The organism is Pseudomonas graminis (assembly GCF_001705435.1).
GTDB classification, from domain to species: domain Bacteria; phylum Pseudomonadota; class Gammaproteobacteria; order Pseudomonadales; family Pseudomonadaceae; genus Aquipseudomonas; species Aquipseudomonas graminis_B.
Window position 1 is genome coordinate 282,252 of the sequence record NZ_MDEN01000063.1, and the last position, 57,671, is coordinate 339,922.

Consider the following 57,671-nt stretch of genomic DNA (forward strand, 5'->3'; position numbering starts at 1 on the left):
GATCTCAAGGCGCTGAACAAATTACTGCTGGTGGACATGAAGACTGCCGTCGACAACTCCGGCGCGCAATTGGGCGATCTGGGTGATTTCTACTCCCATCAGGTTGAGCTCGAAGGTGCGGCCGCCGAAGCGCAATACGGCAAGTCTCGCAACGTGGTGCTGGTGTTCGTGCTGATCGCGGCGCTGGCCACCGTGGTGCTCGCGGTGTGGCTGACCCGCAGCATCGTGCGGCCGTTGCAGCAAGCGGTTGATGCCGCCGAATACGTGGCGAAGGGCGATCTGACCCACGACATTCGCGTCGAAGGCAATGACGAAGTCACCCGATTGCAGAGCGCGTTGCAGCAGATGCAGACCAACCTGCGCTCGACCCTGAGCCTGATCGGCAACTCGGCGAGCCAGTTGGCGTCGGCCGCCACGGAGCTGAATTCGGTGACCGAAGACAGCCATCGCGGCCTGCACCAGCAGAACGCCGAAATCGAACAGGCCGCCACGGCGGTGAACGAGATGACCTCGGCGGTCGAGGAAGTCGCGCGCAACGCGGTGTCGACGTCCCAGGCCTCGAGCGAATCGAACACCGCGGCCCGCGACGGCCAGAGCCGGGTCATTGACACGGTCAATTCGATCCAGACCCTGTCCGGCAACGTCCAGCACACCTCGGACCTGGTGCAGACCCTGGCCGAGCAGTCCAAGGACATCGGCAAGGTGCTGGACGTGATCCGTTCCATCGCCGAGCAGACCAACCTGCTGGCGCTGAACGCCGCCATCGAAGCCGCACGGGCGGGCGAGTCCGGACGCGGGTTTGCCGTGGTCGCCGATGAGGTGCGCGCACTGGCCCACCGCACTCAGCAGTCGACCCTGGAAATCGACAAGATGGTCACCACCATGCGCAGCGGTTCCACCGAAGCGCTGGAATCGATGTCGGTGAGCCGCACCCGCGCCACAGAAACACTGGGGCTGGCCCAGGGTGCGGGCGAGTCGCTGAACCGGATCACCACCTCGATCAACGAAATTTCCGAGCGCAACCTGGTCATCGCCAGCGCTGCCGAAGAGCAGGCCCAGGTCGCCCGGGAAGTGGACCGCAATATCGTCAACATCCGCGACCTGTCCATGCAATCGTCGTCCGGTGCCAACCAGATCAGCGCGTCGAGCAATGAACTGTCCCGGCTGGCGGCGGAGTTGAATCAGGTGGTGACGCGCTTTCGGGTTTGATTGCGGAGTTCAAAGCCCTCAAAGGCTTCCCGCCTAAAGCCGGTCCTACAGGCTGCACACGCAAGTAGGACCGGCTTCAGCCGGGAAGGGGCCGGTTTGAGCACTCTCAGTTTTTCGGTGTAGCGAATGACGCCTTCCTGGTAGGACCGGCTTTAGCCGGGAACAGGCCAAGAACGGCCCCTTTCACCTCATTCACTTGCCTGTCGCTGCCCTCGGCTTGCATGATTCGCCCCGACTAATAATTCCTGGCGGGCCGAACCTGCCGACAAGATAGGTGAAGGGCAATGGATGACGTGAATCGCGATTTCAGCAGTTGGCTGCGCTCCCCGGGTCACACGGCCTGGCTGATGCAGGAGGGCAATCGGCTGCTGGCGTTTGCCAAGGCCTCGAAGCTGCCCCAAGGCTTCGGCAATCTGGACGATTTCGGCCGGCTCCCCGCCGATGCCGTGGCCGAAACCATGAACACCGCCCGCATGACCCACAGTTTCGCCATGGCCCACATCAACGGTATTCCCGGTTGCGCCGCGCTGGTCGATCACGGCATCGCCGCACTGGCCGGGCCGTTGCGCGACGCTGAGCACGGTGGCTGGTTCGCCAAGCCTCTGGAACACAGCGACGACACCGGCAAGAACGCCTACCTGCACGCCTTCGTTGCCCTGGCCGCCAGCTCTGCAGTGGTTGCCCGTCGCCCCGGCGCGCAGGCGCTGCTGGAACAAGCGATTCAGGTGATCACCGGGCACTTCTGGAGCGAGGAAGAGGGCGCGATGCGCGAATCCTTCGACCGCGACTGGAGCAACGAAGAAGCCTATCGCGGCGCCAACAGCAACATGCACAGCACCGAGGCGTTTCTCGCCCTGGCCGACGTCACTGGCGATGCGCGCTGGCTGGAACGGGCGCTGAGCATCGTCGAGCGGGTCATCCATCAGCACGCCGCCGGCAACAATCATCAAGTGATCGAGCATTTCACCCTGCAGTGGCAGCCGATGCTCGACTACAACGTCGACAAGCCCGACGACGGTTTTCGCCCCTACGGCACGACGCCCGGCCATGCCTTCGAGTGGGCGAGGCTGGTGCTGCACCTGGAGGCGGCGCGGCGCAAAGCCGGGCTGGAAACGCCGGCCTGGCTGCTGGAAGACGCGCGGGGATTATTCGAAAACGCCTGCCGTTATGGCTGGGACGTCGATGGCGCGCCGGGGATCGTCTACACCCTCGACTGGGAAAACCGCCCGGTGGTCCGCCATCGCCTGCACTGGACCCACGCCGAAGCGGCCGCCGCCGCAGCCGCACTGCTGCAACGGACCCACGAGCAGCCATACGAAGACTGGTACCGGACGTTCTGGGAATTCAGCGAGACGCTGTTCATCGATTACGAAAACGGCAGCTGGCGCCACGAGCTCAACTCGCAAAACCAGCCCAGCGCCGACATCTGGGCCGGCAAACCGGACCTGTACCACGCCTATCAGGCGACGCTGCTGCCGGTGTTGCCGCTGGAGCAAAGCCTGGCGACGGCATTGGCGAGCCGGGCCTAGTCCGCTGGATCCTGCGCAGTCTCAAGGCCAACACTCCTACAGGTGATGTGTTGTTTGAGGAACGGTGCATCTCGCTCACACCTTCAACTCAATCCACGTCGGTGCATGGTCACTGGCGTGGGGCAGGTCCCTGACCCAGCGATCCACGCCCGCATTTTTAAGTTTGGGCGCCAGGTCCTTGCTCAACAGCAGGTGGTCAATGCGCAGGCCGGAGTTGGTCTTCCAGTGGTTGCGGAAATAATCCCAGAACGTGTAAATCCGCTCGTCCGGAAATTTCGCGCGCAGGGCGTCGGTCCAGCCCTGGTCCAACAGGCGCTCGAAGCAGGCGCGGCTTTCCGGTTGCAGCAAGGCATCCTTCAGCCATGAGCGGGTGTTGTAGATGTCGTTGTCGGTGGGGATGACGTTGTAGTCCCCGGCCAGCACCACCGGATGCTCGCTGTTGAACAGCGAGTCGGCGTGTGTGATGAAATGCTCGAACCAGTCCAGTTTGTACTCGAACTTCGGCCCCGGCTGCGGGTTGCCATTGGGCAGGTAAAGGCAGCCGACGATCACGCCCTGAACAGCCGCCTCCAGATAGCGGCTGTGCTTGTCCTTCTCATTGCCCGGCAAACCCCGGCGAATCTCCAGCGGCTGACTGTCGCGGGACAGAATCGCCACGCCGTTCCACGACGGCTCGCCCTGCCAGATCACGCCGTAGCCGGCATTGCGGATGTCGTCGGCGGGAAAGGCTGCGTCGGCGGCCTTCAGTTCCTGCAGACAGACGATGTCGGGCGCTTCCTTTTCCAGCCATTGCAACAGAATGGGCAAACGCGCGCGGATGCCGTTGATGTTGAACGTGGCGATTTTCAGCGTGGCCATGGCGTCCGCCTCCAGTGAGTGTGAAGGGTTGGAGGTCGCAGGAGCGATGAAGATTCCGTCAGACTGCGCGGGCGAGACTGTGGGCGCGAACCCGGCCGAGCGGATTCAGGCAAAGCGGTGCGACACGCGAATCACCTGCCGGGCGATGTACGCGCCGGTCACAATCACAGCGAACAGCCGCAGCGTCTGCATCGCCAGCACGAAGCCGACGTCCGAATGGGTGTCGATGGCAATGATCGCCATGGCATCAAGGCCGCCGGGGCTGGTCGCCAGGTACACCGAGAGAAAGTCCTTGCCCATGATTTCAGCGATGCCCCAGGCTGACAGGGCGCAGAGCAGGATCAGCACCAGCGCGCCGGCGATCATCGCGGGCAGCCGCCGCCAGACATAGCTGATGGTCACGCGGTCGAAGCGCAGGCCGATGTAACTGCCGATCGCGCCGTAGGCAATCGCCAGCACCCAGGTGGGTAGGGTGATCTGCAGCACGCCGCTCAATTGCAACGCGCCGCCGAGCAGCAAGGGCACCAGCAACGCCCCGGCCGGCAACCGACTGCCGAGCATCACGCCGACCCCGATCACCAGCAGGCTCAGCCCCAGATTGAGCAGGTTCATACCGTGCAGCAGCGCGTCGGTGCTATGGGTGTCCGAACCGCCAGCATCGGCGCCGATCAGCCGGCTCACCAGCGCGCCGACCATGACCACGCAGACCACCCGCACGTATTGCATGGTGGCGACCACCCGGGAGTCGGCACCGTAATCCTCGGACATCGCGACCATCGCCGACGCCGCCCCCGGTGAAGTCCCCCACGCCGCGGTGCTGCTCTGAATGCCGCCCCAGCGCGCCATGGCGATGCCGACCACCGCGCTCAACGCGACGGTGAGCAAGGTGGCGAAGACCATCACATGCCACGACTGCATCGCCGCCAGCAAAACGCCAACGGTCATGGAGTGGGCGACCAGCACGCCGACGGTGCCCTGACCCAGGCGGAACACGTGCTTGTTGAGGCGAACACTGGCCCCGGCAACGCCGAAGCCGATCGCCACCAGCATGGGCCCAAGAAACAGCGCGGCGGGGACGTGGAAGTATTTGAACAGTTGGCCGGCGCTACCGGCCATGAGGATGAGCAGCAACCACTGGGTCAGCGGGTGCTGGTGGGCGAGGGCGAACGAGGCGGGGCGTGGCAACGCGGATCTCCAGAGCATTGGCGATTCCTGGTAGGTGTTTTCCAATGACGCCCAGTATCGACAGCGCAATCGATCAAGTCTATTTTCTAATAATCATGAATTGATAACTTTGGTTGATATATGGACCTGCGTGACCTGACTTATTTTGAAACCATCGCCGAGCTCGGTCACCTGGGCCGGGCGGCGGAAAAACTCAATCGCAGCCAGCCGGCGTTGACCAAAAGCATCCAGCGGCTGGAGGAGTCCTTCGGCACCAAGCTGTTCCAGCGCGACGGCCGCCGAATCAAGCTCACGCCGGTCGGCGAACTGTTACAGGCGCGGGGCAAGGTGCTGCAGCAAAGCATCGCCCAGACCCAGCGCGAGGTGCGCGATTTCGCCAGTGGCGCGGTAGGGGATATCCGTCTGGGCTGTGCGGCGACCATGGCCGAGTACCTGCTGCCCGAGCTGACCAATGCGTTGCTCAAACGCTCGCCTCAAGTGACCCTGAAACTGGTGATCGGTCAGGACGATATGCTGCGCGAACAGCTGCGCTCCGGGCACCTCGACATGATCATCTGCGCCCAGCGCGGCGCCGAAGAGGAGTTCACCTTCTACCCGATCCTGACCGACGAAGCGGTGGTGATCGCCAGTCGTAATCACCCGATCTTTAAGGCGCCGTTCGAGATGCGCGACCTGTGTCGCTATCGCTGGGTGTTGCCGCCGTCCGGGGTGTCGTCGCGCATCTGGGTCGATGACGCCTTCGCCCGCCACGACCTGCCACTGCCGGACGTGCAAATCGAATCCAACTCGATTTCCCTGCTGCCCCGACTGATCGCCCAGACCAGTCTGCTGAGTTTTATTGCCCGGGAGACGCTGGAGTTCGGCAAGAACATGCAGGACCTGCGCGAGGTGCAGCTGGAACAAACCACCATGGAACGCACCCTGTGCGTCATGCTGCGCCGCGAAGGCTATCTGTCGCCTGCCGCCCACGCCATGGTGCGGATGCTGCGCGACGACGGCGGATCCTTCCTCAGTTTGTCCTGACCGGTGCTTTTAACCCGCCGGGTGGGTTAGCCTGCACACAGACATTCAACTTCCGGAGCGTCAACGATGCAGGTACAGATCCAGCCACAGACCCGCCAGCCGGGCGCCCACGCCATCGCCTATCTGGCCCACGATGGCGAGCATTTCGGCGGCGATCAGTCGCCCCTCAACGACGCCGATTCCGACGAAGACCGCGACCCGGAGGGCGAACTGGATTTGAGCGAACTGGATCTGGACGAGTTCGCCGACGCTGACAAGCTGGACATCAGTTCGTCGAACCTGGAATAGACGAGGGCGTTGGTGCTCGTATCAAATTCATGAAGACACCGCAGATGGATCTGCCGTCTGAGGATCTGTGGGAGCGAGCTTGCTCGCGAAGACGGCAGTACATCCGCCAGATATTCAGCGGATGTACCCACCACTTCGCGAGCAAGCTCACTCCTACAGTGTTGGGTTCAGCCAGCCAGATGCGCAGCCAATGCCTCAACCGCCTGCTCCGCCGTCTCGCTACTGCCAGCCCAGGTACACGCCAGCATCAAATTACGCGGCAAACCGAAATCCTCCACCTGAAACCCCTGCGCGTCGAAGCCTGCCGCGTCATGGGCAATTTGCTCGCGCAACGAGCCATTCGCTGCGAAATACGCCCAGACCGGTTTGCCCAGCGCAACGGCCATCCCCACTTCGAACGCCGTGCCTGAATCCGGCTCGGCGCCGCGAAACGGGTCGAGGTTGGCCAGCACCGCGTCGCAGCCTTTGATCATCGCGATATTGGCATTGCAAATGACCGCGGCGGTCTCTTCAGGCGACAGCCCCTGAGGCACTTCGTTATCAAAAGGGTACAAACCCTCAAGACCGTGCCGAGCGCAGAGGGCTTTCAACGCGCGGCCGTGCTCGATGGCGTCGGCGCGAAACACGTCGAAGCCTGCGAGATAAACGAGGGGTTTGTCAGCGGAAGCCATGACGATCTCCTGAAAAATGCGTGAAGGGAGTGTAGCGGGTGGGCAGCGCTCTTTGGTCCGCGCCGTTGATCGGGCGGGCGCCATCCTACAGCAGTCAGGGCTGGAATCTGTACGGATAACCAGTATCCTGACGCTCTTCCGTCAGCCTTTACGTGACCTCGCCGTGAGCCTTTCCCCCCTCGACAATCCGTTTTATTACCTGGACAACTTCCGCCAGGTCCTGAACTGGATCGCCCAGCGCTACGACGACCTGCTCGATGAAGACGAGCGTCGCTTCATCGACGATTTTGCCCAGCTGCCGCAGCCGGCACAGGCCTTGCTGGTGCGCATGGTCATGCGCAAAGGCACGTTGTTCCGCGCCAGCAAGCTGGATTACGCCGAGATCGGCGATGTCCGGTTGGCCGCCGCGCCGTTGCTGGAATCCGGCTGGGTCGACGGTCAGCCTCATCTGGACCTTCACGCTCTGTTCGCGCTGCTGCGCAAAGATGAGCTGGGCCAGTGTTTCAAAGCCCACGGCGTCAAAAGCGCCGAGAAAAAATCCGACCTGCTGCAGCGCCTGCTGCCGATCTACGAATCGCCCCAGCGCCTGGAGCACTGGTTTGCCGGGTTTGAAGAAGTGATCTTCGCCCTCCAGGTCATGCCCCTGTGCGACCGGCTTCGCCTGCTGTACTTCGGCAATCTGTACCAGGAATGGTCGGAGTTTGTCCTGGCGGACCTGGGCATATATCGCTACGAGAAAGTCGAGTTTTCCGTCGAATCCCGTGGCATCAACCAGCGCGCCGACATCGACACCTGCGTGCACCTGCACAGCTGCCGACAGGCGCTGGACGACGGCATGGCATTGACCGACCTGGCGCCGCAAGCGCTGGCGGTCACGACCGACAACCCCTGGCTGGCCATGCGTCGCGCCAAGCTGTTGTTCAAGATCGGTCAGCAGGCCGAACGCGAACAGGACTGGCCGCTGGCGCTCAGCGTCTACGCGCAGTCCAGCTACCCCGGCGCCCGCGTGCGCAGGATTCGCGTGCTCGAACGCAGCGAGCAATTTCTCGACGCGATGACGTTGCTGCTGGAAGCCCAGTCGGCGCCGGAAAACGACGAAGAAACCCAACACCTGCTGCGCATACAGCCGCGTCTGAAACGCAAGCTGGGCGAGGGCAGCGTGCAGAAACGGTTGAAACGAACGGTCACTCGGCTTGATTTGAGCGTGCTGCCGCTGCCCGATCACAGCGTCGAACGGCTGATCCAGCAGCATTTGGCGGAAGAGGGCAGCGAGGTGCACTACGTCGAGAATGCGCTGGTCAATTCGCTGTTCGGTTTGCTCTGTTGGCGGGCGATCTTCGCGCCACTGCCGGGGGCTTTTTTCCACCCGTTTCACAGCGCACCGAGTGACCTCTACAGCCCGGACTTTTACCAACGCCGCGCAGCCCTGTTCGACGAATGCCTGGCGCAGCTCGACGACCAGCGTTACGAAGCAGTGATCCGCGACACCTACCTCAGCAAATTCGGCCTGCAATCGCCCTTCGTGTTCTGGGGCGCGCTGACCCCCGCACTGCTGGATCAAGCGCTGCATTGCCTGCCGGCGCAACACCTCAAACGCTGGTTCCGCCGCCTGCTGCAAGACATCAAAGCCAACCGCACCGGCATGCCCGACCTCATCCAGTTCTACCCCGAACAACGCCGCTACCGAATGATCGAAGTCAAAGGCCCCGGTGACCGCCTGCAAGACAACCAACTGCGCTGGATCGACTTCTGCGCCGAACACGACATGCCGGTGGTGGTGTGCTATGTGAAATGGGCGGAAGAAGAAGTGCGGGCGGTGGGGTGAGCTGGGATTGGCTGACGCGGGGACAGATTAATTTACGGTGAAGCGCTGTAAATAAATCAGTCCCCTTTAAACAAAAGGCTTCCCGGCTAATGCCGGTCCTACTAACCGTTTTTGATCTTCATACGCAAAAAGTTCAGACACCGCCAATCGCGACTTGGGTGCAGGCCGAACGCAGACGACGCGGAGTGGGTCGAGCCGCATGGATGCGGCGAGAGCGCCGTCAGGACATGGATGTCCGTTCGGCGCGGGCCCACGGAGCGAGACCGGAGTGAAGGAACCCCGAGGTACGAGGGGCCCAACCAGGAGCAAGCACCCTTGGTTACTTGGGGTGCTTTTCCAAGTAACTCGCCGAAGGCGAAATGTCTGCCCTTAGGCAGACGCTTTAGATCTTGATCCTGAAAACACCTGCCTAGCGCTTGAGCTTTTTCGCCACCACCGGCAACGGCGCAAACAACGCCGCAATATCCTCATCCTGCAACTTCCAGTCCCCAGCCTTGCGCCCATCCAGCACACCCGCCGCCAGCGCCGCCTTCTCCTGCTGCAAATGCTGAATCTTCTCCTCCACCGTCCCCCGCGCAATCATCTTGTACACGAACACCGGCTTATCCTGACCAATCCGATACGCCCGATCCGTCGCCTGATTCTCCGCCGCAGGGTTCCACCACGGATCATAGTGAATCACCGTATCGGCCGCCGTCAGATTCAGCCCCGTGCCCCCCGCCTTCAGACTGATCAGAAAAATCGAATGCTTGCCGCTCTGGAAATCCTGCACCGGCACCCGCCGGTCCTTGGTCTTCCCGGTCAGCAGCGAATACGCGATCCCGCGCTGCTTCAACTCCGCCTCGATCAACTCCAGCATCGACGTGAACTGAGAAAACAACAGAATCTTGCGATTCTCCGCAAACAACTCCTCCAGCATCTCCATCAAGCTGTCCAGCTTGCCCGAACTCGACTGCCGCGGATTGATCGGCGCACTGTTGACCAGCCGCAGGTCACAGCAGACCTGACGCAGCTTGAGCAACGCTTCAAGGATAATGATCTGGCTGCGCCCCACGCCTTTCCGGGTGATCTCGTCGCGGACCTTCTTGTCCATCGCCAGGCGCATGGTTTCGTACACATCGCGCTGGGTGTCATTGAGCTCGACCCAATGCACGATCTCGGTCTTCGGCGGCAGCTCGGTCGCCACCTGCTCCTTGGTCCGGCGCAGCAGGAATGGCTTGATCCGCGCATTGAGGTGCTCCAGGCGCTCCTCGTTGCCGAGCTTTTCGATCGGCGTGCGGTAATTGCTGTTGAACTGCTTGGCATCCCCCAGCCAGCCGGGCATCAGGAAATGGAAAAGCGACCACAACTCGCCCAAGTGGTTTTCCAGCGGCGTACCGCTCAGGCACAGACGCTGCCGCGCATTCAACTCACGCGCCGCCTGCGCCGCTTTGCTATTGGGATTCTTGATGTACTGCGCTTCATCAAGCACCAACACATGAAACAGTTGCTGGCTGAGCACTTCGACGTCGCGCGGAAGCAGGGCATAGGTCGTCAGGATCAGGTCGACATCCTGCAGGCGCTTGAAATCCTGATGGCGCTGGGTGCCGAACAGCGCCAGCACGTTGAGTTGCGGCGTGAAGTGCTTCGCCTCGTCCATCCAGTTGGGGATCAGGCTGGTGGGCATCACCACCAGCGCCGGCCGATCGAGACGCCCGGCCTGTTTCTCCAGCAGCAGGTGCGCCAGGGTTTGCAGGGTCTTGCCCAGGCCCATGTCATCAGCGAGCACGCCACCGACTTCCAGCTCGCGCAACGCCTGCATCCAGCTCAGGCCCTCCAGCTGATAAGGCCGCAACGTCGCATTCAGGCCTTCCGGCACCTCGCCGCGCACGTCCTTGATGTTCACCAGTCGTTCGGAGAACTGCCGCAGCCGGTCGCCGCCCTGCCACACCAGCGGCAAGTCATCGAGCTGACGGAGCCGCGCGGCGTCCGCAGTATTCAGGCGAATGGCGTTGTTGCCATCCTCGCGCCAGTAGAAATCGCCGAGGGTCGCCAGCACCGGTCTCAATCGGCCATAAGGCAGCGCCACCTGAATCGGCACGCCCCCACGCTGAGTGAAATGGTTGAGCTGAACCAGCAACTGCTCGTCGTCCCGACGCTTGGCGATACCGCTGGCGGTCATCAATTCCGGGTGGGTGCGCAGCAGGTTGATCAGGATCGGCAGCAGGCTCAGCCGCTCGCCGTTGACGATGATCCCCAGCTCCAGATCGAACCAGTCGCGCTCCGGCTCGTCATCGACCACGGCATACCAGTCGTCCACCGGGGTCACGTCGAAGCCGAAGTCCTCGCTCATCTCGACCTGCCAGCCTTCGGCGCGCAACCGGGGCAACTCGTCGAGAATGAAGCTCAGCCAGGCTTTGTCGTTCGGCAGCTCGAACATTTCGCCAGCACTGTCCGGTAGCGCCTTGCTCTGGCGGGTGGCGATGCGGAAGCCCAGCTCCTGGAGCTGTTTGCGGTACACGCCTTCACGCTCCGGATGCCGGCGCATGCGCAGCGTCTCGTCCGGCAAATGCCAGAGGATGTCGCCGCCACGGCCCGGGGCAGGCACGCCGGACACATAGGATTCGCGATAGCGAAACGCCAGGGCGGCGCGGTGCTGGATGTGCCGCTGCATCTTGCCGTTGCGCGGCTCGTAGGCGCTGTACTCGAAGCTGGCGAGAATCAACCGCGGCTCGGGCTTGATGTTCTTTTCCAGGCGCTCGGGCAACTTGGGTTTTTGCTCGACGACGTTCGGCCTGCGCGCAACCGCTTCGCCATCGACCGCTGCCAGAATCCCGGGGCTGTTTTCCGGGGCCTGCAAAAAGAACAGCGCCGCCGCACAGTGCTTGCAGTTGTTTCTGACCGGGCAGGTGCATTTGCCGACGATGAAATTGCGCGTGCGCTCCGGGTCCTTGAACAACAGCGTCTGGGTGTAGTTCTCCAGGCTTGAACCCCGGCACACTGTGCGCACGACATCGCCGCTCAGGTGGTCGAGCATGACGCGCTTCTGCCGCGCGTACTCCAGACCCCGCTCGACTGACTGGGTTTTGAACAGGGGTTCCCACGGCAGGGCGAGGGCTTTTTCCAGGTTGGACGCCACGTCTAGGCCTGCGTCAGCGGGGTGGCTGGACAGGAGAAACCTTGATCAGCATGGCGAGGCTTCCGTTGTCCATGTAAGTAAGTTCTCCGTTTCTGACGCGGGTGGCCTGACGCATGCGTTCGCTGGTCACCAACACGCCATGACTGTCCACCTGGTTGACCCAGAAATTCGCGTCGATGTCAGTAAAGCGCGCCAGACCCAGGCTCACCGTGCCCTCGATGGGGAAGTGCCCGAACTGCTCCTGACCGTCACTGATCGCCACCTTGCTCGGCGTGGCGCTGAGGTCCTGTTGCCAGGCGGTGTGCAGCAGCACTTTATAGCCGTCGCTTGATTCCAGCTTGTTCACCAGGGTGTCCAGCGCTGTGGGCGTCTGGCTGTCCGTGCCCAGCCGCTGCGCCCCTTCGGCCCAGTTTTCCGGCGCGGGTTGATTGGTCGCCGCCGGCTCGCCGTTCTGGCGGAACAGGATCAGTTCCACCTGATAGGCGCCATCGGCAAAGGCCGCCGGGGCAAACAGCACCAGCAGCAGGGTGAGGGAGCGGATCAAACCCATGGTGAATCCTTAAGCCGATTTTTTGGAAGGCGGTGGGGTCAGGCGTTCGAACAGCGCCTCCAGCGTGGCAAAGCGTTCTTCGGGGCGCTCCATCGGCACCATGAATTTGAACAGCGTGGCGCCTTCGAACTTGTAGCGTTTGGGCTGGCTCTGGATCAGCTTGATCAGCGTCAGCGGGTCGACCGGGGTCTCGGCCGCGAACTCGATGCGTCCACCCTGGGGCCCGGCGTCGACCTTCTTGATGCCCAGTTGCTCTGCCTTCAGCTTGAGGGACGTCAGCCGCACCAGGTTTTTGGTGGGTTCCGGCAACAGACCGAAGCGGTCGATCATCTCGACCTGCAGGTCCTTGAGGCCCTCTTCATCGGCGGCGTTGGCGATGCGCTTGTACAGAATCAGGCGCGTATGAACGTCCGGCAGATAGGCTTCCGGAATCAGCCCCGGCACCCGCAGATTGACCTCGGGACCGCCACCCAGCGGCTGGTCGAGGTTAGGCTGCTCGCCCTTGCGGATCGACTTCACCGCGCGTTCGAGCATTTCCATGTACAGGGTGAAACCCACCGCTTGAATCTGCCCGCTCTGGCCGTCGCCGAGCAGTTCGCCGGCGCCACGGATTTCCAGGTCGTTGGTGGCGAGCACGAAGCCCGCGCCGAGGGCCTGGGTGTTGGCGATTGCCTCCAGACGCTTCTCGGCGTCGGGGGTGATCTGCTTGCGCGGCGGCGTCAGCAGGTAGGCGTAGGCCTGGTGGTGACTGCGCCCGACCCGGCCGCGCAACTGATGCAGCTGGGCCAGACCGAATTTGTCGGCACGTTCGATGATGATGGTGTTGGCGCTCGGCACGTCGATGCCGGTCTCGATGATGGTCGAGGCGATCAGCACGTTGAAACGCTTGTGGTAGAAGTCGCTCATCACCTGTTCGAGATCACGCTCGTGCATCTGCCCGTGGCCGATGCCGATGCGTGCTTCCGGCACCAGTTCGGCCAGGTCTGCGGCGCATTTCTCGATGGTTTTCACATCGTTGTGCAGGTAGTACACCTGACCGCCGCGCAGCAACTCACGCAGCAACGCCTCTTTCACGGTCGGCTTGTTCTGCTCCATCACGAAGGTGCGCACCGACAGACGACGGGCCGGCGGCGTGGCGATGATCGACAGGTCACGCATGCCGGCCACGGCCATGTTCAGGGTCCGCGGGATCGGCGTGGCGGTGAGGGTCAGAATGTCGACCTCACTGCGCAGGGCCTTGAGCTGTTCCTTCTGACGCACACCGAAGCGGTGCTCTTCGTCGATGATCACCAGCCCGAGGTTTTTGATCTTGACGTCGTCCTGGAGCAACTTGTGGGTGCCGATGACGATGTCGATCTTGCCCTCGGCCAGATCGGCCACGGCGGCGTTAATCTCTTTCGCCGACTTGAAGCGGCTCATCACTTCAACCGTCACCGGCCAGTCAGCGAAACGGTCGCGGAAACTGTTGTAGTGCTGCTGGGCGAGGAGGGTGGTGGGCACCAGAATCGCCACCTGGCGGCCGCCGTGCACGGCAATGAACGCCGCGCGCATGGCCACTTCGGTCTTGCCGAAGCCGACGTCACCGCAGACCAGACGGTCCATGGGCTTGGGCGCGAGCATGTCGGCGCGCACGGCCTCGATGGTGGTCTGCTGATCCGGGGTTTCTTCGAACGGGAAGCCGGCGCTGAAGGTGTCGTAGTCCAGCTTCGGATCGGCGAAGGCATACCCTTCGCGGGCGGCGCGGCGGGCATAGATGTCGAGCAGCTCGGCGGCCACATCACGGACCTGTTCGGCGGCCTTGCGCTTGGCTTTCTGCCAGGCTTCCGAACCCAGACGGTGCAAAGGCGCGAGCTCGTCATCGCTGCCGGTGTAGCGGGCGATCAGGTGCAGGTTGGCCACCGGCACGTATAGCTTGGCCTCTTCGGCGTAGGCCAGCATCAGGAACTCGGCGACCTGATTCTCGACCTCCAGCGTTGCCAGCCCCAGATAACGGCCGACCCCGTGATCGATGTGCACCACCGGCGCGCCTTCACGCAGCTCGGCGAGGTTTTTGATCACCGCGTCGCTGGCGTGGCTGTCGGCGCGCTTGTCGCGCCGACGACGCTGCATGACCCGCTGACCGAACAACGGGCTTTCTGCCACCAGCGCCAGCGCCGGCTCCTCTAGCACCAGGCCTTCGTCCAGCGGCCCGATGGTGATCGCCAGACGCTCCTTGCTGTCGACGAACTCCTGCCAGCTGTCCAGGGTTTTCGGGCGCAGCTTCAGGCGTTCGAGCAGCTCCAGCAACACTTCACGGCGACCGGCGGATTCGGCCGTAAACAGCACGCGTCCCGGGAACTCGCCGAGGAATTTCGACAGCGCCGCCAGCGGTTGACTTGCCTTGGCTTCGATCGCCAGATCAGGCAGCACCTGCGCCGGAAAACGCTCGCGGCCAACGCCGCTTTCGACGTCGTCCTGACTGGCGACCACACGGGGCCAGTTTTTCAGGCGGGCGAAACAGTCGTCCACCGGCAGGAACAGCTCGGCCGGTGGCAGCAAAGGGCGCTCAGGATCGACACGGCGTTCTTCGTAACGGTTGCGCACGTCCTTCCAGAACGTCTCGGCCGCCGCTTCGATCCCCGGCATCGAGAACACCTGGGTGTCCTGGGGCAGGTAGTCGAACAGCGTGGAGGTTTCTTCGAAGAACAGCGGGATGTAGTACTCGATACCGGCGGGGGTGATGCCGCTGTTCAAGTCCTGGAAGATCGGGCTGCGGCGGAAGTCGACGTCGAAGCGTTCGCGGAAGCGCGCCTTGAAGCGCGTCACCGCTTCCTTCTGCAGCGGGAATTCCTTCGCCGGCAACAGACGCACCGAATCGACCTTGTCGATGGAGCGCTGGGTTTCCGGCTCGAAGGTGCGCAGGGTTTCGATCTCGTCATCGAACAGGTCGATGCGGTAAGGCAGTTTGCTGCCCATCGGGAACAGGTCGATCAGCGCGCCGCGGACGGTGAACTCGCCGTGCTCGTACACCGTGTCGACATAGCGATAGCCGCTGGCTTCAAGGCGGGTGCGCATGGCGTCGACGTCGAGCTTCTGGCCGACGTCGAGCACCAGGCTGCTGCCGAGCAGGAAACTGGTCGGCGCCAGACGGTGCAGGGCGGTGGTGATCGGCACCACCAGCACGCCGTGCACCAGCTCCGGCAGCCGGTACAGGCTGGCGATGCGCTGGGAGATGATGTCCTGATGGGGCGAGAACAGATCGTAGGGTAGGGTTTCCCAATCGGGGAAATGCAAGACCGGGAGATCAGGGGCAAAAAACTTCAGTTCCTGTTCCAGTCGCTCGGCGCTCTGGCTGTCTGCGGTGAGCAGCAGGGTGAAGCGTTTCGCGGCGCTGGCAGCCTCGGCGATGGCGAGACTCAGGGCGGCACCGGGGAGGTTACCCCAATGTTGTTTGCCTGCTGCAGCAGGCAGAATCGGAAGGCGCAGAACGGGCACGGAAGTTAAAGCTCCAGGCGTTGCGGCAAAGCCGAGGAGTGTAACTAATCCGCAGAGACGCTGTCAGTTTTGTGCGCCGGGAATTATGTAGTGCTCCAGGTCCTGAAAAGTCTGGATTGCTCATAAACAAAGGCCTGTGCATAATGTAGTCCCTTTTTTCAGCCCCTACATGTGGAAGGTTCCCGTGACTCAGAAGCCCGACCAGTGTCTTGGTGAATGGATCGATCGTGAAGCCCTCGCCGAGGCGATGATCCCGCTTATCGGTCAGCTCTACCGCAATAATAATGTGGTGAGTTCGATCTATGGCCGCAGCCTGATCAACCGTTCAGTCATCGCGATTCTCAAAGCACACCGCTTTGCGCGTCACCGCCAGGCTGACGCCAGCGAGTTGTCCGTACACGAGACGTTCCCCCTCGTCAAAGCCATGAGCGAGCTCAAGCTGGGCGCCGCTTCGGTGGACCTGGGCAAGCTGGCGGTGAAGTACAAGGCCGAGGCCAATGGCCGCACCCCTGAAGAGTTCATCCGCGAAGAAATGGCCGAGGTCATCGGTCAGCAGAATTCCGGTGAGCGCAAGGGCACTGACGTCGTACTGTACGGCTTCGGTCGCATCGGTCGTCTGCTGGCACGCATCCTGATCGAAAAAACCGGTGGCGGCGACGGCCTGCGTCTGCGCGCCATCGTGGTCCGCAAGGGCGCTGAAAACGATCTGGTCAAGCGCGCGAGCCTGCTGCGCCGCGACTCGGTCCACGGTCCTTTCGACGGCACCATCACCATCGATGAGGCCAACAACACCATCTGCGCCAACGGCAACCTGATTCAGGTGATCTACGCCAAGAACCCGGCCGAGGTGGATTACACCCAGTACGGTATCAAGGACGCGCTGCTGGTCGACAACACCGGTGTGTGGCGCGATGCCGAGGGCCTGGGCCAGCACCTGCAATGCCCGGGCATCGACCGCGTGGTTCTGACCGCGCCGGGCAAGGGCAAACTGAAGAACATCGTGCACGGCATCAACCATCAGCAGATCACCGCTGATGACAAGATCATCTCGGCGGCGTCCTGCACCACCAACGCCATCGTGCCGGTGCTCAAGGCGGTCAACGACAAGTTCGGCATCGTCAACGGTCACGTCGAAACGGTTCACTCGTACACCAACGACCAGAACCTGATCGACAACTTCCACAAGGGCGATCGCCGTGGCCGCAGCGCTGCGCTGAACATGGTCATCACCGAAACCGGTGCGGCCACCGCTGCAGCCAAGGCCCTGCCCGAGCTGGCTGGCAAGCTGACCGGTAACGCGATCCGCGTTCCAACGCCAAACGTGTCCATGGCCATCCTCAACCTGAACCTGGGGACGGCGACCACCCGCGAAGAGATGAACGAGTACCTGCGCCACACTGCGCTGTATTCGGATCTGCACAAACAGATCGACTTCGTGAACTCCCTGGAAGTCGTCTCCACCGACTTCGTCGGCTCGCGTTACGCCGGTGTGGTGGATGCCGAAGCGACCATCGCCATGGATAACCGCGTTGTGCTGTACGTCTGGTACGACAACGAATTCGGCTACAGCTGCCAGGTGGTCCGCGTGATGGAAGAAATGACCGGGGTCAACCCGCCAGCCTTCCCGAAGTAGGTTGAAGGCAGCGGCAAGCGCTAAGCCGCAAGCTGAACTGCGAAGTAAAAAAACGCCCCGACTGGTTCGGGGCGTTTTTGTTTTTACTTGCTGCTTGAAGCTTGAAGCTTGCCGCTTGTCGCTTATAGCTCTCGGCGATCAGCCGACCGCTGTCACGCCCTGAATCCGCGTCTGACCCTTGCGGAACAGCACCAGCGTGGCGATCAGGCCCAGCACCGCCGCACCGCTCAGCCAGATGCCCGGTGCGGCTTTATTGTCCAGCACGTGAATCAGGTAAGTACAGGCCGCCGGCGTGAAGCCGCCGAACGTCGCAGTCGCCAGGCTGTAGGCCAGGGAGAAGCCGGTGGTGCGTACTTCGACCGGCATGATTTCGGTCAGGGAAACCACCATCGCGCCGTTGTACGAGCCGTACAGGAAGGACAGCCACAGCTCGACCATCAGCAGGTTGCCGAAGCTCGGGTTGGCGGTCAGCCAGGACAGGGCAGGGTACGCCGTGATGATCGCCAGAATGGTCGCCGCCAGCAGCAGGGGCTTGCGGCCGATCCGGTCCGACAGCGCGCCCATCACCGGCAGCCAGATGAAGTTCGAGATACCGACGCAGACGGTCACCAGCAAGCTGTCCAGATCAGACAGGTGCAGCTCGTTTTTGCCGAACGTCGGGGTATAGGCGGTGATCAGGTAGAACGACACGGTGGTCATGACCACCAGCGCCATGCCGGCGATGACCAGACCGAAGTTCTGACCAATCGACTTGACCACTTCGCCCAGGCTTGGGCGGTGGTGTTGCGCGCGGGCTTCGAACTCAGGGGTTTCTTCGAGGGAGCGGCGGATCACGAAGATCGCCGGAACGATCAGGCAGCCAATCAGGAACGGCACGCGCCAGCCCCATTGGCCCATGTCTTCCGGGCTCAGCCAGTGGTTCAGGCCGACGCCCAGCAGACCGGCGAAAACCACCGCGGCCTGTTGGCTAGCCGACTGCCAACTGACGAAGAAGCCCTTGCGGCCCGGCGTGGAAATCTCCGCCAGATAGACCGAGACACCGCCCAGTTCAACCCCGGCCGAGAAGCCTTGCAGCAGGCGGCCAATCAACACCAGGATCGGTGCAGCAACGCCCAGGGTCGCGTAACCCGGCACGCAGGCAATCAGCACCGTACCCATGGCCATCATCGCCAGCGTAATCACCAGGCCTTTTTTCCGGCCGTGATGGTCGATGTAGGCGCCGAGGAAAATGGCACCCAGCGGGCGCATGAGAAAGCCGGCGCCAAAGGTCGCCAGCGACAGCATCAACGATGCGAATTCACTGTCGGCGGGGAAGAAGGTTTTGGCGATGGCCGTGGCGTAAAAGCCATAGACCATGAAGTCAAACATTTCAAGGAAGTTGCCGCTCACAACGCGAAATATCGCCTTGCCTTTGCCCGTGTTCGAGGCCATCTGGAATTACTCACTTAAGCTGTCTAGCTGGGGGGATCCGTTGTATTTATGCGTCCTCTGCTGCGGCGCCCGCGCTTGGCCTCGGGCGCCCCAGATTTGTAACGATATGTGTAAAGCTGGCGGTTGGCAATCAGAACGCCCCGCCCATCGACCACGGACCTCCCGCTGCGCCCACGCGAAAACAATATTTATGTATCCCATCGATGGGCTCATTCCCGGTTTAACTCCCCGCAAATTCTCTCAGTGCCTGACAGGCCCCTGAGAGATCCTCAATCCCTTGCACGAGTTAACCGGCAAATGAGCCCGAAATTTGACCTGATTGCTGCGGCTTCCCGGCGACCGACCCTGAATGACGTCGCGATCAAGCAGCTGCATTGCGCAGTGCAACAACAATTCCCGAACCTTGAAATCGATCCCGAGATTTCCGTCATCACCCGTACGGGACCCGACGGCATTCAGCGCGCGGAAACCCTGCTCAAAAATCTGCAGCAGGCATTTCTGACAGGGAAAACCCCACGCTGGCGCGCCGGCGCCAACACCTTTGTCATTGATCAGGCCGTCCGGGACGCGACTGCGACGCCAATCGATTTTGACCAACTGAATATCCTGGTCGATACAGTTGCTCTGGACCTGAACGACCAGTTTCAGCGAGCGACGGTGGAATTCTGGGGCGCGTCGGCGGCAGACGGGCAAACCCTCTGGTCACGCCTCGCCGATGCGTTGAAGAAGGGTTATCTGAAGGCGCTGGACGACACCCCGGGGTTGCCCGAAAACGAGGGGGATTTCCTGCGTCCCCTCGCTTCTTTTTCCGATCAGACCCAGCGCAATTTCATGGTGAGTCTGGACCAGGCCCATCCGGACGATGTCATTCGCGCCTGCATCCCCCAGGCAGTGGACGCCTCGTCACCGGCGTCAGTGCTGCCCGTGCTGGCGGCGACCGGTGTCTGGGGCGGCACGGAGATGTTCTTCACCTGGCAGTCGCCGGGCCTCCTGGTCAGGCATGGCTCGCTGACCGAGCTGTTAGCCAGCATCGATATTCCTCAGTCCGTCGACCATCCCCAGACCTGGGCGCTGCGCGAGGTTGAGGGTGATCTGTTCTGCGCGCTGGCTCAGTCGATACTGGCCCAACAACTGCAGCAGATCGCCCGGCTGGACGCCGCCGACGCGGAGGATTTTGCTGATCTCGATCGCCGTATGGCCGCTGCCACCGACATCACGCCTTTTTTGCTCCCGGCCGTCCCCGGGATGCAAAGCCCCGAGACGCTTCCGGACTGGTTGCGCAACGCCAATGTTGCCGACCGAATGGATTTCAGCCGTCGAATGATTGCCGTGGCGAGCGCTCCGTCGGGGGCACCCGGCACGTTTAACCAAGACCTTCCGCCGTTGCTGGATTACGCCAGCCAGCAACTGCAGCGTGAAATGCTCGCCGATCACCCGGAGGCCGCGGATCTGCTGATCGCCGATCTGGACGTGGTTATCCGCAAAGTGATCGCCGCTGCCATTCCCAGCGGTGGTCAAGTGGTCGCCTCAGGCCTGGTCGAGCCCGTACGCATGAGCCTTGCCGAGTTTGCGCTGGAAAACCTTTCCGGCGAGCCGGCCGGTGCGCTGCACGTCGTGCACAGGGACGGCACGCCGGCGCCGGACTGGTTCAGTGGCGATTATCTGCGGTTGCTGGTGTGTCAGGTGGACATCGGGCGCCACTATCCGGCGCTGCTGAAACGGGTGTTGGTGACTGACCCCGTTGAGTCCGCCAAGCGACAGGGGGCGTATATTGCCCAGCTTCGCGCTCAACTGCCTCTGCAGGCGCTGGAGCTGAAAATGCGTGGAGAAGGGCATTTCTGCGACAGCGCCTATCAGCACGTTATCGCCCTCGTGCAGCCGCCGCAGCAGCGCCCTCCAGCGCTGCGCAACACGACCCTGCGTCCGCTGGCCTTCCACGCAACGGCGGGGTCCCAGGCGGATGAGGTCGCCAACATGTTCGTGATCGGTGATCGCGATACGACCCGAGGACCGGTGTTGCTGTACCGGCCGTTTTCCCGCCAGTCGCTGACTGAGTTCACGTCCTGGGCTGGGCTGCGTACCGCGATTGTCGAGCCGGGCGAACTTCAGGACGACGTACTGACGTGGATGGACGATCACGCACGGCAGATCTACGCCAATGGCGGCTTTGATCAGCCCCATGTCGTGCGCTTCGGCCAGGGGTCGGAGTTCGCGCCCCTGGAGACGCCGGCGCCTGCACAGCTGGCGGTCGACGAAGTCGTCGGTGATCCGCTGGTCGCGCTGTTCAAGGCCAATGCGTCCGCACTGATCCAGCTGGCGGACAGGCAGTCCACCTCCAACGCCGAAAGCCGCTGGGCGCTGCTCAAACGTGGCGGCTGGCTCGCGCTGGAATCGCTCATGCCTTTCATGTCGGGGCCGGTCGGCCACGCGCTGTGGCTGGTTCAACTGATGAGCGAAACCCAAGGGGCCCTGGCTGAAGACGGCAATGCCACTGCCAGCGAACGCGGGGAATCCATGGGCAACGTGCTGCTGACGGTGGCGATGCTGCTGTTGCACAGCTCGCTGGGCGAGGCCGCCATCCCCGGTCGCCAGCGCGCTGCCCGGGTTGTGCGACCGACGCTGGCGGATCTGCTCACAGCGGCGTCGACGCCTTCAAGCGCTTCAAGCGCTTCAAGCGCGTCGACCCCGATCATTCCGGCCCCCGCGCCTGATCCTGTTGCCATGCCGGCCAACCTTGAAAACCGGCTCGACTTCACCTGGTCTCGACCCGATCAGAGCCTGACTACGGTGCAGAAGCTCGCGCTGCGGTCGTTCGAAACTCTGCCAACGCCCGAGCTGCCGCAGCCGTCGGACGCTCCTGGCACCCACGGTCTGTATGAGCAGGACGGCGCCTGGTATGCCCACGTCGACAACGCCGTCTTCAGGGTTCAGGTCGATGATGGTGACGTGCAGATTGTTCATCCCCACAACCTTGAACGCACCGGGCCATGGCTGATGCGCGAGGGTGATGTGTGGCGTCTGGACCTCGGGCTGCGACTGCGTGGCGGAGGGCCCAAGCGCAGCGCCCGGCAGTTGGCCCTGGAAAATGCCGCCCGGCTCAAGCGCGTCAACGCCGAGAAGTCCGAGCTGCTGAAGCGTCAGAACGATCTGTACATTCGCATTGTGGCGAACGACAACCGCATTGATGCCACGCCCCTCGAACAGCACCACGAGGTCATTGCGCTGATCGAGACAGACGTCCGTGCCGTGATGGAGATCATTGATCGCAAAAACGAGCTCGATCAGTCGCTGCGTCCTGCCGACCGCACCCCGGACAAAACCTATGCCACGGACCTGCAAGGCATCGCCCGGCGGATCTGTTTGCTGGAGGGCGTCCTGCTCAGCGACATGCTCGTCGTGGCCCAAGAAGACCTGGCCCGGATGCGCGCGGTGTCCAGAACCGTTTCGCCGGAGAATGTGGGGCTTTATCTGGGGTTGTTCGAAAAGTCCCTGGTGCTGCAAGAGAGCGGCGTGCACTGGGCGATGGTCAGAGAGGGACTGTGGCAAAGGCTGCGCGAGGTGCCAAAGGTGGGCGAGGCCTACTGGCGCACGGAGGCGCTGGAGTTCTACAACAACCGCATGTTCTCCCTGATTGATTGGCGCGCCAGTCGCATGTGGTCGTCCCTGGAGTTGTGTTTCAGTGCCGAGAGCGTCCTCGATACCCAAAGAGCTGTCAGGTTCAAGCGTCTGCTCGACGACGACTCGCTGCACGCCGCACTCACCTCCCAGGCGGAGCTGGAAAGGCCTCACGATTACACGATCGCTGAACAGATCAGCGTGCTGGAGAGCTCGCTCAGGGAGTATGACCGGGCCTCGATCGTCGCCCTGGCCACCTTTGAGAGTGAGCCCGAGGTGGTCAATCCCACGCATTTTCACCGGTTTTTCGAAGACCTGTCGGCGATTTCCGATCGGGCCGAGCACCGGCTGTCGGCCCTGATACGCGAGAGCGAGGAACCCGCCGATACGCCTGCGGAATATGTCCCGAGGGTCAGGCAGACTCGCAAGCGAGTCATCAAGACCCGAGGGCAGCGCACATTGATCGGCCGACTGCGTGAAGGCGAAGAGCCCTCACTGGGTGAAGTCGTTGAGGTCAAGGCGGCCACTGGTGATCGCGTGGTCGGCGCGTACCACCAGCACGCGGAGGGGGAATGGGTCGAGATTGAGGAGCAGCCACGCAAGCCGGTCAATCGCGACAGTATCGTTCCACTGGCAGAGCTCATGCGTCGAAGCCGCGCCCTGCTGGAACGGGTGGAGCCCGAGATTGCCAGCGCGGTGCGTCAGTCACGCCGTGCCAACGAGCCCGAGGACATGGAAGACATCCTGGTGCAGAAGGCCGACAAGCTTGGCGAGCTGGTGGAAAAACTGCAGATCCATCTGGACGACCCCGATGCGGGAGAGGACGGCGCTCGGTCGCTGCAGGCGGTGCTCGACGATTTGCAGGCGGGCCAGTCGCGGTTTCGCGAGCAGGGGCGCCAGCTGCGTATCGAGATGATCAAGCGCCAGCCGCCGACGGCCAGTCGCATCAGTTATCTGGATCGCCAGCACGAGGTGCACATCGCCCGGGTGGAGGGGAGGAAAAACATGTCGGGGGCCCGTCGCAACGATTTTGTGCAGGAGTATGCGATCCGCGGCAAGGACGACCACCTCCTGTGGTGGGCGCATTTTCACTACGCCACTGAGCACGCGGCGGCGGATGCCTTCACTGCCGCGCACCTTAAACTCCCGGAACAGCGGCTGATGGGTTACAGCGCGATGCTCAAGGCCGCCAAGGACAACAAGGAAGTGGTGAGCATTTATCGCAGCGCCATCGGCAAGGAACTGGCGCAGCGGTTGTTTCTGCATCTGGCCGAGTAATTCCTCAGGCCCAGGGCAAAGGCAGATGCCTGGGCGTGCGATTTTTTTAGGATTCGTCACGCAAGGGATTTATCATCCGCAGCAATTCGGCGGTCGAGTGAGGTTTCCAGCACTCGACCCGCGACTGCGCAGAGAAGTCTGCCGGGGGACGCGACCAAGGGTTAATGGTCGTTTGTCCTCGTTGAGACTAGACTGCGCCGCGAGTTTCGATCCTTCATGCCGCCCGCGGCGGCATGATTCAGCCAGAGGCACCAGAGTGGTGTCTCGGCCAGTTCTGAGGAGTACGCATGGCTGTCTACAACTACGACGTGGTAGTGCTGGGTTCGGGCCCGGCGGGTGAAGGCGCGGCGATGAACGCTGCCAAGGCCGGGCGCAAGGTGGCAATGGTCGACAGCCGCCGGCAGGTCGGCGGCAACTGCACTCACCTGGGCACGATCCCGTCGAAGGCCCTGCGTCACTCGGTCAAACAGATCATCCAGTTCAACACCAACCCGATGTTCCGCGCCATCGGTGAGCCACGCTGGTTTTCCTTCCCGGACGTTCTGAAGAACGCCGAGAGGGTCATCAGCAAGCAAGTGGCGTCGCGCACCGGTTACTACGCCCGCAACCGTGTCGACGTGTTCTTCGGCACCGGCAGCTTTGCCGACGAGCGCAGCATCGACGTGGTCTGCAACACCGGAATCGTGGAAAAACTGGTCGCCAATCAGATCATCATCGCCACCGGCTCGCGGCCTTATCGCCCGGCCGATATCGACTTTTCCCACAAGCGCATCTACGACAGCGACACCATCCTCAGCCTCGGTCACACACCACGCAAACTGATCATCTACGGCGCAGGCGTCATCGGCTGCGAATACGCGTCGATTTTCAGCGGTCTCGGCGTCGAGATCGAACTGATCGACAACCGTGACCAGTTGCTGAGCTTCCTCGACTCGGAAATCTCGCGGGGCCTGAGCTATCACTTCAGCAACAACAACGTGATGGTTCGCCACAACGAAGAATACGAGCGCGTTGAAGGGCTGGACAACGGCGTGATTCTGCACCTCAAGTCCGGCAAGAAGGTCAAGGCCGACGCTTTGCTGTGGTGTAACGGCCGTACCGGCAACACCGACAAGCTGGGTCTGGAGAACGTCGGCATCAAGGCCAACGGTCGTGGACAGATCGATGTCGACGAAGCTTACCGCACCAGCCAGCCGAACATTTATGGCGCCGGCGACGTGATTGGCTGGCCGAGTCTGGCCAGCGCAGCTTATGACCAGGGTCGTTCGGCGTCGGGCAGCGCGGTCGACAACGGTGCGTGGCGCTTCGTCAACGATGTGCCGACCGGGATCTACACCATTCCCGAGATCAGCTCCATCGGTCAGAACGAACACGACCTCACCATCGCAAAAGTGCCGTACGAAGTGGGCAAGGCGTTTTTCAAGAGCATGGCCCGCGCGCAGATTTCCCACGAGCCGGTCGGCATGTTGAAAATCCTGTTCCACCGGGAAACCCTGCAGATCCTGGGCGTGCACTGCTTTGGCGACCAGGCATCGGAGATTGTGCACATCGGTCAGGCGATCATGAATCAGCCGGGCGAGGCGAACACCCTCAAGTACTTCGTCAACACCACGTTCAACTACCCGACCATGGCCGAGGCTTATCGGGTAGCGGCGTACGACGGCCTTAACCGGCTTTTTTGAGCGGCTCCGGCCGGTGGCCTGAGCCGGCCGGGGAGACCGATTTCAGTACTTCCCAAGGGTGGCGCTGGCCAAACCGGGAAAGTCTGTAATCAGGCTGTCAACGCCGAAGTCAGCGAGCCTGCGCATGAGCGCGGGCTCATTGACTGTCCAGACAGACACGTGCAGGCCCTGATTCTGTGCTTTCTTCAGGCGCTCTGGCGTGCACAGCGTCCAGTTCAGCGCGAGAATTTCGCAGCCATACCCCTGAGCCACTTTCAGTGGGTCGAGCCAGGCGTACTCCGCCACCAGCCCGCGTGAGATGTCCGGCGTCAGCTCCAGGGCCGCGCGCAGCACTTCCCGAGAACTCGACGTGATGGTTACTTTGTCCAGCAACCCGTGGCGCTGAGCCATTTCGCGGATGGCCAGCACGGTCGTCGCCGCGCGGGTGCGTGACGCGCTTTTGACTTCAAGCTGCCAGTGGTCGAAGGGACACTGTTCGAACAGTTCTTCCAGACGAGGAATGGGGCAGGGCTGCACCCAGCCCGGTCCGCCCTTGCGCGCGTCGTAGGTGACCAGATCGGCGGCATCGTGTTCGACGACCTTGCCGCGCCGGTCGGTGGTGCGCTTGAGCGTCGGGTCGTGGATCACCATCAGCTCGCCGTCGCGGGACAGATGCAGGTCCAGTTCGCAGCGTTTGACGCCGTGTTTGAGGCATTCCTGAAAGCTGGTGAGGGTGTTTTCCGGTGCTTCGCCCTTGGCGCCGCGGTGGCCGTAAATAATGGTCACAATCACTCCTTGGTACGCATAGCGCTGGAATAAGTCGAGCTGGAATCAGTTGGGCTTGACGTCTGGGTCACTTTGCTCACGGGCCAGGCGTCGCTGCGCGGCTTGTCGTTGCAGGATGTGTCGGGCAAGCAATTGGCGCTGGGCATCGGTGAGGTCGATCCACTCGCTGCCGACGTCAAAATCGCCGATGGCCAACGCATCGCAATGTGTCACCCGGGCGCGCAGCATCATCCCCGAAGCCTGGGGCATCAGCACCATTTTCACCGACAGCAAGGTGCCGGGCGGGAAGGGTTGAGGGGTCACGAATTGCAGACCGCCCTCGGACATGATCACGCGCTGGGGGGCGCCCAGCTTGCCCAATGCGGTGTGCGCAACCACTTGACCGAGCAGGTCGATGCGTTTGCTCATGGCCCGAAGGAAGCTGTTGGTGGTGCGGTCGCGATCATCCAGCTGACGCAGCAGGTGCTGGGATTCGAACTCGGCGACGTGCAATTCGCTCAGCAGATCGAACAGCGTGGAAGTGTCGTGATGGCCAGGTTCATCTCCCGTCTCTGGGCCGGCGATGCGGTTAATTTCCAGTGCGACGCTGTCCTCGATACGGTAGTATTCGCGGCGTTCTTCTTCATCTAGTGTCGGCATGGCGAACCCATGGTAGCGGCGATTGTCAGAGTGATTGCTCAAAATCATGGCTCGGCTTTTCGAGCATGATTCGGCGGTGATTCGAGTGTAAAGCCGCTGGCCCAGGCCCGCCACAAGGACGTTCCCATTCCTTCGAACAAGCCCCTAAATGTTCAGACCTCTTTTTGTATTTATCGGTACGCGCTACACCCGTGCCAAACGTCGTAATCATTTTGTCTCTTTCATTTCCCTGACGTCGATGATCGGCCTCGCCCTGGGCGTGGTGGTGATGATCGTCGTGCTCTCGGTCATGAACGGCTTCGACCACGAGATGCGCACCCGCGTGCTGGGCATGGTGCCCCACGCGACCATCGAGTCCGGCGAGCCCATCAATGACTGGCAGGCCCTGGCCGCCCGCGTCAAACAGAATAAACAGGTCGAAGCCGTTGCGCCGTTTACCCAGATGCAAGGCCTGCTGACCAACAACGGCAACGTGCAGAAGATCCTGCTCAACGCCATCGACCCGGCGCAGGAGCGCAAGGTGTCGATCATCGACGGCTTCATGAAGCAGGGCAGCCTCGACGATCTGGTCGCGGGCGGCTTCGGCGTGGTGATCGGCGACAAGGCCGCGACCAAGCTCGGGGTCGGCATGGGCGACAAAGTCACCTTCGTGTCACCCGAAGTCACCGTGACCCCGGCGGGCATGTTCCCGCGCATGAAGCGCTTCACCGTGGTCGGCATCTTTCATGTCGGCGCCGGCGAGCTGGACGGCTACCTGGGCGTTACCAACCTGCAGGATCTGGCGCGGCTGCACCGCTGGAAGCCGGATCAGGTGCAGGGCTTGCGCCTGAAGTTCACCGACCTGTTCAAGGCGCCGCGCACGGCGTACGACATCGCCCAGAATCTCGGCGAGCATCAGTATTACTCCCGTGACTGGACCCGCACCCACGGCAACCTGTATCAGGCGATCGGCATGGAGAAATCCATTATCGGCCTGCTGCTGTTGCTGATCGTGGCCGTGGCGGCGTTCAACATCATTTCCACGCTGGTCATGGTGGTCAACGACAAGCGCGGCGACATCGCCATTTTGCGCACCCTGGGCGCGACCCCGGGCCAGATCATGGCGATCTTCATGGTCCAGGGCACGGTTATCGGCGTGGTCGGAACATTGATCGGCGCCGGTGTCGGCATTCTTGCGGCGCTCAACGTCAGTTCGGCGATCTCGGCGCTGGAAGGCCTGATCGGTCACAAGTTTCTCAATGCGGATGTCTACTTCATCGACTATCTGCCTTCGCAATTGATGGCCCAGGACGTGCTGCTGGTATGCGGCGCGGCGCTGGTCCTGAGTTTCCTCGCCACCCTGTATCCAGCCTGGCGTGCTGCGCGCACCCAGCCGGCGGAGGCGCTACGTTATGAGTGAGTCGGGCATGAGTGATAAAGCTGTACTGAGCTGCCGCAACCTGGGCAAGTCCTACGAGGAAGGTCCGGAATCCGTGGTCGTCCTGTCGGGGCTGCAACTGGAGTTGCACCCGGGCGAACGCGTGGCGATCGTCGGCAGTTCGGGGTCGGGCAAAAGTACCTTGCTCAACTTGCTCGGCGGCCTCGACACGCCGACCGAAGGCAGTGTCTGGCTGGCGGGCGAAGAGCTCTCGGCGCTGAACGAGAAGGCCCGCGGCCTGCTGCGCAATCGCGCCCTTGGCTTCGTCTATCAGTTCCACCACTTGCTGGCCGAGTTCACTGCGCTGGAAAACGTCTGCATGCCGCTGCTGATCGGCAAGACGCCGATTCCGGAAGCGCGTCAGCGCGCAACCGCCCTGCTGGAGCGGGTAGGGCTCAAACATCGACTGGCGCACAAGCCATCGGAGTTGTCGGGTGGCGAACGCCAACGGGTGGCGATTGCCCGCGCGCTGGTCAACCAGCCGGGTCTGGTCATGCTCGACGAGCCCACCGGCAACCTCGATTCGCATACCGCCCAAGGGATTCAGGACCTGATGCTGGAACTCAGCACGTCGTCGCGCACCGCTTTTCTGGTGGTGACCCACGACATGACGCTGGCCCGGCAGATGGACCGCGTGTGGCGTCTTGAAGAAGGCCGTCTGGTCGAAGCCTGACCCGCACAACCGGTGCCTTTCGGGCATCGGCTTTTTACTTTCAGCTGCTTAGTTACGGTGCTCCACGAATGTTCAGACCGTTATCCATCTTTATCGGTACGCGCTACACGCGGGCCAAGCGTCGCAACCACTTCATCTCGTTCATTTCCATGACCTCGATGATCGGGCTGGCGCTGGGCGTGCTGGCGATGATCGTGGTGCTGTCCGTGATGAACGGTTTCCAGCAGGAAATGAGCTCGCGGATCCTCGGCATGGTTCCCCATGCGGTGATCTCCGGAGTGAAGCCGCTGGACGATTGGCAGCCGGCTGCCAAGGCATCGCTCAAGGATCCGCAAGTCACCGCCGCCGTGCCGTTCACTGAAATGGACGGCATGCTGTCGTACAAGGGGTCGATGCAGCCGATTCAAATCAACGGCGTCGATCCGGCGCTGGAATCCAAGGTCTCCATCGTGACCCAGCACATCGTGCAGGGCCGGTTGCAGGACTTGAAGGCGGGCGAGTTTGGTGTGGTGATCGGCGAAATCACCGCCCGGCGCTTTCGCCTGAACGTCGGCGACAAACTGACGCTGATCGTTCCGGAAATCAGCAGCGCCCCAGGTGGCATCACCCCGCGTTTGCAGCGTTTGACGGTGGTGGGCGTGTTCAAGGTCGGCGCTGAACTGGACGGTTCCATGGCGCTGGTGAACGTCGCGGATGCTGCGGTGATCCAGCGCTGGCAGCCCAATCAGGTGCAGGGCGTGCGCCTGGCGCTGACCGATCTGTACGCCGCGCCCCAGGTGTCCACGGCCATTGCCGCCGGCCTTGGTGCGGACTACAAGGCGGATGACTGGACCCACAGTCAGGGCAGCCTGTTCAGCGCCATGAAGATGGAAAAGACCATGATCGGCCTGTTGCTGCTGATGATCGTTGCCGTGGCGGCCTTCAACATCATCGCCACGCTGATCATGGTCGTGAACGACAAGGGCGCCGACATCGCGATTCTGCGCACCATTGGCGCCACTCCCGGGCAGATCATGGCCATCTTCATGGTGCAGGGCACCGTCATCGGCATCGTCGGCACCGTCATCGGCGGTGTGCTGGGCGTGATCGCGGCGATCAACGTCAGTCAGATCGTCGGCTGGGTCGAGCGGGTGACAGGCCAGCACATCTTCACCTCGGACGTGTACTTCATCAGCAACCTTCCGTCGAAGCTCGAAGGCAGCGATGTGGCGCTGATCTGCAGTGCCGGCTTCATCCTCAGCTTTCTGGCGACGATCTACCCGGCCTATCGCGCCGCGCAGATTCAGCCGGCCCACGCCCTGCGCTACGAGTAGGAGAGGGATCAGGGGCTGACCCGCGGCGGGGAGCAATGACGCCACGGGTCTGGCGTCCGCGTGCAATATTCCCGGGCATGGCCAGGGGGCACGGTCGGTAAGTTGGCGATCAGTCAGTAAACGCTGAAAACCCGGGCCGAACCCGATAAACTTCGCGGCCTTGGTTTTTACAGCCGCTTTATTCAGGTTCAGGTCCCGCCATGCATCCCGCAGCCGAACACTCGCCGCTGGGCAAGTCCAGCGAATACATCGCCACGTACACCCCGTCTCTGCTGTTCCCGATTCCGCGCGCTGCCAAGTGGGCGGAGCTGGGCCTGACCGCCGAGACGCTGCCTTATCAGGGTGTCGATTTCTGGAATTGTTATGAGCTGTCCTGGCTGCTGCCGTCGGGCAAGCCGGTGGTGGCCATCGGTGAGTTCAGCATTCCGGCGGACTCGGCCAATATCATCGAATCCAAGTCGTTCAAGCTGTACCTGAACTCGCTCAACCAGACTGCGTTCGCGTCTGAAGCCGAGCTGATCGCCACGTTGGAGAAAGACCTCTCGGCGGCCGCAGGCAAGCCGGTTGGCGTCCGCGTTCGCAGTCTGAAGGACATCGAGGCCGAGGGTATCGTCGCGGTGCCGGGTGTGTGTGTCGATGACCTGGACGTGAGCATTTCAAGCTACGACCGCCCTCAACCCGAGCTGCTGCGCTGCGATGAGTCGCAAGTGGTGGACGACGCGCTGCACAGCCATCTGCTCAAATCCAACTGCCCGGTGACGAGCCAGCCGGACTGGGGCAGCGTCGCGGTGGAGTACCGTGGCGCGGCGCTGGATCACGCAAGTTTTCTGGCGTACATCGTCAGCTTCCGCCAGCATTCGGATTTCCACGAGCAGTGTGTGGAACGCATCTTTATGGACCTGAAGCGCTTGCTGAAGCCAGAGAAGCTGACGGTGTATGCGCGTTACGTGCGCCGCGGCGGGCTGGACATCAATCCGTACCGCAGCACGGAAACACTGACGCTGGAGAACGGGCGTCTCGCGCGGCAGTAACTTCTCGACCACTTTCTGCACGTTAACTCACTGTGGGATTGACCGGGTGGAACGCCATCCCCGTCATTCCCACATGAAGGGGGACGGGATGATTCAGATCCCCATGCTGCCCAGGGTTACCAACACATTGCGCAGCGTGCCGGCGATGGTCGGGTGATCGACTTCAAACCGCTCGACCGCCAGGTTGACGCCATCGGCAATGCTCGGGTCCTGGGAGACTGTTTCGAGTTCGATCTGCGCCTGGATCTGCTCCATGACCTCAGTCAGGTTCCCGCGCTCTTCCAGCGTCAGCTGCGGATTTTGCTCAAGCTGCTCGCGCAACGTGTTGAGTTGTAGTTGCAAGTCACTGACGGACATGGGGTCTTCCTTAATGTGATGGGTCTCACGATGGACCGCAATGCGCAGGCAAAGGTCCTTACCGCTCTAGACTAATCCACTCCCGGCCGCCGTGCATGACCGCTGTCAGCTCAAGGCTTTTCCGACTTCTGCCGGCGCAGCGTGATATCCGCCAGGCAGGACTCCAGTTCCCCCAAGTGATCGATGACCGAATGCGCGCCGGCGGCATACAGCTCAAGGGTGGCGCGGCCGCGACGGCGCTCGCGATCCAGGTCGCTCAGCGCTTCCCATTGCTCGGGTGACAAACCGCACAGCGGCCCGCAGGACGCGAGCCCGACCGTCCACAGCCCTGCGTTGATTCCGGCCATGAGCAGACGCGGATCACCGCTGACCAGCACGCAGCCGTCCAGTTGCATGACGCCAAGGATCATCAGCGCCTGCCAACACGCATCAGGTGCTGGCCAGCGGTGGGTTGGCGGGGGCGTGGGCAAAATCAGGTTGCTCAGTGGCGCAGCCAGTTGATCGGTAACCGGGGAGGGGTACTCATCGATCCAGGCGCAGGGAATGCCGTGCTGCTTGAGGTACTTCAGTGCGTTGATTGCACCGGGCGCCGGCGCTGCAAAGGATTGGACGTCATGGGAGGCGAGGGACTTGCCATCGGCGGCAAGCAGCGTGCGTGTCTGGGCGCCGAAGTCGACGAGGCATCCGCTGAGTCCGAACAACACAGCGGTGAACGACGGAACAGCGACGGCAACCGGGGCGAGCATGGCATTCCCTCTCAAAGCCGTAGACGCTAAGGGATTGCCATGACAAATCGATGACTGAACGATGACAGTGACTCGGGATGTTTATTGCCCTACAAAACCCTGACCATTTCAGCGACGTAAATAGTCACAGAAGGCTTTATACTCTCGCCTTTGGTTTGGGGCGTAGCGCCCGCTTCATTACTTTGACTGGGAGTCTCAGCTATGCCCGAGAACGGTGCTGGCTTTATTAATCGTCTGGTTCGAACGTGCGTCTGGGCCAGCCTGGCCGTGGCGCCGATGGCTGCAAACGCGGCAGACGAAGATCCGTGGGAAGGCGTCAACCGTGCGATTTTCCGTTTCAACGACACCGTCGACACCTACGCGCTGAAACCCATCGCCCAGGGCTATGAGTTCATCACGCCGCAGTTCCTCGAAGACGGCATTCACAACATGTTCAAGAACGTCGGCGAAGTGACCAACTTTGCCAACGACGTGCTCCAGGCCAAGCCTGAGGCCGCTGGCGTCGACACCGCGCGCCTGATCTTCAACACCACGTTCGGTCTGCTCGGCTTCTTCGACGTCGGCACCAAGATGGGCCTGCAGCGCAGCGACGAAGACTTCGGTCAGACCCTCGGTCACTGGGGTGTTGCCAGCGGTCCGTTCGTGATGCTGCCGCTGTTCGGTCCCAGCACCGTGCGTGACGCATTCGCCAAATACCCTGACACCTACACCCAGCCTTGGCGGTACATTGATCACGTGCCGACGCGCAACACCGCGCTGGGCGTGAGTCTGGTCGATACCCGCGCCAGCCTGCTGTCGGCTGAAAAGCTGATCAATGGCGACAAGTACATCTTCATCCGCAACGCTTACCTGCAGAACCGTGAGTTCAAGGTCAAAGACGGCAAGGTCGTCGACGACTTCTGATTCAGCCGGTCCGCAAAACGACGCAAAAAAAGGCGACCTTAGGGTCGCCTTTTTATTTTCGCTAATTTTCGAAAATGTGACGGAGTTCCGGGCTGCCGTCACTTGATCTTCAAGATCGTCAGGCCCAGTCTCTGATCGCCGCCGTCGATGTCGGCAATCCACACCACCTCGGTGTCGGCCTCCAGGCCCTTGAGCGCTGCATGCTCGGAATCGATGCTCACGCTGATCTTGTCACCCACCTGAAACGAGCGCGGCGCCTGTATCTGCATGCCGGAGCTGGATAAATCCACGCACACCGCCGGGATAATCTGGCCGGCGTAGATCAGACTGATGTCCGCATCGACCCGCATGCGAATGTAATCCCGTTTTTCTTCGTAATCGCGATCGAGCTGACCCATGGCACATCCTTTGTTTTGATTGCTGATTTAACGGTTCTTATAACTCCGGGTGATTTGCGATGTAAAGACGCCGCTCGGCAGCCGGGCCACGCTTGAAACGCCAGGCGGATGGGAGTACCGTCTGCGCCTTGAAGGGCAGCTCTGTCATGTGAAGCGTTTGACCAAAAGTCCGCTACCTGAGCCAGAGAGGCTAGAAGCGAATCCAGTACGCGGGCTGACTGCAACCAGCCGCCTACGCCAACCTAATCTGGCGCCGTTTGCCCACATGCAAAAAACCAGTGCCACGCTGCTGATCATCGATGACGACGAAGTAGTGCGCGCGAGTCTCGCGGCCTATTTGGAAGACAGCGGTTTCAGCGTTCTGCAAGCCGGTAATGGCCTGCAGGGTCTCCAGACCTTCGAGCAGGAAAAGCCCGATCTGCTGATCTGCGATCTGCGCATGCCGCAGGTGGGCGGTCTCGAGCTGATTCGTCAGGTCACCAGCCTTGCGCCGGAAACCCCGGTCATCGTGGTGTCCGGCGCAGGCGTGATGAGCGATGCCGTCGAAGCCCTGCGCCTTGGCGCGGCCGACTACCTGATCAAACCCCTCGAAGACCTCGCAGTGCTTGAGCACTCGGTCCGACGCGCGCTGGATCGCGCACGCCTGCTCCACGAAAACCAGGAATACCGCCAGAAGCTGGAGACCGCCAACCGCGAGCTCGAGGCCAGCCTGCATTTGCTGCAGGAAGACCAGGACGCGGGGCGTCAGGTGCAGATGAACATGCTGCCTACCAGCCCCTGGGCGATTGATGCGTTCGAATTCGAACATGAGATCATCCCGTCGCTGTACCTGTCGGGCGATTTCGTTGACTATTTCCGGGTCGATGAGCGCCGTGTTGCGTTCTACCTGGCGGACGTGTCCGGCCATGGCGCGTCGTCTGCGTTCATCACCGTGCTGTTGAAATTCATGACCACGCGTCTGCTGTTCGAATCAAAGCGCGGCGGCAGTCTGCCGGAATTCAAACCGTCAGACGTGCTGGGCCATATCAATCGCGGGCTGATCAGCTGCAAGCTGGGCAAGCACGTGACGATGGTGGGCGGCGTGATCGACGAAGACACCGGGCAGTTGACCTACAGCGTCGGCGGCCATTTGCCGCTGCCGGTGTTCTACACCCCGGGTGACACCCATTACCTGGAAGGCCGTGGTCTGCCGGTCGGGCTGTTCAACGAAGCGACTTACACCGATCACGTCATCGATCTGCCGGAGTCCTTTAGTCTGACGCTGCTGTCCGACGGCATTCTGGACCTTCTGCCAGGTGATACACTCAAAGAGAAAGAAGCCAACTTGCCCGAACTGGTCAAGGCGGCGGGGGGCAGCCTGGATGGTCTGCGCCAAACGTTTGGATTGGCCACGCTAGGGGAGATGCCGGATGATATCGCCTTGTTAGTGTTGAGCAGGAACCTTTAATGAGTACCGGTAGAATCCAGTTCGCCGAGCAAGACGGCACATTCGTCCTCAAGTTTGTGGGTGAAGTGCGTCTGACACTGTGCTCGGCGTTGGATGCGACAATTGAACGGATCTTCACCTCGATGAACTTCTCGACGGTGGTCATCGATCTGACCGAAACCCGCAGCATCGACAGCACGACCCTCGGTCTGCTGGCCAAGCTGTCGATCCTCTCGCGCCAGAAAGCCGGGTTGTTGCCGACGGTCGTCACCACCCACGAGGACATCACGCGCCTGTTGCAGTCGATGGGCTTCGATCAGGTGTTCAACATCGTCGGTCGGCCGATTCCGCGTCCTGAAGCGCTGAGCGATCTGCCGAGCCAGGATCAGTGCGAAGACGTGGTCAAGGCCAAAGTGCTGGAGGCCCACAAGATCCTCATGGGCTTGAACGATTCGAACCGCGAAGCCTTCCGCGATCTGGTCAACGCACTCGAACACCAGTAACACGCCTCGGTCCTGAACCGAGGCATTAAAAAAGGGCGGCACCTGTGAGGGTGCCGCCCTTTTTACATGCCTGACGCTTTACGCTTTGGCCGACAGCATTTTTTCCAGTGCCACTTGGTCACGGGCGAACTGACGGATGCCTTCGGCCAGTTTCTCGGTGGCCATGGCGTCTTCGTTGGAAGCCCAGCGGAACTGGCTTTCGTTGAGGGTCACGCGCGGCTCGCCACCGTTGCCCGGCTTGAGTTTCTGCGCCAGCGTGCCGTTGTCTTCTGCCAGTTTCTGCAGCAGGTCAGGGCTGATGGTCAGACGGTCGCAGCCGGCCAGTTCTTCGATCTGGCTGAGGTTGCGGAAGCTGGCGCCCATGACCACGGTCTTGTAGTCATTGGCCTTGTAGTAGTTGTAGATGCGGGTCACCGACTGCACGCCCGGGTCTTCTGCACCGACGTAGTCTTTGCCTTCGGCTTTTTTGTACCAGTCGTAGATGCGACCTACGAATGGCGAGATCAGGAACACGCCGGCGTCGGCACAGGCCTGGGCCTGGGCGAAGGAGAACAGCAGGGTCAGGTTGCACTGGATGCCTTTCTTTTCCAGCACTTCAGCGGCCTTGATGCCTTCCCAGGTTGACGCCAGCTTGATCAGGATGCGGTCGCGACCGATGCCGAAATCTTCGTACAGACCGACGATGCGGTCGGCGCGTTCGATGCAGGCCTGGGTGTCGAACGATAGGCGTGCGTCCACTTCGGTGGAGACGCGGCCCGGGACCACTTTCAGGATCTCGCGGCCAATGGCGACGGCGAAACGGTCGCTGGCGACGTTGATGTCGTTGTTGCTGCCGGTGAACGCCTCTTTCAACCGGTCGCTGTTGCTGTCGCTGGAAGCGGCCTTGAGCAAGAGGGAAGGGTTGGTGGTGGCGTCGACGGGTTTGAGTTTTTCGATGGCAGCGAAGTCGCCGGTGTCGGCAACGACGGTGGTGAATTGCTTGAGTTGTTCCAGCTTGGAAGTCATGAGCGTGCTCTGTCCTGTGGTTGTGCTGACATTACCCGAGCGCCGCCGGTCACTCAAGGGCGTAAACCGCGACAGACACGCCGGTTTAGACGCCTGCGTTTGCGCAAACGTCGTGCCTGCGCGTCAGCCATGATCCGGGCGGTGCGAGCTTTTTAAAAGGGCAGCGCGGGGTCATGGTCTGTCGGTTCCCGAGGAGGGCGGATACTCGATCCAGACTGGTTGGAGCCCTGACCGCCCGGGATGTTCCCGGCGCCCGGCATCTTATCCGCTGACGGTCGGGGCCGAGCGAGGGAGAGGGCTCTGAAGCGGCTTGTGCTTCTGAACCCGCTGCCGTCTGAATCAGCGGGCGGGCGTGTCGCCGCAGTCGCTGTCCACCGATTTGATCAGCGTGGTGCGGTCGAAGACCTCCAGATGGACCTGACACGTGGCATCAGCCGGCAGCGTCAGGCTCACGCTGTTTGCCGCGACGCCGTTCTGCAGATCGCCCTGCTGGTTGATGGCCGAGGTGCCTTGGGCGCTGTTCTGCCTGACGGTCATTCGGTATTGCAGCGTCAGCGGGGCAGGATTCTCGAGGTGCGGGCGGATCACCACCGTCGAGCCGCTGCGCTGGGCGTCAACCGTCACCACCAGCTGCGTGAAATCCATCATCAAGGTCACCGTTGGGTCGCGCTGGCGTTCATGTTGTCGCCGAACTGCTTGATGGAGACGGCGCCGCCCGATCCGGCCTGGGTAACGCTGGCCTGGTTGGCCTGACCGTACTGCCCGACGAAGGCCTGATTGTAGGCGCCGGTCTGCACCACGCTCGCGGCGTTGTCGGTGCCGTTCTGCATCACGCCGGTCTGGTTGTTGTTGCCCGACTGGCTGACCTGCGCGGTGTTCGCTGTGCCGTACTGCTGGGCGGTGAGCGCGTTGTTGACGCCGCTCTGGTTGACCACCGCCTGGTTGCGACTGCCGGTCTGGCTCACGGCCTGATTCTGTCGGGCCCCGCTTTGATCGACGCGCGCAGTGTTATAGGCGCCGATCTGCAAGATGGTGGCGACGCTGTTGCCGACGGTGATGTCCGCGTAGCGTGCTTCGCGCACCAGATCCTGCGCCTGGGCGAGCGTGCCGGTGAGCAGCAGTGCCGCTGCGACCCAGCCGAATCCTTTAGCGTTGCGTTCCATTTTTCTCTCCTGTGGCAACGATGTCCTTGTCCGCGTCAGCCAGCGGCAAGGTGGTCATCTGTTCGTCGTAGCTCTGCAGGTAACTCTGCAGCAGCGGTTTGTTCAAGTCAGTGGGATTTTTCAGGTTCCAGCTACCGTCCCGCGCACCTTGGGCAATCATGTGGATCAACGCCGTCTCGATGGCTTCACGCACGCATTGCTGCACGGGCTCGTTGCGTGACACGCCGGTCTCCACCTCCAGCAGGTGCTTGAGGGAGACGAAACGGAAGATGCCGAAATCGACCTGGATCGAGAATATGGTCTTGGTGGTGGTGATGCTCTGGATGATGTCACCGGTGCGGATGTCCACCGCCCTCAGGTTAACGGTCACCTGATCCTGACGGTAAAGCTCCGAGGGTCCGACACCCAGATAGCGAACGCCGATGCCGCCGGTGCGCACATTGCTTTCGTAGGCGACGATGGCGCCTTCGATGATCATGTTCGCCGGTCGCAGCGCAGGCAGTTGCACCTGGGCCTGGTCCTGGGGCTGCTCCAGGGCGCGAATGATTTTGCGCTCGGTCAGCAGGTCCTGAAGGTTTTCGCGTTCCACCGGCTTGAACCAGCGTGAGTCCCGCAGGGCGCTGATCAGCAGCGACGCGGCGCCCTGGGTCACCGAGGTGGAAAACGAGCTGTCGGGGGACGGTTTGTATTGCCCGGTCTGGTCGCGCAGGCCGTACACCGCAACGCTGATGGGGCCAGCGGGCGGCGGCAGGTGAGTCAGGTCACGCAGGCTCTGGGTCGCAGGCGACAGCGTGGCCGGGGAAATGGTCGCGGCAGGGCGGGACGTGGTGCAGCCGGCAATCAGCATGACGGCGGTGACGATCAACATGAGGGGGCGGACGCGCATTCTTTTTCTTCCCGCAAGAAAACCCCGCCAGAACCTGGCGGGGTACACCATCTTAGTGTTGGTAGATCGTTGCCACGTTGCCGCTGCCGCCGGTCTGGCTGACGTTGGCGACCATGTTGTTGCCGGACTGAGTCAGGCGAACGGCGTTGGTGGAGAGGTAAGTGCCGGTGCCGGTCTGGCTCACAGCCGCGCGGTTGTTGTTGCCGGTCTGCAGCAGCGTATCTTCGTTGTTAAGGCCGGTCTGGGTGCTGGACGCGTAGTTGTTGTTACCGTTCTGCTGGACGTCGGCGTTCAGCAGAGAGCCGTTCTGCGAAACGGAAAGCGTGTTGAAATCGCCGCGCTGTTGAGCCTTGGCGGTGGTGACGAGTGTGTCGTTCTGCTGGATCGAGCCGACGTTGTAGTTGCCGTTCTGTTGCAGAGTGGCGGACACCTGCTGGGCGTTATGCTGTTGCGAAACAATCCCGGTATTGCTGTTGCCCGCCTGGGTGACGCTGCTGGTGACGGTGTTGTTATTTCTCTCTTGCGAAACAGTCGCCAGGTTGTAGCTGCCGGCTTGGGAGACAGTCGTGCCGACGCGCGTGCTATTGCCGATCTGCGAAGTGCTGGCGGTGTTGTTGTTACCGCCGCCCTGGGTGATGGAGGCGCTGGTGCTGTGGTTGCTCTGTTGATCAATGCTGGCTTTGCTGTAGCCGCCGGACTGATCCAGGCTGGCGATCTGCGGCTGAGGGCCGCCGCCGTTCTGAGTGATGGAGCCGGTATTGTTGTTCCCGGCCTGTTTGGCGCTGCTGAGGTTGTAGTAGCCGGTCTGATTGATCGTGAGGTTGCTGTAAGTGGCCGTCTGGTTGATAGCGCCTGCGGTGTTACGGCCGCCGTTCTGATTAACGGTGACAGTGGACTGGGTGGCGCCGCGTTGCTCGACGTTCAGTCCGTTGTCAGAACCTGCCTGGGTGGTGTTGACGGTGCTGGAGTCGGCCATGGCCGCACCGGAGACAGCAAACAGGATGGCCAGAGACAGTAAGGATTTGCGTGCTTGCATGGTGATCTTCCTTATTCAGTAGGGTAGTTGGGTGGTGCGGGGTAGCGGGTGCGACGGGTGTTACGGTTGATTCACTTGAAACTGGGTGGTCTGGCCGGTGTTCTTGTCGGTGGTGACGATCTGCAGCAGGCCGCCTTGCAGGTTGGTGATTGCGATGCGGAAGTCAGTGGTTTCGACGGTGCCCGGCACCAGTTGGCCGTTGGTACCGACGATGCTGGACGTGACCGCCGACGACACCCGGCTGAGGATGGCGCTCTGCAACATGCTGTTGAACTGGGTCAGCGCGGTCTGCCCGGCGTAGGCGCCGGACGATGAAGACTTTTCGACGTAATGGTTTTGCGCCTGCGCCTGATTGAGCAGCACCGGGCCGTTCAACGGATTGCCGCCAAATGACGGGTTGTTCGGGACATACGCCAGTTCGCTGGCCTGGACGCCTGACCCCATGCCGGCCATCAAGGCGAGGCTGGCAATAACCACCAAACTGCGGTTAATAGTGAGTGCTTTCATAGCTCGTCTCGTCCCATGTCCGGGTCGCCAAAGAATTGTGCCAATTGATAATCAAGGATGCCCTGATACACCTGACCGGCCGCGTCGGCGGCAATGGCCGGAATAAGCGTTCGATTGGGTGGCAGGAACATTTGAAATAACCGGCGATTGCCGTAATCCACGAATACCTGGCTGCCTAAACGCGCCGTGGGCCGCTCGGTAATAGTGACGGTGAATGTTTCCGCTTCATCTTTCTCACGCCAGGTGTTTGCGAAACTGTCATAAAACGTTCGGCCTGCCAGCGTCATGGTCTGCCCGATCACAATACCGCCGACGTCACGATGGTTAAGCGTCCGGTGTTGTTCAACCGTCGCGGAAGTATTCACGCTGGGCTGAGCAAACGCCGTGGTGGCGGCGCACAGAGGCAGCAGCCATAGGCCGATGAACTTAAGGGTTGTCATGTTTGTACGTTCGTGTGTGCAGGTTGTTACTTGTTATATCTCAATAAAAATACTTTGCCAGTGGTGAGTTAAAATAAAGTTCATTTATTTTGTTGGCGTCAACTTCCTTTCTTATTTAAATAACCCTGTTTGAAGAGTAGTGGATTAACCACGTTGCGAATTAATGGCGTCAAAGAATCCAACGGGCGATGGCGTTAATAACGCCAGCGTCTATGGGCGTGTAAAAAGCGTGTTTTAAAAGGCGGTTGTTAGCGTGCTAATGTTTAGGAGGGTCGCTAAGTGTAGGACTGTGCGGTATCGATTAAGTTGTTATAAGTTCTGAACACTTGGGTCATTAATGTCAGGATGGAACCGGTTCTGCAGAGGGTGTCTTTTCAGCCGGATCGGCTTCAGCCTGGCGGGCGAGCTGTTAGAATGCGCGTCCCCCTTCGCCCGACCTGCTAATTGCGCCCATGTTGCCTATCACAGAACCCCGTACCGACCGCCTTCCGTCCGAGCCCTCACGGCGTTTTTCCGTGGCCCCGATGATGGACTGGACGGACCGTCACTGCCGTTTCTTCCTGCGTCTGCTGTCGAAAAATGCGCTGCTGTACACCGAAATGGTGACCACCGGCGCGTTGCTGCACGGCGATACCGAGCGCTTTTTGCGCCATGACGAAACGGAGCATCCGCTGGCCTTGCAGTTGGGCGGCAGCAACCCGGCCGACCTTGCTGCCAGCGCGCGTCTGGCGCAGGCCGCGGGGTACGATGAGGTCAACCTCAACGTCGGTTGCCCGAGCGATCGCGTGCAGAACAACATGATCGGCGCGGTGTTGATGGGGCATCCGCAGTTGGTGGCCGATTGCGTCAAGGCCATGCGCGACGCCGTGACGATTCCGGTGACCGTCAAGCACCGCATCGGCATCAACGGCCGCGACAGTTACGAGCAGCTGTGCGAGTTCGTTGGCACCGTTCGCGACGCCGGCTGCACGAGCTTCACTGTGCATGCACGTATCGCCATTCTCGAGGGCCTGTCGCCCAAGGAAAACCGTGACATCCCGCCGCTGCGTTATGACATCGCCGCGCAGTTGAAGCAGGACTTCCCCGAACTGGAGATCATCCTCAACGGCGGCATCAAAACCCTGGAGCAGTGCCAGGCGCACCTGAACACCTTCGACGGCGTGATGCTTGGCCGCGAGGCGTATCACAATCCCTACCTGCTGGCCGGCGTGGACCGCGAACTGTTCGGCAGCGACGCCCCGCAGATCACCCGCGCCGAAGCCCTGGCGCTGATGCGCCCCTATGTGGAAGCGCACCTACGCGACGGCGGCTCCATGCACCACATCACCCGCCACGTGCTGGGCCTGGGCACCGGCTTCCCCGGCGCGCGCAAATTTCGGCAGATGCTCTCGGTGGACATTCACAAGACGGACGATCCGCTGGGGTTGCTGGATCGGGCGGGGGAGTTGCTGGAGGGGCGGTGAGTGGCCTACTGCTTCCAGCGCCGGGCGCGCATATTGGCTTGAAGCGGAATCCTTGTGTGGGAGCGACCGGGGTGGCGCTCCACCTTGTTCGCGAAGGCTTACTTTCAGCCCCAGAGAATGTGGCTGAATGTCCGGGCCTCTTCGTGAGCAAGCTCACTCCCACAGGTTTTGCAACAACCGAAAATCCCTAGCCTGACCACCATTCTGTGGGAGCTTGCTCGCGAAGGCTTTATTCCAGGCGCTGAAAATGGCGTGGCTCAAGCCCATTGACAATCATCGCCGTCCCGCCCGCGTGCTCACATCCACCCACACCGCCAGCACCAGAATGCTGCCCTTGACGATCATCTGCCAATAGCTGTCGACGTCGAGCATGGACATGCCGTTGTCCAGGCTGGTGATGACGAGGGCGCCGAGCAGGGCGCCGTAGACGGTGCCCGAGCCGCCGCGCATGGAGGTGCCGCCGATGAAGCAGGCGGCGATGGCGTCGAGTTCACCCATGTTGCCCGCCGACGGCGAACCCGCAGCCAGGCGCGCGGTGTTGACCAGGCCGGCGAGGGCGCACATGACGCCCATGATGCCGAAGATCCACAATTTCACCGCCTGCACATTGATGCCGGAAAGCCGCGTGGCTTCCATGTTGCTGCCCACCGAGTAGATGCGCCGGCCGAACACGGTCTGGGTGGTGATGTAGCTGAACACGCCGAGCAGGACCAACAGCAGCAGGACCGGCACCGGAATCCCGTCGTAGCTGTTCAGCGTATAGACGAAGCCCGCCAGGACGGCGCCAATCGCCACGACCCGCACCACATCCCGAACCAGTGAATGGGCCGCCAGCCCGTGCAAAGCGCGGTTGCTGCGCTGACGCCAGGTCAGGAACAGCGTCAGCGCGAAGAGCAGCACGCCAAGCACGATCCCCACCAGCGGCGGCAGATACCCCTGGCCGATGTAGACCAGCTCCGGCGACACCGGCGCAATGGTGGTGCCGCCGGTGATCCCCAGCAGAATGCCGCGAAACGCGAGCATGCCGCCCAGGCCGACGATGAATGACGGGATGCGCAGGTACGCGGTCATGCAGCCGTTGGCCAGACCGATCAACAGCCCGCAGCCGGCGACGATGCACAGGTTCAGCGGCAGCGGCAGGTGGTAGACCACGTCGAGAATCGCCGCCACGCCGCCGAGCAGGCCGAGCAACGACCCCACCGACAGATCGATCTCACCGCTGATGATTACAAGCACCATGCCGCAGGCCAGAATCCCGGTGATCGACATCTGCCGCAGCAGATTGGACAGATTGCGCGGCGTCAGAAAGCCCCCGTCGGTTTCCCAACTGAAGAACAGCCAGATGACCGCGATGGCGATCACCAGCGCGAGCATTTTGTAGCGGGTGAACAGTTGCTTGAGTTGATTCATTGACGCGCGTCTCCCACAGCACCGGGCCGGTCGTTATTGTTTTTGTTGTGCGCAGTGTCGCCGGACTGACTGAGTGCGGCCGCGAGCACCTGTTCCTGGGTCAGCCCTTCGTTGATGAAGTCCCCGCGCAGCTGGCCGTCGCCGATCACCAGCACCCGGTCGGAGACGCCGAGCACTTCGGCCAGCTCCGACGACACCATGATGATCGACACGCCGCTGGCCGCCAGCGCACCCATCAGTTTGTAGATCTCGTACTTGGCGCCAACGTCCACACCGCGAGTGGGCTCGTCGAGTATCAGCACCCGTGGCTTCGTCAGCAGCATTTTCGCCAGCACGGCTTTTTGCTGATTGCCGCCGGACAGACTGGTGATCGGCAGAAACGGGCTCGCGGTCTTCAGGTGCATCCGCGCGATTTCCTTGTCGATGCTGCCCAGCTCGGCTTCGGCGTCGATTCGCGTCAGGTGGGCGAAGCTGTCGAGCACGGCGAGGGTGATGTTCTGGCCCACGCCCAGGTCCGGAATGATGCCTTGGCGTTTGCGGTCCTCGGGGACCATGCACAGCCCCGCGCGGATGGATTTGAGCGGTGTGCGCGTGTCGATGGCTTTACCGTCCAGCCACACTTCGCCGATGTAGCGTCCCGGGTAAGCGCCGAACAGTGCCGAGACCAGTTCGGTGCGGCCGGCCCCGACCAGCCCGGCGATGCCGAGGATTTCTCCGCGCCTGAGCACGAAGGAGATGTCGTCCACGCGTTTGCGCTTCGGGTTGTCGACGTCGTAGCAGGTGACGTGGCGCGCCTCGAAAATCACCTCACCGACGCTGTGGGGTTCGGTGGGGTAGAGGTTGCTCATCTCGCGGCCGACCATCTGCGTGATGATGCTGGGAATGTCCATGTCCGCCATGGCCGTGGTCGCGATGTGTTTGCCGTCGCGGATCACCGAGATGGTGTCGCAGACGGCAGCGACTTCATCGAGCTTGTGGGAAATGTAGACGCAGGCGACGCCTTTGGCTTTGAGATCACGAATGATGTCGAGCAGGACGTCGATTTCCGAGCGGGTCAGGGCCGAAGAGGGTTCGTCGAGGATCAGCAGTCGCGCCTGCTTGTTCAGCGCCTTGGCGATCTCCACGAGTTGCTGATAGCCGCCGCCGTATTGCGAGACCGGCAGGGCGACGTTCATGTCCGGCACTTTCAGTTCGCGCATCAGGGCTTCGGCGCGGTGAATCATCGCCGGGTAATTCATCCGCCCGCCCGGCAGGGTCAGTTCATGGCCCATGAAGATGTTTTCCGCCACCGACAGGTCGGGGACGAGGGTGAGTTCCTGGTGAATGATGACGATCCCGGCGCCTCGGTTTCGCTGATGGATTGCGCCTTCAGCGGCTGGCCGTCCCAGAGGATTTCACCCTCCCAGGTGCCGTGGGGATAGACCGCCGAGAGGACTTTCATCAGGGTCGATTTGCCGGCGCCGTTCTCGCCGCACAGGCCGACGCATTCGCCGGCCCGCACCTTGATGTCGATGCCATTGAGCGCCTTGACGCCGCCGAAGGATTTGACGATGCCGTTCATTTGCAGCAGATAGTCGGACATGGCGCGGTATTCCAGGACAGGCCGGAGTTCTTGTGCAGGAGCGCGGCGTGTCCCGCGACCGGCTTCGAATCAGTCGTAAATTCAGCAGACGCGTTGTGTCAGGCAAACCACAGTGTCAGGTTTTACGACGGGTTCCCCGCCGCTCGCGGGACAAGCCACGCTCCTACAGGTGTCGGTGCAGGGGTCACATTGCAGCTATGGCAACCTGCAAAAAGTGATTACTTCCCGGCGATCTGATCCTTGGTGTAAAACCCGTCCTTCTCCAGCAGATCAATGTTGTCCTTGGTCAGCGGCGTCGGGGTCAGGAGGATGGTGTCGACCTTCTTCGTGCCGTTGTCGTACTGCGAGCTGTACGTAGGCTTTTCATTGCGCGCCAGTTGCACGGACAGTTTTGCCGCTTCCGATGCGATCAGTTTCAGCGGTTTGTAGACGGTCATGGTCTGGGTGCCGTCGATCACGCGCTTGACCGCTGCCAGGTCGGCATCTTGCCCGGAAATGGGCACCTTGCCGGCCAGCTTCTGCGCGGCGAGGGCCTGAATCGCGCCGCCGGCGGTGGCGTCGTTTGAGGCGACGATGCCGTCGATCTTGTTGTTGTTTTTGGTCAGGGCGTTTTCGACGATGCTCAGGGCTTCGGTCGGGTTCCATTCCTTGACCCACTGCTGGCCGACAATTTTGATGTCGCCCTTGTCGATGGCTGGCTGCAGCACTTTCATCTGGCCTTCGCGCAGGACCTTGGCGTTGTTGTCGGTGGGTGCCCCGCCGAGCAGGAAGTAGTTGCCTTTCGGGGCTGCCTTGAGCACGCCCGCCGCCTGCATTTCGCCGACTTTTTCGTTATCGAAGGAGATATAGGCGTCGATGTCGGCGTTGAGGATCAGCCGGTCGTAGGACACCACTTTGATGCCGGCCTTCTTGGCTTCAGCGACGGCGTTGGTCAGCACGGTGGCGTTGAACGGCACGATGACAATGACGTCGACGCCGCGGGAGATCAGGTTTTCGATCTGGGAGATCTGTTTGCCTTCGTTGGCATCGGCGGACTGTACGTAGACCTTGGCGTCCATTTTCTCCGCTGCCGCGACGAAGTAATCGCGGTCCCGGGCCCAGCGTTCGAGGCGCAGGTCATCGATGGAAAAGCCGATTTTCGGATGGGCCGAATCGGCCATGACGGGCAGGCTGAGCAGGGCCAGAGCACTGGCGAGCAGGGTGGTCTTGAAACTCTTCATTGGGTTGCGTCCTGTTATTTTTGTTTAAAGACACTTTTCGAGCATGTATGGGTTTGCCGGTGGAACTGTAGATACTGGCCGCGCGCCGCGAGCAGGGAATTGTCGTGAGAATGTAACCAACGCAATTCCCTTAGTAGGACCGGCTTTAGCCGGGAAGCTGTTGGCGTCACACCGCAAGATGAATGTTGCACGCATTGGCCTCTTCCCGGCTGAAGCCGGTCCTACGAAAAGCATCGCGTCCATCCAGCGGATTTGGTGATGACCTCGCCGGTCCTGCATGTGAATCGCGGGCGCCTGCTGTCAGGGATAGATAAACCGGTTCACCACGCCTTCGAGCATTTCCTGGCGGCCGCTCACGGCCTGCGGGTTAAGTTCGTTGTCCAGCGCGTGTTGCGCCAGAGAATCCAGGCTGAAGTCCCCCGACAGCACGGCGCGCCCGAACGGTTGGTCCCAGCCGGCGTAGCGCTGGTCCTTGAACGCTTGCAGCTTATCGTCCTGAATCATCGCAGCAGCCCGTTCCAGCGACAGCGCGAGGACGTCCATGGCCGCGACGTGGCCGTAGAACAGATCGATTTCGTCCAGGCTCTGCCGGCGCACTTTCGAATCGAAATTGTAGCCGCCGTTCTTGAAACCGCCGGCCTTGAGAATTTCGTAGGTGGCCAGGGTCAGCTCTTCGACGCTGTTGGGGAACTGATCGGTGTCCCAGCCGTTCTGCGGATCACCGCGGTTGGCGTCGATGCTGCCGAAGATGCCGAGGGACGCCGCCGTGGCGATTTCATGGTGAAAACTGTGGCCGGCGAGGGTGGCGTGGTTGGCCTCGATATTGACCTTGATCTCTTTCTCCAGGCCGAACTGTTGCAGAAAGCCGAACACCGTGGCCGTGTCGTAATCGTACTGGTGCTTGGTCGGCTCCTGGGGTTTGGGCTCGATCAGCAGGTCGCCGGTAAAACCGATCTTGTGTTTGTGCTCGACCACCATGGACATGAAGCGGCCCAATTGCTCGCGCTCACGCGCAAGGTCGGTGTTGAGCAGCGTCTCGTAACCCTCGCGGCCACCCCACAGCACGTAATTCGAGCCCTTGAGCCGATGGGTCGCGTTCATCGCACTGAACACCTGAGCGGCGGCAAAGGCGAACACTTCCGGGTCCGGATTACTCGCAGCGCCGGCGGCGAAGCGCGGGTTGCTGAAGCAATTGGCGGTGCCCCACAGCAGCTGAATGCCGCTCTGTTCCTGATGGCGTTCGAGTTCGTCGACCATCTGCGCGAAGTTGCGGCTGTACTCTTTCAGACTGGCGCCTTCGGGGGCGACGTCGGTGTCGTGGAAACTGTAGTAGTCGATGCCCAGCTTGGAGAAGAATTCGAATGCTGCATCGGCCTTCAAGCGCGCCAGCTCCATGGCGTCCCCCGGCTTGACCCATGGCCGCTTGAAGGTGCCGACGCCGAACATATCAGCGCCGGGCCAGACGAAGGTGTGCCAGTAGCACGCGGCCATGCGCAGGTGTTCGCGCACGGGCTTGCCGAGGACGATCTTGTTGGCGTCGTAATGGCGGAAGGCGAGGGGCGACTCGCTGCCGGGGCCTTCGTAGCGAATGGTGTCGACATCGGGGAAGCAGGGCATCGGGGTTTCCTTATTATTCTTGCCAGCGTTGACGGGCGATGTGTGATTGCCTGTGTGCCGATACTAGCAACGGCCCCGTCCGCGCCGATTGCGAAAATCACCAACTCGGTGTTCGATTTTGAGTATTGAGATTCCCCCGGCGCAGGCCTAGTCTGTGCCGACTCGCTTCACAGGCCCGGGGAACAATAATGAAAACCGTCCCGCCCGCTCACCGCATCGCGCTGTTGTTCAACGGCGGCAAGATCTACGACCGCGGCATCATCACCGGCATCGGCAATTACCTGAGCAGCACCCGCGCGACCTGGGATCTGTTCCTGGAAGAGGACTTTCTCTGCCGCCTGAAGGGCATCGAGCGCTGGCAGGGCGACGGCATCATTGCCGACTTCGACGATCCGCTGATCGGCGAGGCGCTGGCCGGCAGCACCTTGCCGGTGGTGGCCGTGGGCGGTTCCTACGAGGACGAGCGGGCCTACCCGAAGCACATTCCCTACGTCGCTACCGACAACTTCGCCCTGATCAAGCTGGCCTACGAGCACCTGATCGAGGCCGGTCTGACCCGCTTCGCCTGTTTCAGCCTGCCGGAAGCCCAGAGCAATCGCTGGGCCCAGGAGCGTGAGAAAGCCTTTCGCCGGCTGTTGCAGCGTGACGGTCTGTACGGCGAGGTCTATCGCGGTCTGAGCACCAGCGCGCCGTTGTGGGACAGCGCCGTCGAACAGCAGATCACCTGGCTGCAAAGCCTGCCCAAACCCATCGGCATCATCGCCGTCAGCGACGCCCGCGCCCGGCAGTTGCTGCAGGCGTGTCTGACGGCGGGCATTGCGGTGCCCGAGCAGGTGGCGCTGATCGGCATCGACAACGACCCGCTGACCCGCACCCTCACGCGGGTGCCGCTCAGTTCGGTGACGCAAGGCACCCAGCTGATGGGGCGCACGGCGGCGCAGTTGCTGCACCAGATGCTCCACGGCATGCCCTCGACCGCTCGCCAGATTCTGGTGCCACCCGAGGCCATCAACGTTCAGGCCTCCAGCCTGCATCAGCCGCTGGGCAATCCGTACGTCATGCAGGCGCTGCATTTCATTCGCCAGTACGCGTGCCAGGGCATCAAGACCGCCCAGGTCGCGGGCTACGTCGGCATTTCCCGTTCTTCCCTGGAATCACACTTTCGCAAGGAACGCGGCTGCAGCGTGCATGACGAGATTCTGAGCTTCAAACTGACCGCCGCCGCTTCAGGGCTGAAACACGGTGACTCGGCCATCGCCGACATCGCGCAAAACTGCGGCTTCAAGTCCGCGCAATACCTGCACACCGTGTTCCGCCGGGAGTTCGGCTGCACCCCTCGCGAATACCAGCAGGGCGAGGCAGCACCGCTTCATTGAATTGCTTTAGCGCGTCTCGTTTGGGGCGCGTCTGTCATAACAACGACAACATCACAGGAGTCATCGATGCATCCGATTCGTTTAGGGCTGGTGGGTTACGGCAAGATCGCCCAGGACCAGCATGTGCCGGCGATCCACGGCAGTGACCGCTTTGAGCTGGTGGCTGTGGCGACGCTGGGCCAGCACTGCCCGGGCGTGCCCAATTTCAGCTCCCTGGCTGAACTGCTGGCCGAAGGACCGGCGGTGGACGCCATCGCCTTTTGCACGCCGCCCCAAGGGCGTTTTGCGCTGGTTGAACAGGCGCTGAAAGCCGGCAAACACGTGCTGGTGGAGAAGCCGCCGTGCTCTACCCTCGGTGAAGCCCTTGCCCTGATCGACGAGGTCAATGCAGCGGGCGTCAGCGGGCTGTTCGCTTGGCATTCACGTTTCGCCCCGGGCGTGGGCAACGCGGTGCAATGGCTTGAAGGCAAGACCCTCAAACAGGTGCGGATTGACTGGAAAGAGCAGGTGCGCAAATGGCACCCGGGTCAGGCGTGGATCTGGCAGGCGGGCGGGCTGGGGGTGTTCGATCCGGGGGTCAACGCGTTGTCGATCGTGACCGAATTGCTGCCCCGTGCGCTGTTCGTCGAATCGGCGAACCTCAGCGTGCCGAGCAACTGCCAGTCGCCGATTGCGGCGTCGTTGCAGATGCGCTCCGGTGAGAACGTGCAGGTGATTGCCGAACTGGATTTCGATCACAGCGTCAACGAGCAGTGGAGTATCGAGCTGCAGTGCGACGAGGGCGTGATGCGTCTGGACGCGGGCGGCGCGCAGGTCAGCATCGACGGCGTGACCCAGGCCGTATCGGAGGAGGGCGAGTACCCGGCGATGTACGGGCACTTCGCGCGCCTGATCGACGGGGGCAAGAGCGACCTGGATCTGCAGCCACTGCGCATCGTCGCCGACAGTTTTTTTGTCGGCAGTAAGGAGACGGTAGCGGCGTTTCACGAGTAAAAAGTGACGACCGATGGCCTGATCTGGTGTGCCGGACCGGGCTTCGGCGCCTAATGCGTATCTGCAGCCAGTGTCAGATATGCACCACGCCAACCAGGGCAATGGAAAACGAAACGATGAGGGCCAACAGAATGGTCATGTTGATGGACATTGCGGGCAAATCCTTGTCTGGGTAATCAGTGTCGCCATCATCCGGATTTGCGCAGGCAAACTGAACGGCGTTCGTGAGTATGTTGGCAATCGATGGAAACAATAGTTCGGGGTTTTGCCAGGAACGCAGATGAAGTGGCACATGCAGGCAATGTGGGAGTGAGCTTGCTCGCGAAGACGTCATTTCAGGCGCCAGAGATGTAACGGATGCCTCGGCCTCTTCGCGAGCAAGCTTGCCCCCACAAAATCCGTGTCACTTTCACAATTCCGTGTCGTTGCTTAAATCTCTGTAGCTGCCCCAACTCAATCAGCCGAATCCAACCACCCCCTACCCATAAGGACCACCATGCCTTCCACCCCCATCCGCATCACCGATGAACAACTCCTCTCTGACAACTGGTACGTGCTCAAGAAATACAGCTTCGAGCTGCAACGCCGCGACGGCAGTTGGCAGTCGCAGACCCGCGAGGTGTACGACCGGGGCAATGGCGCGACGATTCTGTTGTACAACCTCGAACGCCGCACCGTCGTGCTGACCCGCCAGTTCCGCATGCCGGCCTTCGTCAACGGTCACAGCGGTTATTTGATTGAAGCGGCAGCAGGGTTGCTGGACAACGCCAGCCCCGAAGAGCGCATTCGCCTGGAAGCCGAGGAAGAGACCGGCTACGTCGTGCGCTCGGTGAAGAAAATCTTCGATGCCTTCATGAGCCCCGGTTCAGTGACCGAGCGTATTCACTTTTTCATCGGCGAATACCAGCCCGACGATCGAGTCAGCGACGGCGGCGGACTGGAAGAGGAGGGCGAAGACATCGAGGTGCTGGAGCTGAACTTCGAGCGGGCCATCGCCATGGTGGAAAGCGGTGAAATCAATGACGGCAAGACCATCATGCTCCTGCAATACCTGGAGCTGCGCCTGATGAAATAAGGATTGCAGGGCCGAAACGACTCAGGGTGCGGCGAGAAAGTTTCACCAATCGGTAAACTTTCTTACGTTGCAATGAGAATCGTTTGCGTTATCCTTCGCGTTCCTTTGTTACCAGGGATGTCGAACAAGATGGATTTTCGCCCTGCAATGAGCCAGCCCACCCGGCTCGGCTCACCTTGTGTTGGCGCCACCCGTGGCGCGAGAGACCCGCGCCTCGAGGCGCTGATGGGCACCTACAACACCCACCGCGAGGCGCTGATGCGCCTGGCGGCAAAATTCCTTGGCTGTCGCGCCCGCGCCGAGGACGTGGTCCAGGACGCGTTCGTGAAGATGCTCGAAAGCGACCTCGCATCGGCGGAACCGGCGCGCTACATGTTTCGCGTCGTGCGCAATCTGTCCATCGACCGTCTTCGCCGCCAGCGTCTTGAACGCAACCACGGCGCCGAAGCCGAGCATGAAGAGCAGATACGTTTCGAGGTGTCCCCCGAACGTGTGCTGGCCGGTCGCGAGTCACTGGATCAGCTGGTCGGGGCGCTCAACGAACTGCCCAAGCGCATGCGCATCGTCTTCGACCTCAGCCAGATCCAGGGCTACACCCAGCGCGACGTGGCCAAGGTCATCGGCACCTCGCCGACGATGGTCAATTTCCTCCTGCGCGACACCTTGTCTCACTGCCGCGCGCGGCTCGGCGAGCTCTAGGCACCGCCGCGCCATGTCCCCCGTTTTCACTGCCCGGAGTCATCCATGAAATTAGTTCGTCTGGTCTTCCAGCAATACCGCTGGCCGCTTGCGATGGTGCTGCTGCTGAGCGTCAGCAGCGGGTTGTTGAGCGTTGGCGTGATTGCCTTCGTCAACCAACGCATGATCAGCAGCCACGACGGCCTCGGCACCGCGCTGTGGCAGTTCGGCCTGATGCTCGCCGTGCTGCTGGCGCTGGCGTCCGGGGCGTCGTTGTCGCTGACCGCGCTGGGTCATCGGTTCGTTTACGGCCTGCGCCGGGTCATGGTCAAGCGCCTGCTGGACACCAACATCGAGCGCATCGAATCCATCGGCGGGGCGAAGATTTTCGCCAGCCTGTCCAGCGACATTCGCGCGGTGACCATGGCCTTCGTGCAGCTGCCGGACCTGATCTACGGCTCGGTGCTCAGCGTCGCGTCGTTCAGCTACCTGGCCTGGCTGTCACCGTCGCTGTTCATCACCACCTTGTGCTGGATGGCGTTCACGTTGGGGGTGGGCTGGTTGCTGGTGGGTAAGCTCAACGCCCACATCCGCGCGCTGCGTGAGTCCGAAGACAAGCTCTATCAGAGCTACCAAGGGGTGATCGACGGACGCAAGGAGCTGACCCTCAACCGCGACCGCGCGCGCCGTTTGTACGAAGAAACCTTCGACGTCGCCGCCCAGCGCTACCGCGAGCATTTCACCTTGGCCGATCGTTATCACGGCCTGGCCAGCAACTGGGCCAACATCATGGTCCTCGGCACCATTGGCCTGGCGTTTTACCTGGCCAACGGCCTGGGCTGGGCGCCGACGGAAGTGGCGGCAACCTACGCGCTGACCGTGCTGTTCATGCGCACGCCGCTGGTGCTGGCGGTGGCAGCGATTCCGGCGCAGATCTCCGGGCGCGTGGCGCTGGATAAAGTCGAGTCCCTGGCCCTGGCCGAGCACCACGAAAGCTTTGACGTCGCCCCGAGCCACATCGCCGGCCACTGGCAAACCCTCGAACTGCGTGACGTTGAATACCACTATGCGCCCCAGGGCGACGAGCCCGGTTTCGATGTCGGCCCGGTCAACCTGACCCTGCGCCGGGGCGAAACGGTGTTCCTCATGGGTGGCAACGGCAGCGGCAAATCCAGCCTGGCGCGCTTGCTCAGCGGTTTGTATCGACCGTCGGCGGGGGCGATCCTGATCGACGGCCAGGTCATCGGTTCGGACGACTGGCTGGCCTACCGTCAGCTGTTCGCCAGCGTGTTCACCGACTTCCACCTGTTTGCTCAATTGCTCGGCGCCGACGGGCAAAACGCCGATGTCGCTGACGTCGAGCACTGGCTGGAAAAACTGCACATGAAGCACAAGGTGCAGCTCGCCGACGGGCACTTGCTCGACACGCGTTTTTCCCAGGGGCAGCGCAAGCGCCTGGCGCTGATGCTGGCGCTGCTGGAGAAGCGCGACATCCTGCTGCTGGACGAATGGGCCGCCGATCAGGACCCGCTGTTCCGCCGCTTCTTCTACCGCGAGCTGCTGCCGATGTTCAAAAAAGCCGGCGTGACGGTGTTCGCCATCAGCCACGACGACCAGTACTTCGACCTGGCCGACCGCCTGGTGAAGATGGAGTCCGGGCAGCTCAGCGAACTGCAGGGTGATCGCCGGGAAAACGCCAGCCGCGACGCGGTGGAAGAGATTGGCGCTGCCTACCAGATGAAGACAGTAGAGGCGCTGTAAGAATTTCGGCGACTGGGACTAAACAGCCGTCAGCCTCAGTCGTCATGTTAATGAGAATCAGTCTTAAACATTTTTGATGCGCGTGAACTGCCATCCGGCGCCAGCGATTTTGTCGCGCGGCTTGCCGGAGTCGATCGCGCATCGCGCCTTACGAGAGGGAAGCATGGAACTCGTCTACGACTTCATCGGCATCGGTTTCGGCCCGTCGAACCTGGCTTTGGCCATTGCCACCCAGGAGTATGCCCAGCGCAGCGGTCTGGCGCCCCACGTGTGTTTCCTCGAGAAAAAGCCGGCGTTCAACTGGCACGAAGGCATGCTGATCGACGGTTCCACCATGCAGATTTCCTTTCTCAAGGACTTGGTGACCCTGCGCAATCCGGCCAGCCGTTTTACCTTCGTCAACTACCTCAACGAGCGCGGCCGCCTGCAGGACTTCATCAACCTGAAGACCTTCTTCCCGACCCGCGAGGAATACACCGATTACCTGACCTGGGCCGCCTCGCATTTCAACGAACAGGCCCATTACGGTGCCGAAGTGATGTCGGTCGAGCCGCATTTCGAGGACGGCCGCTTCGTCGCCATGGACGTGTTGTCCCGCGATGAGCACGGCGAAATCTCCCGCCGTCGCGCGCGCAATCTGGTGTTCGGCATCGGCGGCATTCCCCAGGCGCCGGTGGCCTTCGACGGTCTTGAAGATGCCCGCGTGCTGCACTCTGCCGGCTACCGCGGCGGCATCGAAAAACTCCTCGCCAATCGCCCCGGCCCGGTGCGCGTGGCGGTGGTCGGCGGCGGTCAGAGCGCGGCGGAAATCTTCGAAGACCTGGCCTCGCGTTTCGACAATGTCGAGGCCACCCTGGTGATTCGCGGCAGCGCGCTGAAGCCCTCCGATGACAGCCCCTTCGTCAATCAGATCTTCAACCCGTCGTTCACCGACACCATTTTCAACCACAGCCAGGAGCGTCGCGTCGCGCTGTTCGACGAGTTCCGCAACACCAACTATTCGGTGGTCGACACCGACCTGATCGAGACGATTTTCCAGCGCATGTACCAGCAGAAGGTGCGCGGCGAAGAGCGTCACCGCATGCTCACCAACCGTGAAGTGGTCCACGCCGAAGTGGCCGCCGACGGCATTGAGCTGTTCCTGCGCGATGCGCCCCATGACCAGATGCACAGCGAGTCCTTCGACGTTGTCGTGCTCGCCACCGGCTACCGCCGCGACTATCACCTGGAGCTGCTCTCGGGCATTCAGCAATACATCGAGGGCGCCAACGTCGACCGGCACTACCGTTTGCCACTGACCCCCGGCAGCGAAGCGGGCATCTTCCTGCAGGGTTGCTGCGAAGACAGCCACGGCTTGAGCGACACGCTGTTATCGGTGCTGGCGATCCGCTCCCAGGAAGTCGTCGAATCGATCTTCGGCGACCAGGCGCAGCCGTGTTCGGCGCGCTCTGGGCATGGGTCGTTGCAGGCTGAGCCTCGCGTAGCGCTGAAGCTGGCGCGCTAAGCCCGGGCCTTCAAACAAAGCCCGTCACAACGGTGGTCGTCAGCGGCCACCCACTCTTTTCTCACAACGTTGTGGGCCGCCGTTGCGCTGCCTGCGGGTTGAGCCTTGCCGATACAAACAGGTGAAAGAATGAAATCCATACGAGATCAGGCCGCGCATTTTCCCGAACTGGTGGGCTTTTATGCGCAGACCCAGCCGGACCGGATTGCCCTTCGACACATCGTCCACGAGGACCAGGCGCCGCTGCTGACCACCTACGCCCAGCTGGATGCCAGGGCGCGTTCGATTGCCGCCTGCCTTCAGCAGCACCTCGGCGTGCAGGGCGGCGAGCGATGCGTGCTGATCCTGCCGACCGGCGCCGATTACGCGGCGGCATTTCTCGGCTGTTTGTACGCTCGGGTCATCGCGGTGCCGGCCTTCGCTCCGGAGTACAACCGCCAGACCCACCTCGACCGTCTCACCGGCATCCTTCACGACGCCGCACCGCAGATGGTCCTCGGGCGCCGTGAAGACCTGGACAAGTTCCAACACCTGTTGCAACCCTTTATGCCCGCTGGCGGGCGCTTCGCTGCAGTGGAAGAAATCGCCGACGGCCACGCAGGGTTTCAGGCGCCGCTGATCGACACCGCGTCGCTGGCCTTCCTGCAATACACCTCGGGCTCCACCAGCGCACCGAAAGGCGTGATGGTCTCCCACGACAATCTCATGGCCAACGAAATCGCCATGGCCCGGCACTTCATTTCGGACCCCGCATCGGAAAGCTGGGTCAGCTGGCTGCCGCTTTACCACGACATGGGGCTGATGTGCGGCCTGCTGTTGCCGCTGTACTACGGCGGCACGCTGACAATGATGTCGCCTAACTACTTCCTCGGCCGGCCGGCGCGCTGGCTGGAAGCGATGAGTCAGTACGGCGGGACTTTCTCCGGTGGCCCGGATTTCGCCTATCGCCTGTGCGTCGAGCGCATCAAGCCCGCCGCCGTGAAAGGCCTGGTGCTGGATCGCTGGAGCCTGGCGTTTTCCGGCTCCGAGCCGATCCGCATCGCCACGCTGGATGCCTTCAGCGAACATTTTGAGCCAGCCGGTTTCAACCGCCGCGCCCTGACGCCGAGCTACGGGCTGGCCGAAGCGACCCTGTATGTGAGCGCCGCCGAGCGCGACAGGCCGTTCGGCATCAAGCATTTCGACGGCAGCCAACTGGCCGCCGGGGAGGCCGCAGAGGCGGTGTTCGCCAACCAGAACGCGAAAAGTCGTCTGCCGGGATGCGGTTGGTGCCGGCCCGATCATGACCTGCGTATTGTTGATCCGGCCACGCTGCAGCGCCTCGCGCCGGGTCACGTCGGCGAAATCTGGATTACCGGGCCGAGTGTCGCCCAGGGCTACTGGCAGAACGCCGAAGCCACCGCGCAGACCTTCGTCGAGGAAGACGGCCAGCGCTGGTTGCGCAGCGGCGATCTGGGTATCGCCAGCGACAACGAGCTGTTCATCACCGGTCGCTTGAAGGATTTGATCATCCTCAACGGCCAGAACCTCTACCCCCAGGACATCGAGCAGGCGCTGGAGAAGAGCGTCGAGCTGCTGCGTCGCGGGCGCATCGCGGCGTTTCCGGTCACGGACGAGCAGGGCGTCGAAGGCGTCGGCCTGGCCCTGGAGATCAGCCGCAACGTGCGCCGCCTGATGAAGCCGCCGATGATCTGCGATGCCGTGCGCGACGCCGTGTCCGAGCTGTTTCTGGTGGCGCCAAAGGTCATCGTGCTGCTGGAGCCGGGCGCACTGCCGCGCACCACCAGTGGCAAGCTGCAGCGTTCCGCCTGCCGCAGTGGTTGGCAGAACGGCAGCCTCGACAGCTTCGCGATCTGGCAGGAAGGGCGTTTGCTCGATGCTGACAGCGCGGACGTCTCGGTTGAGGCTTCGCCTTTGCTGTCGGAAGTGCGGGCCGCGTGGCAGGAAGTCCTCGGCAAAAGCGACCTGATCGCTGCCGATCACTTCTTTGCCCGTGGCGGTGATTCGGTGGGCGTGGTGCAAGTGCTGTCCCGTCTGAACAGCGAGTTGGGCCTGAAACTTGAGCCCGCCCACCTGTTCGAACATCCGACCCTTGGCGCCTTCAACGCCCACGTCGCCGCGCACCTCTCCACCCATGGCCGCAGTGCCGAAGCCTCTGCGGGCGTGCCGCGCATTTCCCGTGACAGCGATCCCGAGCAGTCTTTTGCCCAGCAGCGCCTGTGGTTCCTCGCGCAACTGGAGCCGGACAGCAGCGCCTATCACCTGTGCGGTCGGCTGAGTCTCAACGGCGCGCTGGATGATGCCGCGCTGCAACGCAGCCTTGACGACCTGGCCGCCCGCCATGAAAGCCTGCGCACCACCTTCGCCATCGACGCCAACGAAAAGCTGGTGCAGCGCATCCACGCGCCAGGCCCG

The 57,671-nt window shown here is 61.9% G+C and carries 46 protein-coding genes and 2 pseudogenes (2 of these 48 cut by a window edge); 24 read left to right on the top strand and 24 right to left on the bottom strand.

Translation table 11 applies throughout. The features are described from left to right. The 3 genes and pseudogenes from BBI10_RS28620 to BBI10_RS14990 form a co-directional block, all read left to right on the top strand. Window positions 1-351: pseudogene (locus BBI10_RS28620) on the top strand (MCP four helix bundle domain-containing protein); its annotated part reaches 417 nt to the left of the window's first position; the annotation flags it as partial. Continuing rightward, window positions 346-1,209, top strand: coding sequence for a methyl-accepting chemotaxis protein (locus tag BBI10_RS28625; RefSeq protein WP_410929565.1), 864 nt, complete (start codon window positions 346-348; stop codon window positions 1,207-1,209). The pseudogene BBI10_RS28620 and the gene BBI10_RS28625, both read left to right, overlap by 6 nt. A 284-nt stretch (window positions 1,210-1,493) precedes the next feature. After that, the gene (locus tag BBI10_RS14990) at window positions 1,494-2,738 is read left to right on the top strand and encodes an AGE family epimerase/isomerase (protein WP_065989570.1); all 1,245 of its coding nucleotides are present in this window, start codon (window positions 1,494-1,496) and stop codon (window positions 2,736-2,738) included. 75 nt (window positions 2,739-2,813) lie between these two features. On the opposite strand, the gene BBI10_RS14995 is transcribed toward BBI10_RS14990, so the two are convergent. Together BBI10_RS14995 and BBI10_RS15000 are read right to left on the bottom strand one after the other, a co-directional pair. Then, window positions 2,814-3,596: an exodeoxyribonuclease III gene (locus BBI10_RS14995; protein WP_065989572.1), complete on the bottom strand. Its 783-nt coding sequence runs from the start codon at window positions 3,594-3,596 to the stop codon at window positions 2,814-2,816. A gap of 105 nt (window positions 3,597-3,701) precedes the next feature. Continuing rightward, the gene (locus BBI10_RS15000) at window positions 3,702-4,799 is read right to left on the bottom strand and encodes an AbrB family transcriptional regulator (protein ID WP_065989576.1); all 1,098 of its coding nucleotides are present in this window, start codon (window positions 4,797-4,799) and stop codon (window positions 3,702-3,704) included. A gap of 102 nt (window positions 4,800-4,901) precedes the next feature. On the opposite strand from BBI10_RS15000, the gene BBI10_RS15005 reads away from it, so the two are divergent. Both BBI10_RS15005 and BBI10_RS15010 read left to right on the top strand, forming a co-directional pair. Continuing rightward, window positions 4,902-5,804, top strand: a complete 903-nt coding sequence (locus tag BBI10_RS15005; protein ID WP_065989580.1) for a LysR family transcriptional regulator — start codon at window positions 4,902-4,904, stop codon at window positions 5,802-5,804. A gap of 66 nt (window positions 5,805-5,870) precedes the next feature. Next, on the top strand, window positions 5,871-6,092 hold the full coding sequence (locus tag BBI10_RS15010; RefSeq protein WP_065989581.1) for a hypothetical protein: 222 nt from the start codon (window positions 5,871-5,873) through the stop codon (window positions 6,090-6,092). 167 nt (window positions 6,093-6,259) lie between these two features. On the opposite strand, the gene BBI10_RS15015 is transcribed toward BBI10_RS15010, so the two are convergent. Further along, a complete protein-coding gene (locus tag BBI10_RS15015) occupies window positions 6,260-6,763 on the bottom strand; it encodes a nucleoside 2-deoxyribosyltransferase (RefSeq protein WP_065989586.1) in 504 nt (167 codons plus the stop codon). A gap of 163 nt (window positions 6,764-6,926) precedes the next feature. On the opposite strand from BBI10_RS15015, the gene BBI10_RS15020 reads away from it, so the two are divergent. After that, window positions 6,927-8,588: a VRR-NUC domain-containing protein gene (locus tag BBI10_RS15020; RefSeq protein WP_065989588.1), complete on the top strand. Its 1,662-nt coding sequence runs from the start codon at window positions 6,927-6,929 to the stop codon at window positions 8,586-8,588. A 409-nt stretch (window positions 8,589-8,997) separates the two neighbouring features. Here BBI10_RS15020 and BBI10_RS15025 read toward each other — a convergent pair whose 3' ends face one another. From BBI10_RS15025 to mfd, 3 genes are read right to left on the bottom strand one after another with little or no spacing between them, the layout of a single operon-like run. Then, window positions 8,998-11,706, bottom strand: a complete 2,709-nt coding sequence (locus BBI10_RS15025; RefSeq protein WP_065989590.1) for a DEAD/DEAH box helicase — start codon at window positions 11,704-11,706, stop codon at window positions 8,998-9,000. Window positions 11,707-11,719: 13 nt separating this feature from the next. Beyond that, window positions 11,720-12,256, bottom strand: a complete 537-nt coding sequence (locus BBI10_RS15030; protein WP_065989591.1) for a CsiV family protein — start codon at window positions 12,254-12,256, stop codon at window positions 11,720-11,722. 9 nt (window positions 12,257-12,265) lie between these two features. Next, on the bottom strand, window positions 12,266-15,730 hold the full coding sequence (gene mfd, locus BBI10_RS15035) for a transcription-repair coupling factor (protein WP_065989593.1): 3,465 nt from the start codon (window positions 15,728-15,730) through the stop codon (window positions 12,266-12,268). Between the two features lie 169 nt (window positions 15,731-15,899). Here mfd and BBI10_RS15040 point away from each other — a divergent pair, with 169 nt between their 5' ends. Then, window positions 15,900-17,363: a glyceraldehyde-3-phosphate dehydrogenase gene (locus BBI10_RS15040; protein ID WP_065989594.1), complete on the top strand. Its 1,464-nt coding sequence runs from the start codon at window positions 15,900-15,902 to the stop codon at window positions 17,361-17,363. Window positions 17,364-17,501: 138 nt separating this feature from the next. On the opposite strand, the gene BBI10_RS15045 is transcribed toward BBI10_RS15040, so the two are convergent. Further along, entirely contained in the window at window positions 17,502-18,794 is a 1,293-nt protein-coding gene (locus BBI10_RS15045) for an MFS transporter (RefSeq protein ID WP_065989595.1), read from the bottom strand. 297 nt (window positions 18,795-19,091) lie between these two features. Here BBI10_RS15045 and BBI10_RS15050 point away from each other — a divergent pair, with 297 nt between their 5' ends. Next, on the top strand, window positions 19,092-23,687 hold the full coding sequence (locus tag BBI10_RS15050; RefSeq protein ID WP_065989597.1) for a dermonecrotic toxin domain-containing protein: 4,596 nt from the start codon (window positions 19,092-19,094) through the stop codon (window positions 23,685-23,687). A 287-nt stretch (window positions 23,688-23,974) separates the two neighbouring features. Further along, the gene (sthA, locus tag BBI10_RS15055) at window positions 23,975-25,369 is read left to right on the top strand and encodes a Si-specific NAD(P)(+) transhydrogenase (RefSeq protein WP_065989599.1); all 1,395 of its coding nucleotides are present in this window, start codon (window positions 23,975-23,977) and stop codon (window positions 25,367-25,369) included. 42 nt (window positions 25,370-25,411) lie between these two features. Here sthA and BBI10_RS15060 read toward each other — a convergent pair whose 3' ends face one another. Together BBI10_RS15060 and BBI10_RS15065 are read right to left on the bottom strand one after the other, a co-directional pair. After that, the gene (locus BBI10_RS15060) at window positions 25,412-26,134 is read right to left on the bottom strand and encodes a glycerophosphodiester phosphodiesterase (RefSeq protein ID WP_065989601.1); all 723 of its coding nucleotides are present in this window, start codon (window positions 26,132-26,134) and stop codon (window positions 25,412-25,414) included. Window positions 26,135-26,179: 45 nt separating this feature from the next. Further along, window positions 26,180-26,773, bottom strand: coding sequence for a PilZ domain-containing protein (locus tag BBI10_RS15065; protein WP_065989706.1), 594 nt, complete (start codon window positions 26,771-26,773; stop codon window positions 26,180-26,182). A 148-nt stretch (window positions 26,774-26,921) separates the two neighbouring features. Between BBI10_RS15065 and BBI10_RS15070 the strand changes: the two genes are divergently transcribed. The 4 genes from BBI10_RS15070 to queF all read left to right on the top strand — a co-directional run bounded on the left by BBI10_RS15070 (window position 26,922) and on the right by queF (window position 31,207). Then, on the top strand, window positions 26,922-28,172 hold the full coding sequence (locus BBI10_RS15070) for a lipoprotein-releasing ABC transporter permease subunit (RefSeq protein ID WP_065989603.1): 1,251 nt from the start codon (window positions 26,922-26,924) through the stop codon (window positions 28,170-28,172). 7 nt (window positions 28,173-28,179) lie between these two features. Next, window positions 28,180-28,863: a lipoprotein-releasing ABC transporter ATP-binding protein LolD gene (gene lolD / locus BBI10_RS15075; protein WP_167355799.1), complete on the top strand. Its 684-nt coding sequence runs from the start codon at window positions 28,180-28,182 to the stop codon at window positions 28,861-28,863. Between the two features lie 68 nt (window positions 28,864-28,931). Further along, window positions 28,932-30,176, top strand: a complete 1,245-nt coding sequence (locus tag BBI10_RS15080) for a lipoprotein-releasing ABC transporter permease subunit (RefSeq protein ID WP_065989608.1) — start codon at window positions 28,932-28,934, stop codon at window positions 30,174-30,176. A gap of 200 nt (window positions 30,177-30,376) precedes the next feature. After that, window positions 30,377-31,207, top strand: coding sequence for an NADPH-dependent 7-cyano-7-deazaguanine reductase QueF (gene queF / locus BBI10_RS15085; protein WP_065989609.1), 831 nt, complete (start codon window positions 30,377-30,379; stop codon window positions 31,205-31,207). Between the two features lie 93 nt (window positions 31,208-31,300). Here the strand turns inward: queF and BBI10_RS15090 are convergent, their stop codons facing one another. Next, window positions 31,301-31,564 (bottom strand): DUF4404 family protein, encoded by a 264-nt coding sequence (locus tag BBI10_RS15090; RefSeq protein WP_065989610.1) that lies wholly within the window; start codon window positions 31,562-31,564, stop codon window positions 31,301-31,303. 110 nt (window positions 31,565-31,674) lie between these two features. Further along, on the bottom strand, window positions 31,675-32,310 hold the full coding sequence (locus tag BBI10_RS15095) for a phosphatase (protein WP_065989614.1): 636 nt from the start codon (window positions 32,308-32,310) through the stop codon (window positions 31,675-31,677). A gap of 201 nt (window positions 32,311-32,511) precedes the next feature. Here BBI10_RS15095 and BBI10_RS15100 point away from each other — a divergent pair, with 201 nt between their 5' ends. Next, window positions 32,512-33,213: an MlaA family lipoprotein gene (locus BBI10_RS15100; RefSeq protein WP_065989615.1), complete on the top strand. Its 702-nt coding sequence runs from the start codon at window positions 32,512-32,514 to the stop codon at window positions 33,211-33,213. Window positions 33,214-33,311: 98 nt separating this feature from the next. Here the strand turns inward: BBI10_RS15100 and BBI10_RS15105 are convergent, their stop codons facing one another. Continuing rightward, window positions 33,312-33,611: a PilZ domain-containing protein gene (locus BBI10_RS15105; protein WP_065989616.1), complete on the bottom strand. Its 300-nt coding sequence runs from the start codon at window positions 33,609-33,611 to the stop codon at window positions 33,312-33,314. A 265-nt stretch (window positions 33,612-33,876) separates the two neighbouring features. On the opposite strand from BBI10_RS15105, the gene rssB reads away from it, so the two are divergent. Then, a complete protein-coding gene (gene rssB / locus BBI10_RS15110; RefSeq protein ID WP_065989620.1) occupies window positions 33,877-35,058 on the top strand; it encodes a two-component system response regulator RssB in 1,182 nt (393 codons plus the stop codon). Beyond that, window positions 35,058-35,540 carry an anti-sigma factor antagonist RssC gene (rssC, locus tag BBI10_RS15115; RefSeq protein WP_037009276.1) on the top strand — a complete coding sequence of 161 codons (483 nt, stop codon included), beginning with the start codon at window positions 35,058-35,060 and terminating at the stop codon, window positions 35,538-35,540. The genes rssB and rssC overlap by 1 nt, the downstream gene beginning before the upstream one ends. A gap of 78 nt (window positions 35,541-35,618) precedes the next feature. Here the strand turns inward: rssC and tal are convergent, their stop codons facing one another. The 7 genes from tal to BBI10_RS15150 all read right to left on the bottom strand — a co-directional run bounded on the left by tal (window position 35,619) and on the right by BBI10_RS15150 (window position 40,577). Next, on the bottom strand, window positions 35,619-36,545 hold the full coding sequence (gene tal, locus BBI10_RS15120; protein WP_065989621.1) for a transaldolase: 927 nt from the start codon (window positions 36,543-36,545) through the stop codon (window positions 35,619-35,621). A gap of 339 nt (window positions 36,546-36,884) precedes the next feature. Beyond that, entirely contained in the window at window positions 36,885-37,193 is a 309-nt protein-coding gene (csgH, locus tag BBI10_RS15125) for a curli-like amyloid fiber formation chaperone CsgH (protein WP_065989708.1), read from the bottom strand. A 5-nt stretch (window positions 37,194-37,198) separates the two neighbouring features. Next, window positions 37,199-37,708, bottom strand: a complete 510-nt coding sequence (locus tag BBI10_RS15130; protein WP_065989623.1) for a curlin-associated protein — start codon at window positions 37,706-37,708, stop codon at window positions 37,199-37,201. Further along, window positions 37,692-38,594 carry a CsgG/HfaB family protein gene (locus BBI10_RS15135; protein WP_065989627.1) on the bottom strand — a complete coding sequence of 301 codons (903 nt, stop codon included), beginning with the start codon at window positions 38,592-38,594 and terminating at the stop codon, window positions 37,692-37,694. Before BBI10_RS15135 ends, BBI10_RS15130 begins: the two co-directional genes overlap by 17 nt. A 52-nt stretch (window positions 38,595-38,646) precedes the next feature. Further along, a complete protein-coding gene (locus BBI10_RS15140) occupies window positions 38,647-39,630 on the bottom strand; it encodes a hypothetical protein (RefSeq protein ID WP_065989631.1) in 984 nt (327 codons plus the stop codon). A gap of 60 nt (window positions 39,631-39,690) precedes the next feature. Continuing rightward, complete coding sequence (locus tag BBI10_RS15145; RefSeq protein WP_065989633.1) at window positions 39,691-40,137, bottom strand: curli assembly protein CsgF; 447 nt, start codon at window positions 40,135-40,137, stop codon at window positions 39,691-39,693. Then, window positions 40,134-40,577: a CsgE family curli-type amyloid fiber assembly protein gene (locus tag BBI10_RS15150; protein ID WP_065989635.1), complete on the bottom strand. Its 444-nt coding sequence runs from the start codon at window positions 40,575-40,577 to the stop codon at window positions 40,134-40,136. Before BBI10_RS15150 ends, BBI10_RS15145 begins: the two co-directional genes overlap by 4 nt. 452 nt (window positions 40,578-41,029) lie before the next feature. Between BBI10_RS15150 and dusA the strand changes: the two genes are divergently transcribed. Further along, window positions 41,030-42,040 carry a tRNA dihydrouridine(20/20a) synthase DusA gene (gene dusA / locus BBI10_RS15155; protein WP_065989637.1) on the top strand — a complete coding sequence of 337 codons (1,011 nt, stop codon included), beginning with the start codon at window positions 41,030-41,032 and terminating at the stop codon, window positions 42,038-42,040. A 273-nt stretch (window positions 42,041-42,313) separates the two neighbouring features. Here the strand turns inward: dusA and BBI10_RS15160 are convergent, their stop codons facing one another. From BBI10_RS15160 to xylA, 4 genes and pseudogenes are all read right to left on the bottom strand, one after another. Then, window positions 42,314-43,450 (bottom strand): sugar ABC transporter permease, encoded by a 1,137-nt coding sequence (locus BBI10_RS15160; RefSeq protein WP_065989639.1) that lies wholly within the window; start codon window positions 43,448-43,450, stop codon window positions 42,314-42,316. After that, window positions 43,447-45,032, bottom strand: a pseudogene (gene xylG / locus BBI10_RS15165) (D-xylose ABC transporter ATP-binding protein). The gene BBI10_RS15160 and the pseudogene xylG overlap by 4 nt, the downstream one beginning before the upstream one ends. Before the next feature lie 218 nt (window positions 45,033-45,250). Next, window positions 45,251-46,252: a D-xylose ABC transporter substrate-binding protein gene (xylF, locus tag BBI10_RS15170; RefSeq protein ID WP_065989643.1), complete on the bottom strand. Its 1,002-nt coding sequence runs from the start codon at window positions 46,250-46,252 to the stop codon at window positions 45,251-45,253. A gap of 300 nt (window positions 46,253-46,552) precedes the next feature. Next, window positions 46,553-47,869 (bottom strand): xylose isomerase, encoded by a 1,317-nt coding sequence (gene xylA, locus BBI10_RS15175; RefSeq protein ID WP_065989645.1) that lies wholly within the window; start codon window positions 47,867-47,869, stop codon window positions 46,553-46,555. Window positions 47,870-48,057: 188 nt separating this feature from the next. Between xylA and BBI10_RS15180 the strand changes: the two genes are divergently transcribed. After that, window positions 48,058-49,245 (top strand): XylR family transcriptional regulator, encoded by a 1,188-nt coding sequence (locus BBI10_RS15180; RefSeq protein WP_065989647.1) that lies wholly within the window; start codon window positions 48,058-48,060, stop codon window positions 49,243-49,245. A 66-nt stretch (window positions 49,246-49,311) separates the two neighbouring features. Further along, window positions 49,312-50,238 (top strand): Gfo/Idh/MocA family protein, encoded by a 927-nt coding sequence (locus tag BBI10_RS15185; protein ID WP_065989651.1) that lies wholly within the window; start codon window positions 49,312-49,314, stop codon window positions 50,236-50,238. 73 nt (window positions 50,239-50,311) lie between these two features. Here BBI10_RS15185 and BBI10_RS15190 read toward each other — a convergent pair whose 3' ends face one another. Next, window positions 50,312-50,572, bottom strand: a complete 261-nt coding sequence (locus BBI10_RS15190) for a hypothetical protein (RefSeq protein WP_141695196.1) — start codon at window positions 50,570-50,572, stop codon at window positions 50,312-50,314. A 162-nt stretch (window positions 50,573-50,734) separates the two neighbouring features. Between BBI10_RS15190 and nudK the strand changes: the two genes are divergently transcribed. The 5 genes from nudK to BBI10_RS15215 form a co-directional block, all read left to right on the top strand. Further along, on the top strand, window positions 50,735-51,313 hold the full coding sequence (gene nudK / locus BBI10_RS15195; RefSeq protein WP_065989657.1) for a GDP-mannose pyrophosphatase NudK: 579 nt from the start codon (window positions 50,735-50,737) through the stop codon (window positions 51,311-51,313). 147 nt (window positions 51,314-51,460) lie between these two features. Continuing rightward, window positions 51,461-52,012: a sigma-70 family RNA polymerase sigma factor gene (locus tag BBI10_RS15200; RefSeq protein ID WP_167355800.1), complete on the top strand. Its 552-nt coding sequence runs from the start codon at window positions 51,461-51,463 to the stop codon at window positions 52,010-52,012. Window positions 52,013-52,057: 45 nt separating this feature from the next. After that, the gene (locus BBI10_RS15205) at window positions 52,058-53,752 is read left to right on the top strand and encodes a multidrug ABC transporter permease/ATP-binding protein (protein ID WP_065989661.1); all 1,695 of its coding nucleotides are present in this window, start codon (window positions 52,058-52,060) and stop codon (window positions 53,750-53,752) included. A gap of 163 nt (window positions 53,753-53,915) precedes the next feature. Further along, window positions 53,916-55,256, top strand: coding sequence for a lysine N(6)-hydroxylase/L-ornithine N(5)-oxygenase family protein (locus tag BBI10_RS15210; protein WP_065989663.1), 1,341 nt, complete (start codon window positions 53,916-53,918; stop codon window positions 55,254-55,256). 129 nt (window positions 55,257-55,385) lie between these two features. Then, on the top strand, window positions 55,386-57,671 hold the 5' portion of the coding sequence (locus BBI10_RS15215) for a non-ribosomal peptide synthetase (RefSeq protein WP_244160374.1). 7,449 nt of this gene lie beyond the right edge of the window; only the first 2,286 of its 9,735 coding nucleotides appear in the window; the start codon lies at window positions 55,386-55,388; its stop codon lies off the right edge, out of view.

Excerpts from the sequence above, each read along its gene's own strand:
- BBI10_RS28625 (WP_410929565.1), top strand. The coding sequence starts at position 346 with ATGCAGACCAACCTGCGCTCGACCCTGAGCCTGATCGGCAACTCGGCG.
- BBI10_RS14990 (WP_065989570.1), top strand. The coding sequence starts at position 1,494 with ATGGATGACGTGAATCGCGATTTCAGCAGTTGGCTGCGCTCCCCGGGT.
- BBI10_RS14995 (WP_065989572.1), bottom strand. The coding sequence starts at position 3,596 with ATGGCCACGCTGAAAATCGCCACGTTCAACATCAACGGCATCCGCGCG.
- BBI10_RS15000 (WP_065989576.1), bottom strand. The coding sequence starts at position 4,799 with ATGCTCTGGAGATCCGCGTTGCCACGCCCCGCCTCGTTCGCCCTCGCC.
- BBI10_RS15005 (WP_065989580.1), top strand. The coding sequence starts at position 4,902 with ATGGACCTGCGTGACCTGACTTATTTTGAAACCATCGCCGAGCTCGGT.
- BBI10_RS15010 (WP_065989581.1), top strand. The coding sequence starts at position 5,871 with ATGCAGGTACAGATCCAGCCACAGACCCGCCAGCCGGGCGCCCACGCC.
- BBI10_RS15015 (WP_065989586.1), bottom strand. The coding sequence starts at position 6,763 with ATGGCTTCCGCTGACAAACCCCTCGTTTATCTCGCAGGCTTCGACGTG.
- BBI10_RS15030 (WP_065989591.1), bottom strand. The coding sequence starts at position 12,256 with ATGGGTTTGATCCGCTCCCTCACCCTGCTGCTGGTGCTGTTTGCCCCG.
- BBI10_RS15040 (WP_065989594.1), top strand. The coding sequence starts at position 15,900 with ATGTGGAAGGTTCCCGTGACTCAGAAGCCCGACCAGTGTCTTGGTGAA.
- BBI10_RS15045 (WP_065989595.1), bottom strand. The coding sequence starts at position 18,794 with ATGGCCTCGAACACGGGCAAAGGCAAGGCGATATTTCGCGTTGTGAGC.
- BBI10_RS15050 (WP_065989597.1), top strand. The coding sequence starts at position 19,092 with ATGAGCCCGAAATTTGACCTGATTGCTGCGGCTTCCCGGCGACCGACC.
- sthA (WP_065989599.1), top strand. The coding sequence starts at position 23,975 with ATGGCTGTCTACAACTACGACGTGGTAGTGCTGGGTTCGGGCCCGGCG.
- BBI10_RS15065 (WP_065989706.1), bottom strand. The coding sequence starts at position 26,773 with ATGCCGACACTAGATGAAGAAGAACGCCGCGAATACTACCGTATCGAG.
- BBI10_RS15070 (WP_065989603.1), top strand. The coding sequence starts at position 26,922 with ATGTTCAGACCTCTTTTTGTATTTATCGGTACGCGCTACACCCGTGCC.
- lolD (WP_167355799.1), top strand. The coding sequence starts at position 28,180 with ATGAGTGATAAAGCTGTACTGAGCTGCCGCAACCTGGGCAAGTCCTAC.
- BBI10_RS15080 (WP_065989608.1), top strand. The coding sequence starts at position 28,932 with ATGTTCAGACCGTTATCCATCTTTATCGGTACGCGCTACACGCGGGCC.
- queF (WP_065989609.1), top strand. The coding sequence starts at position 30,377 with ATGCATCCCGCAGCCGAACACTCGCCGCTGGGCAAGTCCAGCGAATAC.
- BBI10_RS15090 (WP_065989610.1), bottom strand. The coding sequence starts at position 31,564 with ATGTCCGTCAGTGACTTGCAACTACAACTCAACACGTTGCGCGAGCAG.
- BBI10_RS15095 (WP_065989614.1), bottom strand. The coding sequence starts at position 32,310 with ATGCTCGCCCCGGTTGCCGTCGCTGTTCCGTCGTTCACCGCTGTGTTG.
- BBI10_RS15100 (WP_065989615.1), top strand. The coding sequence starts at position 32,512 with ATGCCCGAGAACGGTGCTGGCTTTATTAATCGTCTGGTTCGAACGTGC.
- BBI10_RS15105 (WP_065989616.1), bottom strand. The coding sequence starts at position 33,611 with ATGGGTCAGCTCGATCGCGATTACGAAGAAAAACGGGATTACATTCGC.
- rssB (WP_065989620.1), top strand. The coding sequence starts at position 33,877 with ATGCAAAAAACCAGTGCCACGCTGCTGATCATCGATGACGACGAAGTA.
- rssC (WP_037009276.1), top strand. The coding sequence starts at position 35,058 with ATGAGTACCGGTAGAATCCAGTTCGCCGAGCAAGACGGCACATTCGTC.
- tal (WP_065989621.1), bottom strand. The coding sequence starts at position 36,545 with ATGACTTCCAAGCTGGAACAACTCAAGCAATTCACCACCGTCGTTGCC.
- csgH (WP_065989708.1), bottom strand. The coding sequence starts at position 37,193 with ATGATGGATTTCACGCAGCTGGTGGTGACGGTTGACGCCCAGCGCAGC.
- BBI10_RS15130 (WP_065989623.1), bottom strand. The coding sequence starts at position 37,708 with ATGGAACGCAACGCTAAAGGATTCGGCTGGGTCGCAGCGGCACTGCTG.
- BBI10_RS15135 (WP_065989627.1), bottom strand. The coding sequence starts at position 38,594 with ATGCGCGTCCGCCCCCTCATGTTGATCGTCACCGCCGTCATGCTGATT.
- BBI10_RS15140 (WP_065989631.1), bottom strand. The coding sequence starts at position 39,630 with ATGCAAGCACGCAAATCCTTACTGTCTCTGGCCATCCTGTTTGCTGTC.
- BBI10_RS15145 (WP_065989633.1), bottom strand. The coding sequence starts at position 40,137 with ATGAAAGCACTCACTATTAACCGCAGTTTGGTGGTTATTGCCAGCCTC.
- BBI10_RS15150 (WP_065989635.1), bottom strand. The coding sequence starts at position 40,577 with ATGACAACCCTTAAGTTCATCGGCCTATGGCTGCTGCCTCTGTGCGCC.
- dusA (WP_065989637.1), top strand. The coding sequence starts at position 41,030 with ATGTTGCCTATCACAGAACCCCGTACCGACCGCCTTCCGTCCGAGCCC.
- BBI10_RS15160 (WP_065989639.1), bottom strand. The coding sequence starts at position 43,450 with ATGAATCAACTCAAGCAACTGTTCACCCGCTACAAAATGCTCGCGCTG.
- xylF (WP_065989643.1), bottom strand. The coding sequence starts at position 46,252 with ATGAAGAGTTTCAAGACCACCCTGCTCGCCAGTGCTCTGGCCCTGCTC.
- xylA (WP_065989645.1), bottom strand. The coding sequence starts at position 47,869 with ATGCCCTGCTTCCCCGATGTCGACACCATTCGCTACGAAGGCCCCGGC.
- BBI10_RS15180 (WP_065989647.1), top strand. The coding sequence starts at position 48,058 with ATGAAAACCGTCCCGCCCGCTCACCGCATCGCGCTGTTGTTCAACGGC.
- BBI10_RS15185 (WP_065989651.1), top strand. The coding sequence starts at position 49,312 with ATGCATCCGATTCGTTTAGGGCTGGTGGGTTACGGCAAGATCGCCCAG.
- BBI10_RS15190 (WP_141695196.1), bottom strand. The coding sequence starts at position 50,572 with ATGACGTCTTCGCGAGCAAGCTCACTCCCACATTGCCTGCATGTGCCA.
- nudK (WP_065989657.1), top strand. The coding sequence starts at position 50,735 with ATGCCTTCCACCCCCATCCGCATCACCGATGAACAACTCCTCTCTGAC.
- BBI10_RS15200 (WP_167355800.1), top strand. The coding sequence starts at position 51,461 with ATGAGCCAGCCCACCCGGCTCGGCTCACCTTGTGTTGGCGCCACCCGT.
- BBI10_RS15205 (WP_065989661.1), top strand. The coding sequence starts at position 52,058 with ATGAAATTAGTTCGTCTGGTCTTCCAGCAATACCGCTGGCCGCTTGCG.
- BBI10_RS15210 (WP_065989663.1), top strand. The coding sequence starts at position 53,916 with ATGGAACTCGTCTACGACTTCATCGGCATCGGTTTCGGCCCGTCGAAC.